Raw genomic sequence first — 57,671 nt, 5'->3', positions numbered from 1 at the left:
AGCATTATTTTACTCCCCGAGAATAAGCCGCCATTCTAGACTGTTCGGTTGAGCTAATTGGCTCAACATTGAGCATTTGTAATGCCCCTGACATCACTTTTGCAAATACGGGTCCAGCAACATCACCACCGTAATAATGATCGCCTTTAGGCTCATTAATCACTACGGTAATTGCGAGTCTTGGGTTATTGATTGGTGCTACACCAGCAAATAAACCTACATAATCATCACCATAACCACCTGCAACGGCCTTACGACTCGTTCCGGTTTTGCCAGCAATGGGGTAACCTGCAATGTGTGCTTTGGTTGCCGTACCGCCCTTTTCTGTCACTCCAACTAGCATTTTCATCACACTTTCAGCAACATGCGGTTCAAGCACTCTTTGTCCTTCAGGTTGTTTGGTTAATTTTAAAATGGATGTCGGGTACAAGATTCCGCCGCTGCCCAATGTGGCATACATACGAGCCAACTGCAGTGGTGTTGCAGTAAGTCCATAACCAAACGACAACGTTGCACGTTCAAAGTCAGACCAACGTGGTCTATCGTGAATTATGCCAGCACTTTCACCAATCAAATCAATGCCCGAATAATTTCCTAGCCCCATTGATTGATATGTTCCCAACAGCTGCTCAACAGGCATTGACAACGCCACTTTACTGATCCCCACATTACTGGATTTAATCAGTACTTGAGATAAAGACATATCGCCATGATTATTGGAATCTCTTACTCTACGGCCACCAATACGCATCCATCCCGGAGACGTTGGAATAAGCTCGTGTTCTTTGATTGTTCCGGCTTCTAAACCAGCTGCAACCACAAAGGGTTTAATGGTTGAGCCAGGCTCATAAGAATCCGTTAAGGCTCGGTTTCGCATTCGATAGCTTTGCAAACCTTCCCTCGAATTAGGGTTATATGAAGGCGTATTAGCCATTGCCAACACTTCGCCAGTGTGTACATCCAATACGACAATGCTACCTGACGTTGCTTGAGTGTATTCTGTTGCTCGCTTCAACTCTCGATAAGCTAGGGCTTGGATTCGCTGATCAAGACTCAATACTAAATCATTGGAGTTTTCACCTTGCTGAACCACATCCAGTCTTTCAACGACTTTTCCATCACGAGACTTACGCACTTGTTGCTTAGACGGTGTACCCGTTAGCCATTGGTCATACGCGCGTTCAATACCTTCAATGCCTTTATCATCGATATTAGTAATACCGATAAGTTGTGCATCAATTTCACTGGTTGGGTAATACCGGCGTGATTCCGCTTTAAGGTATACGCCCGGCAATTTTAACTGGCGAATATAATCGGCGACAGCAGGTGTGACTTGTCGTTTAAGATAGGTAAAACGTTTTTTGGGATTGACCGTAACCCGTTGCAGTACTTTTTCAACTGGAAGTTGCAACACATCGGCTAATGCTTGCCAACGGCGACGTTCTCTTAGGCCACCACGTTCATGTACGACTTTGGGATCTACCCATACGGCTCTGACCGGTACGCTCACTGCTAACATTTCACCGTTACGATCTGTAATCAAACCACGATGTACCTCTGTACTCGTTGTTCTTAACGTACGCATATCACTTTCTTTGCGTAAGCGCTCTGGTTCAACGAGCTGAATATAAGCCGCACGCACAATTAAGCTAACAAACATCAGGCACACAAAGCCCACTAGCACGTATAGACGAACCGGGATTAATTGAGGTTGCTGTTTCTTCTTTGCTTGTTTGCTCATGGTAATTTCACCACAATCTCTTCTTTTGGCAACGGCCGTTTCATATGAAGATCTTTCGTTGCAATTCGAATAATTCTACTGTGTTCTGTTTGTGCTTGTTCTTCGAGCAACAAATTCCGCCACTCAATATCTAAACTGTCTCGCTCTTGTAACTGGCGATCCCATTCGTTCGTTAACTCACGAGTTTCATGACTGTAATACACGACGGCTAATGCACTGAAAATGACGACAGACGACAGAAAAAGCAGAACCTTATGATTCATGAGATCCTGAAATATGATCCTCGGTAGGCTCAACTGTCCTTTTGTCATCATAATTCCTTAATATTCCCGTCGTTCTGCGACTCTCAATACAGAACTTCTTGCTCTCGGATTCAATTCAAGTTCAGCTTCTGATGGTTTTTGTGCTTTACCAATAGGTTTGAGCTTACGTTGCTTATCGAGCTCTTCATTGCTGATTGGCATACCAAACGGTACTTCTGGTGCTTGACTGTTGCGGCGAATAAACCGTTTTACCATTCTATCTTCCAGTGAATGGAAACTGATCACGGACAAACGCCCTTCGGGTGCTAACACGTTTAATGCACCTTCTAATGCTTGATCGATCTGTTCTAATTCACTGTTAATATAAATACGAATGGCTTGAAACACTCGAGTTGCGGGATGTTTATTCTTTTCTTTTTTCTTGGTAATACGAAAAATCAGATCCGCTAACTCTTTGGTTCTCAAAAAAGGTATTTTTTCTCTGTCAGCGGCTATGCAGCGAGCAATATGCCGTGAATTTTTTTCTTCACCGTAGGTTTTGAATACCCAAGCCATATCTTCAATTTCTGCACGAGCAATCCACTCTGCTGCAGTTTGCCCTTGGCTATTATCCATACGCATGTCCAATGGGCCATCTCGTAAAAAACTGAATCCACGCTCGGCATCATCTAACTGAGGTGACGACACACCTAAATCGAGCAATACGCCATCAATTTTTCCTGCAAGCCCAAGATCTCTGATATAACTTTCTAATTGCCCAAAACCGCCATGAACGATCTGAAAACGTTCATCATCAGCAAAACGTTTTGAGGCTTCAATGGCCTGTGGATCTCGATCAATCGCAATTAATCTACCGTTTACGCCAAGTTGAGACAAAACGAGGCTTGAATGCCCCCCACGTCCAAAGGTTCCATCAATATAGATGCCATCTGGTTTAATCTTCAGTCCATCTACTGTTTCTTTTAGCAGTACAGACACGTGGGCGAATTTTTCACTCATAAAGCTCTTCTTTTCTGTTTCACTACATTCACTACAACGAAAAGTCAGCGAGACGTTCATTACTCGCTAAGTCTTCAGTGGCAATTTTTTGTTTACTTTCTTCTATGAGCTGCTGCCATAAATCAGCATCCCACAATTCAAATTTGTTCAGTTGACCCACCAGCATGGTATGCTTTTTTAAATTTGCATACTGCCTCAGTGGTAATGGCAAAAGGATGCGACCATTATTGTCTAATTCGCATTCGTGGGCGTGGCCGAGTAACAATCGTTTCAAAGCCCTTTCTGTGGGTTGAGTATCAGACAATTGCATCAGCTTTGCTTCAATTTGGTGCCATTCATTTAGAGGGTAAAGCAATAAACAAGAAGATTGGATATCAACCGTGATTACCAGCTTGCCTTCAGATTCAACTCGCAACAGATCTCGGTATCGTACCGGAATGGCGAACCGACCTTTCGCATCTAAGTTGATACTGCTAGCACCTGAAAACACGTTATATCATCCTTGTTGAACAACTAAATCGCATGGTTTTTCCTATGCACATCTAGAAAGTTTATCTATGCTTTTAGAATTAAGATCCACAAATACCCACAATTTCCCACCAAAGCTAAGTTTAGAGATAGTTGGCAAGAAAAGTCAAGATTTGTTCACTTGCTAAAATCCAGATGTAATGCGCTTTGGCGGCCTTTTTTATGCCGCAGCCCTTGTTGAATATAGGTTTCAATTTTTAGGTTAAAGTTGATCTAAATTATTTATTAATTCGTTAAAGGTTTAATTTGATCACAAACTTCCTTAAGCTGGATCGCAATTAATCCGTTCAATGCAACAAAAATAACAACGGGGCATTTTATTTTCATGTGGAAACGCTTCAGGAAGTGGCATTGGATTTTGTCGCTGATTGCCTTACTGCAATTTTGTATTTGGGGGTTATCTGGTAGTTACATGGTACTGACAGATATTAATTTCATTAGAGGCAATGACTTAATTAAAACGCCTGTAAATGTTCACCCCATCTCAGCGTCCATCAATCAAAATTTTAATCAGACATACAATGCATATCCAGCGGCAAAACGTATCAAATTAGTTCTGTCAACGCCTACTCCAGAAGTCCAATTCTATATCGACGATAAGTTATATCGTATTGATATGGTAACAAAGCAACCTGCATCAACGATCGATCGTGTTTATATCAAACATCAAGTTCATCAATGGTACGCACACTCATCGGCAATTAAAGACATTACGTTGTTGCCAGCACCACCGACTGAAATTAGTTCTCGCCATAAGTCAGTTTGGAAAGTTACGTTTGATAGCTTGGCTGATGACACATTATATTTCAGTGCCGATAGCGGTCGTTTAGTAGGAAAGCGGCATAACTATTGGCGTGCTTTTGATTGGTTTTGGCGATTTCACATTATGGATTACTGGGAAGGCGAGGATATTCATAATCCTCTGTTATCGTTTTTTAGCCTAGTGACACTTTTGACAGCTTTGTTCGGTTTTTCCCTCCTCACGCCTTGGGTTAGACATCATATTAAAAAGAGGGGTCAGTAATGTGGCGTAAGTATCATCGTTACCTAACCTTAGTACTGGCTCTTCCATTATGTTCTTGGATTTTAAGTGGTGTGGCACTGAATTTAATCCCCAGTGACTGGTTAACAAACCGCACGCATTTCAAAGCGATTGAGACAGAGTCAACTCTGATAAATAAATCGATAGATCTCGCAGGGGTAGAGCAGCGATTCAATCAAAATCATAATGAGGTAATTTTAGAGTTTGAACTCATTTATCGACTTAATGAACCTGTAATTAAAATCATTACAGTCTCTAACAACTATTATTATTGGGCAAATCGGCTAGAACCTATTCACCTATCCAGAGCTCAAATTTTAGCGCTTGCCAAACAAAGTTATTCTGGCAACGCTCATTTTTCTGAACCAAAATTGCTTGATTACACTATCACACGCTTTCAACCTAACACGCAGAGTCATCTGCAATACGTCATAAATGTCGACGATGACAAGCAAACCAGCATAATTGTTGATGCCAATACGGCAACGGTGATCACACATCAGAACTCATCCAGCAGGCTGAAAGATTTATTCATGCAATTACACTTCTTAGATGTCAATATCAGCGACGGTTTGCAATTCAATCACTGGTTGATAAGAATTGCTGCGTTATTCGTCATATTATTTTGTGTTTCAGGAATTATGTTGCAGATCCCCAAAATTAAAAAATGGCTTCGTTAACGTCTGCTTTTTTTCACTGCGTCTAACCAACCAGAAAACAGCTTTTGCCTATGCTCACTGAGCATATTTGGTTCAAAGCGTTTTTCTATACCGAGGGACGCTTCAAGTTCTTCAACATCATTCCAATATTCGACGGCTAAACCAGCCAAAAAGGCCGCTCCCAAAGCCGTAGTTTCATTTGTGTGGGGGCGTTCTACCACCACATCACCAATATCGGCTTGAAACTGCATTAAGAAATTGTTGATCACAGCACCACCATCAACCTTTAAGTTCGAAACTTCCAGGTTTCCATCTTGCTCCATCGCATTTAAAAGCTCTTTGCTCTGATAGGCAATAGATTCCAATGCGGCTCTTATAATATGGTTTTTGTTCGCCCCACGTGTTAGCCCTACAATCGCACCTCTAGCATCAGGATCCCAATATGGTGCCCCCAACCCCACGAATGCTGGCACCAAGTAAACGCCATTATTGTCATCAACTTGGGAAGCGTAATATTCCGTTTCACTCGCATGACGAATCAAGCACATTTCATCTCTGAGCCATTGAATTGTTGCTCCCCCCATGAACACAGAGCCTTCTAATGCATAACACGGCTTACCGTGGTGATCGACAGCAACAGTCGTCAATAACCCGTGTTTCGATTGAATCGCTTGTTGCCCTGTATTCATCAACAGAAAACAACCTGTACCGTAAGTATTCTTTGCCGTCCCTGGGTGAACACATAATTGACCAAACAATGCTGCTTGTTGATCCCCTGCAATTCCAGCGATAGGAATCCCCCCATCACGGGTATTCCCATAAACCTCGCTTGAAGCTTTTACTTTTGGCAGCATCTTTTTGGGAATACCAAACAAGTTGAGCAACTCATCATCCCAGCTGTGGTTATGTATGTTAAACAGCATGGTTCTTGAAGCGTTTGTGGGATCCGTTACATGTACTTTTCCATTTGTCAGCTTCCAAACCAGCCATGTATCAACAGTACCAAAAAGCAATTCACCTGCTTCAGCTTGCGTTTGAGCTCCATCGACATTATCCAGCAACCACCGAACCTTACTCGCTGAAAAATAAGGGTCGAGCACAAGGCCTGTTTTCTGTCGAATAAGAGGTTCCTGACCGTTTGCTTTAAGTTGCTCGCAATACTCAGTACTTCTTCGACATTGCCAAACGATGGCATTGTATATTGGTTTACCTGTCTTTTTATTCCAAACAATCGTTGTTTCTCTTTGGTTTGTAATACCAATACCAGCAATACAATCTTCAGATATCCCTACACGAGTTAATGCCTCTGTGAGCGCCGAGCTTTGTGACGACCATATTTCCATTGGATCATGTTCAACCCAACCAGCTTTAGGATAGATTTGTTTAAATTCACGTTGAGCTTGAGCCACTATTTTTGCTTGTTGATCAAACACAATGGCACGTGAGCTTGTCGTACCTTGATCGAGAGCAACGATATATTTATTCACAAAGCTTTCCTTACAAATAACATAAAAACTAGGTTACCAAATAATTGCCCCCATAAAAAAGCCCCGCTAATGCGAGGCTTACTCATTAAGAACACTCATTTAGGCATGAGCAAGAAATTCAGCTCTTGAAGCATGGTCTGATTTAAAAATGCCGCCCAAGGCCGTAGTACTAGTTTTACTGGTGGCATCCATGACGCCACGAGCTTTTACACAATAGTGCGTTGCATCCATTTTTACTGCAACATCATTGGTCTCTAAAATCGCCTGCAACGCTACTAACACTTGTTGAGTTAAGCGTTCTTGTACTTGAGGACGCTGAGCAAAAAAACGAACAATGCGATTGATCTTAGATAGACCAATGATTTTTTTGCGTGGGATATAGGCTACAGAAGCGACACCATCAATGGTCACTAAATGATGTTCACAAGTACTGGTAAGACTGATGTCTTGTACTTTAATCATCTCGTCCATGTTCATCTTATTTTCGATATTTGTAATTTTCGGAAAATTAGAATAATCCAATCCTGAAAAGATTTCATCGATATACATTTTCGCAATACGCTTTGGTGTATCAGCCAAACTGTCATCGGTTAAATCTAATGAAAGCAGATTTAAAATCTCTCTCATATGCTGCTCAATTTGCTGTTTGCGTTGCCCTTTCGATAAATGGCACTCTACCATTGGCGTCTCAAGTCCGCTTTCTATTAAAGCATCACGAACTTTAATGGCTGCATCACTAAGCACAGGCGTTTCTATTTTTACAGCTAATTCAGTCATAGAGTTCTCACAAAAGCTTTGAAATCAAATTCTCTCTTTAGTATAGAGGGAAATAGTTAATATCAGATTAACGGAATCAAATAACCAACCAAAATACTCAGAAAAGTTGGCAAGGATACATCAGAATATATACTCCGACAATCCGGTTTCGGTTTATTTATGAGATTAAAAAAACATCAAAATAAAAAGTGCACTGTACTCGATGAGAACAGTGCATTCTTTAGTAAGAAAGAGAAAACTATAGTTTTAGGCTTTCTTTGACGAAAGAAAGCATTTTTTTGTAATACTTAGCTTGATTTTCTGGGTTATAAAAACCATGCCCCTCTTTATCGAAAATCATCTTTTCATAAGGGTAATTAGCCTTATCTAGTGCTTCAGCCATAGATTCATATTGCTCAATTGGCGTTCTTTCATCTCTTTCACCATGAACCAAAAGAATGCGAGCCTTCAATTTATTAGCATTATAGGCTGGTGACATTTGTTTCATTGTATTTATGTCACCTCCTAATACTTCAGCAAGGTAGGCTTTACCAAAATTAAATGAAGGAATATCTCCTTCTTCTTTCATCATAGGTAAATCATATACGCCCGCAACACCAATCGCACACTTAAACATATCAGGTGCGATAACCGCACTTTGCAATGCTGAATAGGCGCCAAAGCTGCCACCTTCAATGCAAACTTTGTCTTTATTTATCCAGCCCTGATCAATGACGTACTTCACACCATCAATAATGTCATATTGCGTTTTTGTTCCCCAATTTAAATAGCCCGCTTCTTTAAAAGCCAAACCATAACCTGCAGAACCTCTGAAGTTAATTTGAAGTGTAGCAATACCATTAGCAGCTAAAAGTTGCGCTTGTGGATTGTACTGCCAATAGTCACGAGCAATGGGGCCACCATGTGGATTAACAACTAAAGGAAGGTTTTTGTGTTCAACCCCGTAAGGCATGGTGATATAGCCATGAATCGTCAGCCCGTCTCGGCTTTTGAATTTGACAGGCTTAACATCAGCTAAGTCGTTTGGGTCTAACCACGAACGATGTGATGCAATCTTAGCGATATTATTCTTTGTTGAGTCAAACAGGTAATAATCACCATCATTTCTATCATTGAAAGCTAAAATGATTTGTTTTGAATTGTCTAATGTTTTGCTGACCAATCGTAATTGATGACCCGGTAACGCCTCTAATAACGCTTTTAGGGCTTTAGTATTCGGGTTTGTTTTATTAACAAAAACGTATTCTGGATAGCCATCTTCGAACTCAACTGCAAACAATTCATTCGTTTCCGAATCCTGCCAATACTTCAAAGGATCAACATTGTCGTTAGAGGTGATTTTCTCGCGTTCACCTGATTTTATATTTACCTTGTAAAGCGCTTGAGTTTTGCCGTCCGCCAACCCTTCTGCATAGATGTAATCCTTACTTTCAGCATAACCTAAGACCCTAAAATCGTTCAGTGTCCCTTGAATGTGGTCAATGCTGACCCATTCGTCATTACGATGCTGATAAATCTCTATTTCATTTTGTTCACTAGTCCCAACTACGAAAGCTGGCATTTTATCTTTATCTAAAATAAAACCGGCTGCAGGTATCGGTGAACCAACCACTTTTTTTCTTCGGCCATTGTATACATTAACTTTATACAACAGAGGCTTATTTCTTGTCATAAACCCTGCAGAGCCATTACCAATTGGTGTCGCATGTACTAATACATGTTTATCGTCATCGGGTAAACCATGTTGAATCTGGCCAATCGCCCTGATTGCCGTATTTTTTTTAATTTGACTCCCCGTCTGCTGGGTATTATTTAATTGCCCGAACAAATATAGAGGCCTTTTACCATTGGCGTTGATGGTAAAAATTTCTCCATAGGAAACAGGTTCTTCTTGCCACCCTCTGTTATAAACTTTTTCGATCGCAACTCGTTTATCATTAACCCAGGTATAACTGCCGATTTCTTCATCACCAGAAAAACGAACAACATAAGTTGGCTTCATGGTTTTTGCATCTAAAAACAACAGACGTCTGATGTTATTCTCATTCATCACGACACTTAAATAAGTACCATTGGGAGAAATTTTTACATTTGAGTATTCATAAGGTTTAGTGAAGAGTTCTATTTGCTTATCGACGCTCTTAGGGAGCTCAGCAAAGGCAAAAGAACTGAATAATGCTGAAGCGCATAGTGTGGTAATGAATTTTTTCATCTCATATCCTTGTTACAAGAGTATGTATAATTGTTAAAATCAATTATACATATCTGTAACAAAGGTGCGACTAAATTAGATTCACCCTATTGTGAATCTAATAACTTTTAATGGTCTTAACTCTGTAACAACTGCTGCTGCACAAATTGCCATTGTTCGGTGAAGTGTTTAGTCGGCTTTTGTTTAAACTCGCTTCTTACAAACTGGGCAATTCGACCTTCTGCTATCGCTAATAATAAATTGGCCAACGTGGCTTCATCAAGATTAAACCCTTTGCCTTCACGTAATGTTTTTTCACGCAAAATTTGCTTAAGTAAGGTTTCAATTTTAGAGAATAAGTTATTGATACGACCACGTAGGCGTTCATTTTCACCTAATAAAGCATCACCACTTAATACTCGAGAAATGCCAGGGTTGCGCTCAGCAAACATCAATAATAATTGCAACGCTAACTGGCAACGACGCATGGTGTCTTTTTCTTCATCCATGATTAAGTTAATGCGAGTCAATATCGACTCTTCAATAAACTCGATTAATCCTTCAAACATACGAGCTTTACTCGGGAAATGTCGATAAAGCGCTGCTTCTGAAACGCCCACTTCAGCCGCTAACTTAGCCGTGGTGATTCGTTGACCAGGATTGGTTTCTAGCATATGAGCTAAACATTGTAGAATGTGCTCTTTACGGCTTTTTTTCTTAGGGGCCGTCATAAGAAATTCCTTTATTTTTTATTGTTCTTCTATGTTCGAGTTACTTGGTTCCTGAGTGACCAAAACCACCCTCGCCTCGATCTGAACGATTAAATTCATCAACCAATTTAAATTCAGCTTGAACGACGGGAACAAACACTAATTGTGCTAAACGCTCACCGATGGTCATTGAAAATGGTTCATGACTACGATTCCAACAAGACACCATCAATTGTCCTTGGTAATCAGAGTCAATTAAACCAACCAAATTACCTAGCACAATGCCTTTTTTATGCCCTAAACCTGAACGAGGTAAAATCACAGCGGCCAAACTCGGATCGGCAACATGAATGGCGATACCCGTTGGAATAAGACGAGTTTCACCCGGTTCTATGGTGACGTCAGTATCAAGCATAGCTCTCAAGTCCATACCTGCGCTGCCAACAGTAGCGTATTCAGGTAAAGGGAATTCACTGCCAATTCGTGAATCTAATATTTTTAATTCGATAGGTGTTTTCATTATTTGTTCATTCTCTCGGCAATGAGCAGTAATAATTGTTTTGCCAATGCTTTCTTATTTGTTGTTGGTAAATGTTGAGAGCCTTCAGACCAAAAAACGTGCAGCGCATTATCATCAGCATTAAACCCCTGACCAGCAACAGAAACATCGTTTGCAGCAATCATATCAAGGTTCTTACGTTCTAACTTACTTCTAGCGTACTCAACGAGATTATTAGTTTCAGCTGCAAAACCAACCGTAAAGGGTTTGTTATTGCGTTTGGCAACGGTGGCTAAGATATCAGGATTTCGAGTGAGCGCAAGCTGCATATTCTCATCGTTCTTTTTGATTTTTTCTTTAGCTATCTGCTCAATTTTGTAATCAGCAACAGCCGCACACCCAATAAATATATCTTGTGATTCAATATCATTTAGCACTCTTTGCAGCATATCTTCAGCGGAAATCACATCAATTCGCGTCACACTTGTGGGGGTCGGTAAGTTAACAGGGCCGCTAACCAATGTTACTTCTGCGCCCAGTTTTACTGCTGCTTCTGCTAAAGCAAAACCCATTTTTCCGGAACTATGATTAGAGATATATCTCACAGGATCAATGGCTTCCCGTGTTGGTCCAGCGGTGAGCATCAGTTTTTTGCCTTTTAATGGCTTTTGCTCATCACCAGCAAGAAAATCTTGGGCTCTGGCCACAATATCTAATGGTTCTAGCATTCTCCCTGGACCGATTTCACCACACGCCTGTGAACCTGAGTCAGGCCCCCACATTTGATGCCCCCTCTGCGCAAGAACGGCAATGTTTTCTTTTGTTGCTGGATACTGATACATCTGCTGGTTCATCGCAGGACAAATGGCAATTGAAGATTCGGTGGCCACACAAAGGGTGGTGATCAATTCATCTGCCATTCCAGCACGTAGTCGAGCAATAAAATTAGCAGTCGCAGGTGCAATGATCACTAAATCAGCCCAACGCGCTAACTCAATATGCCCCATGGCAGCTTCAGCTGTTGGATCGAGCAAACTCTCAGCAACAGGATATCCAGACAATGCTTGTAAGGTTAAGGGGGTAATAAACTCCTTTGCACTTTGGCTCATTACCACACGAACATCGGCACCTTGCTCTTTCAGCTTTCTTACTAAATCAGCACTTTTATAAGCTGCGATGCCACCACAAATGCCAAGTAAAATCTTCTTATTTGCCAGCGTCACTTTGTGTTTCACTCTTAATAATTAAAAATCTATTGTCTTAACCATACCATAAAGCCAGTTTGGAGGTTATTGCCTACCATCAAAATTTTGTTACAGTGAGCTTACATATTTTGTTATTTCAAGGATGAAAATGGCAATCAGCGAATGGCCTGATGGAGAAGGCCCAAGAGAAAAACTCCTTCAATACGGCGCAGAGCATTTATCTGATGCCGAAATTCTCGCCGTTTTACTCAGGAATGGCAGCAAACAACTCAATGCCGTCGACCTTGCAAGAGAGTTAATTAACACTTTTGGCAGTTTAAGAGCATTATTATCAGCATCTTCGAAACAGATCTGTCGACTTCCGGGGATTGGACCTGTAAAATATGCGCAGTTGCAAGCTGCAGCCGAACTTTCAAGACGGTTAGCCAAAGAAAACTTGCATCGAGGTCCTGTGCTTGAAAATCCCGATATTACTCGTGATTATTTGACTCAGCAGTTAGCGGATCGGAATTACGAAGTGTTTGCGGTTTTGATGTTGGATTCTCAGCATCGAGTGATTCAATTTATTGAATTATTCCGTGGCACAATAAATAGCGCATCGGTTTACCCAAGAGAGTTGGTGGAACTGGTGCTCAATAAAAACGCAGCAGCAGTGATTTTATGTCACAACCATCCCTCTGGCGTGGCTGAGCCCAGTCAGGCGGATAAAAGCATTACATCGAGAATACAAAAAGCCTTAGAAACCATAGAGGTAAATGTACTTGACCACTTGGTTGTAGGCGATAGGGACATCGTATCTTTCGCAGAAAGAGGATGGATTAATTAAAGATTTGCTTGATCTTACCCTATGAATCGTGTATAAAATGCGCCCTCTTTGTGCCTCGGGCGACGGCCATACGAGGTACATTAATGCTCGAGCGTTAAAAATTGTTTTGGAGAAGATTGACATGTCAAGAGTATGCCAAGTAACTGGCAAGCGTCCAATGGTTGGTAACAACCGTTCGCACGCAAAGAACGCGACCCGTCGTCGCTTTTTACCTAACCTACAAAGCCACCGCTTTTGGTTAGAATCAGAAAAGCGTTTTGTTAAGCTACGTGTTTCTACTAAAGGTATGCGTATCATCGATAAGAAGGGCATCGAAGTAGTTGTTACTGAAATGCGTGCCCGTGGTGAGAAGGTATAATAGAAAATGGCTAAATCTAAAGGTAATCGCGAAAAGATCAAGCTAGTATCTAGTGCTAAGACTGGTCACTTCTATACTACTGAGAAGAACAAGCGTAACATGCCAGAAAAAATGGAAATCAAGAAATTTGATCCAGTTGTTCGTAAGCATGTTATCTACAAAGAAGCTAAAATTAAGTAATTTTACTTGTTGTAGAATAAAAAGCTCCGCATGTCGGGGCTTTTTTTTGCTCTAAATTAATTTGACATATTATGTCTCAAAAACTAAGTTAGAGGAAAGCTTTCACAAAGGACTGTGAATATGGACGCCTTTCGTATCCCACTTTCAGACTTGCACACCACTGGTTTGTGGTGGTTCATTGCCATTCTTGCTTTATTATTGATTGTACTTTCTAAAGGCCGCAATGCATTAGGTTGGTTTAAATACTTATGGCTGACCCTTCTTGCCATGATCTTTGGCAGCTTGTGCTATGTTTTCATTCACAGCTTCAAAGCCGATATTGAAATCAGTGAAAGTAACCTTGAGTTTGATGTTCCACTCTACAGCAAGTCCATACCGTTAAGAGTACTAGATATTGGCAATGCTCAAATCGTCGACTTAACTCAAAGCAAAGACTTTCAGATTAAATTTAGGCAAAACGGGATTGGCTTACCGGGTTATCAACTTGGGTACTTTCAATTAGATCAACCTTATCACGGGGCGACTAAAGCTTTGCTTTCTGTTACAGCCCCCACCAAGGTCATTGTCTTGCCTACAAAGGAAAATCTACTACTGATATTCAGTGTTGATCATCCACAACAAGCATTATCTAAATTAAAGCAGATACCTCGAATGGATTGATGTTACAAAAAACTCATCATGAAGATGAGTTTTTTATTGTTAAACGTCCACGTCGTTGAATCCACATATCTGCAGTAAATACGATTAAAGCTGCCCAAATGAAACCAAACGTAATGGCTTTATCTAGGCCAAAGGGTTCTTTGAATATCATGGTCGCTAAAATAAACATCAAGCTTGGGCCGATATATTGAAAAAAACCTAACATTGAAAGCGGAATACGAATAGCAGCACCAGCAAAACACAACAAGGGAATCGATGTAACAACACCGGCCAGTAACAGCAACAAGTTAATGTCTAAATCATACGACATTAAATCGTTTTGACCTGACTGCACCAAATACACTACATATAAAATGGCAACCGGAATCAGCAGTGCCGTTTCGACTAATAAGCCCGTTTGAGCATCCACTTTTGCTTTTTTACGTAATAAACCATAAATGCTAAACGAACCGGCTAGCGCCAAAGATACAATTGGAATAGAACCAAAAGAAATGAGCTGTACCACAACACCAGTTAACGCCAATGCAACAGCAAACCATTGCAGTCGACTTAAACGTTCACTCAAAAAAACTAAGCCAAGCACCACATTAAAGAGCGGATTAATGAAGTAGCCTAGACTGGCATCAAGCATATGTTCATTATTTACTGCCCAAATAAACAATAACCAGTTAAATGCAATTAATACTGAGGTAATGCTCAACACGGCTATTTTTTTCTTGTATGTCATCAACGCTTTTAACGAGCTAAAGCCACGAGTTAAGCCCAGTAAACCAATCATAAATACGAATGACCAAATGACTCGATGCAACAAAATTTCTGGTGCAGGTACTGGCTCAAGCAATTTGAAATAAAGCGGTGCTATGCCCCATATGGTATAGGCAAAAATAGCAAGTATCACGCCCTTTTGGTGTTCGTTTTCTGGCATATTTTAAGTCTTAAAATAGTAAAGTGCGCAATTGTATTGATAAGCTGTATTTTGCACAATCATAATCACAAAAATACTGAATTAGATTATGAACAGCAGTTTTCACCATTTGCTGATGTACACCTTTAGCACTCCGCAGCGTGGTAATTAAGATTAAAAGCTACGGTGCGACGACCTACAATGCGCCACATATTGCACTTCATCTAAGCACCTAAACTTTACAGAAACTTATCATCAACACCTTACAATAGATTGCTTATCGTTGAGGCACAACATAAAATGATCGGCTTTCACTTCTGGCTACAAGGCAGTCGCTAATGCAGGCTTTTGATAACCAAACCCCACAAGATCCATTGCTTCAGTGTTTAGCTCAAGTCTTTGGTTATCGAGATTTTCGTCATGGCCAGCGCGAGGTGATTGAACATTGCTTACAGGGTAGAGATACACTATCTATCATGCCTACAGGGGGAGGCAAAAGTATTTGCTATCAACTCCCAGCCATGTTGCTGCCTGGTGTTACCATTGTTGTTTCACCACTTATCTCGTTGATGAAAGACCAAGTAGATAGCTTAATTCAACAGGGTGTTGCTGCCGCTTACCTTAATTCGTCACAATCAAGAGAGCAAAGTTCATCAATACTTCGACAATTATTTTTCGGTGAATTGAAGCTGCTTTATGTATCACCAGAACGCTTGCTCTATGGTGACTTCATTGAACGTATTAAGGAGGCCAATGTTAGCCTTTTTGCTATTGATGAAGCTCACTGCATCAGTCAATGGGGACATGATTTTAGACCTGAATATGCCCAATTAGGAAAGCTCAAGCAGCACTTTCCTAATATTCCAATGATGGCGTTGACAGCTACTGCAGACTACGCCACAAGAGAAAGTATTTGTGAGCGCCTGAACATCACACCTTTTAAGTGGTTGTCTAGCTTCGACAGGCCAAACATTCGTTATACCGTTGTTGAAAAGCTTAATGCGGCTCAGCAACTTAGAAAGTTTGTCGCTGAACAACAAGGCCAAAGCGGCATCGTTTATTGCACAAGTCGTAAACGGGTTGATGAAGTCGCCGATCGCTTAGTCATGCAAGGCATTAATGCCAAGGCTTACCATGCAGGAAAAACCCAGGAACAACGAGCAACGGTTCAAGATGAGTTTTTAAAAGATCACATTGATGTTGTAGTCGCTACTGTGGCTTTTGGTATGGGTATCAACAAATCTAACGTACGCTTCGTTGTGCATTATGATATTCCAAAAAGTGTCGAGTCTTATTATCAAGAAACAGGCCGAGCTGGGCGTGACGGGTTAGAAGCAGAAGCACTGCTGTTATATGATCCTGCGGATATTGGCCGAGTTAGACATTTAATCGAACAATCACAGCCAAACGAACAACAACGAGTTGAGCTACATAAGCTTAATTCGATGGCAGCCTTTGCCGAAGCACAGACTTGCCGCCGCCAAGTATTACTCCACTACTTTGATGAGCCAGCTAACGAACCTTGTGGTAACTGCGACATTTGTCTTGACCCACCTAAGCAATATGATGGTCTAGAAGATGCACAAAAGGTCTTATCTTGCATATATCGCATCAAACAGAGTTATGGACTCAATTATTTAATCGACGTACTGAGAGGCTCTCAGAATCATTTGGTCGTAGAACGTGGACATAATAAGTTATCAACGTGGGGCATTGGTAAAGATAAGTCCCATGAGCATTGGCTGAGTGTTTGTCGTCAGTTAATACATCTAGGACTTGCCACACAAGATGTCACTCGTGGTTCGTCTGTACGCCTAAACCCACAAGCTCGAAATGTGTTAATGGGTGAGCAACCATTGCAACTAGCCGTGCCAAGAATGCAGTTGTCGGTAGCGACTCGAAAATCAAAAGGTAACTCTAGGGCCCCACAACACTATGACCGCCAGTTATTTGCAAAGTTAAAATCATTAAGACGTAAGCTAGCGGATGAACTAGAAATACCACCTTACTTAGTATTCAGTGACGCAACGTTAGCTGAAATGGCAGCACAGACTCCCACAGATAAGTATGAATTCTTAGCCATTAATGGTGTTGGTGAACGTAAATTAGAGCGTTTTGGTAATGAATTTATTGAAACAATTAATCAGTACTTAATTGAAAACTGATGCATCATGTATTCGCCGCTTGAACGTCATCAAATTTTGACGTTCTGATCTCACGGTTTTTCAGCTGAGTTAAACGATCGAAGTTGGCCCTTTTAATCAATTGGTCGATTTGATCAAACTGCTGCATCGATGCCATGCCAAAGATATGATCTCGATGTGTCACTTGCTTAATGTGGCGATATAAATTTGCAACGACCTTTTGCGCACCGGCGTTAGTGGTATTAGGTAATATGACTAATAATTCAGAGGGTGGATATTGAATTACGATATCGGACTCTCTGACAACATCATCAATACCTTGTTGAAGTGTTTCAAACTGAGTTAAATCCAACTTCTCAATATGAACCAAAAGCAAAGATAACGGAGACGATTGTTTTTTTGCTGAAATCAAGAGTTGATTAAGCTCTTGTTTAATCGGCAACTCCTGCTGTGCTAGCGCTCGCTCACGTTTAGCCTGACGTTTCGTTTGGATAATCACAAACAAGATACAAATACCGAGCATTCCAAATACAAAAAAGACTAATTTCAGGGCCCGGTAAGATTCAGGCTGAGGCTGTTCCTTCGTGGAAATAAGTTGTTTTTGCTGACTATTAATTGAAGCTTGTCTATCTAAACGAGCTTTGTACTGGATAAAACGAGCACTGTTGAGTTCTTTATTTGCTTGGTTTCCGGCTTCATAAGCAAGTTTCAGGTTTTCGTAAGCACTATCTTTATCATGAACTCTCAAATAGTGCATTTCAAGAAGGTGATATAAAGTTTGCAAATCTGAATATTGTTTCAAGGTTTTTGCTTGCTCTATAGCAGTCTTTGCTAACTCGATAGCTTTATGACTTTCTCCTTGTGCAAACTTAATTTGCGCCAATAGTCGATTGGATCTCATTAAATGAACTACTTTGTAACGCTTAGAAAATACTTTCATTGATTCAATTAATAGAGATTCAGCCTGCTGATAATTCCCAAAATCAAATTCAAGAGAAGCTATTATAGCTTGGCTAATATAGCGCAATTCTTCGGACTCTATTTCGTTTAAGCTTGGCTTTGCTTCTTCAATATACCTCGAGCTTTGCTCAATATCATTAGCATTAAAGTTAAACCTTGCTGCACTCAGAAGTGCAAAAAAACGAACAGCTCCGATTGCATCCTTTGAAGCCAATGCAGACTTAATATGTTTTAAGCTCAATTCAAGCTCATTAGACGAAAAAAACATGTTAGCCATTGTTGTATATATAAAGGTTTCAGGAGCCAAAACCAATTAAAGTCTTGATTAAATTGTTGAGGAAGTATGTCTATAGCTAACCTCAGGTCTTCAATCGCTGAACTAAAATCTTCAAATTCTGTATCAAACTGAGCTCTTGTTCTGAGTGCATTAACTAATGCTTGGAGTTGACTCGATTTTTTTGCCTGAGAAATCGCATCGTCAAGCAATGTAAACGTATGAGTAAACTGCCCAACTGACGAATAACCATCCGCCATACAAATATAAAAATAAGGTAATGCTTCTTCTAACTGATTTGATTTCGCTTGGGCAATCGAGAGTTGGGCTAGATTAATCGCAGCTTGACCATCACCGTTTTGATTAAGTAGTTCGCAGCGAATGAGTTGTAGGCGTAACTTTTCACGAAAGGTGTATTTAGACGTATCCAGTAATTCAACTTTTTTTGCTGCTTCAGCAGGATATTGATAAACCAAAGGAACGAGCTCATCCATATCCGTCATGGGCGAAGCAAAAACGTGAGGAATAAACAGCGAGAGTGCTAACAATAACCACCTAAAGTCCATTTTTCTTTTTACTCCATTTTTATTCAATTTGTTAGCAACTAAATCCATCTTTCCGAGTGTAAAAAAACACTGAACATAACACTCAATCGGTCAACATTGTAACAATCACGCCAGCCTAAGTGAATACTGAGTTTCTGCTTAACATCAAATAAAACCAACAATCAGAACATCATACGAATTAGTCAAGTGTTTAGAATAATAAACTTGAACAAAGTCACATTAACTATTGCAATGCGCATTTTGGTAAGTAAACTCCGCACTGCTAATTGAATGTTTACTCTATCTTGTCGTTGTAATTTCAGCTTTTGTTGAAATGTATTACACAGCAAGTAGTAGCAAAATAGAGAATAAAAAATGAAAAAACGTATTTTAAGTGTTGCTATTGCAGCTCTTTGTGCTTCAACAGCTCAAGTTCAAGCAGCGGGTTTCCAACTTGCTGAATATTCTGCCACAGGAATGGGGCGCGCCTTCGCAGGTGAAGCCGCGATTGCTGACAACGCTTCAGCACAAGGTCGTAACCCAGCTCTTTTAACCGAGCTTAAAGGCCGACAAATTTCTACCGGCGCTATTTATGTCATGCCTAATGTCGACGTTCCTGGTAGCGTGACAATTGACTCTGCACTTCTTCCAGTTCCAATTACGCTTCCAGCTGGTGCGACTGACGTTGCAGATAACGCTGCTGTACCTAACTTTTACTATTCAAACCAACTGAATGACCAATTAACTTGGGGCATCGCACTTAACTCTAATTACGGTTTAGCTACGGAAGTTAGTGAGACTCATGCTTCAGCTTTATTTGGTCAACACACTTCAATTAAAACCGTTGAGTTCACCCCTAATATTGCATACAAGCTGAATGAGCAACTTTCTATTGGCGGTGGTGTACGTATCGTTTATGGCGAAGGCGAGCTTAACGCCTCTATGCCTGCTTGGATTGAACCTATTAAAGCGGGATTGCCTCCAGAAGTTGCAGCTCGTCTCCCTTCAGCTGGCACAAGCCTAAAATCACTAAAAGGTGATGATGTAGCGTTTGGTTGGCAACTTGGCACCACCTACCAACTGAATGACAATAACCGCATCGGCTTAGCTTATCATTCTGGTGTTAAATTCGATTTAGATGGCACAGCTTCTGGCGCTCTTTATCGTAATGCTCAAGGTGAACTGACTAAATTTGATGGCCAGTTACCACTAGAGATTCCTGCTTTTGCAGAGTTTTCTACGTTTCACCAATTAACCGATAAGCTCGCTCTTCACACCAGCATTAATTGGACGCAATGGAGTGTATTTAAAGAACTCGTTGCTCACTTCCCAAATGAAAAACCAGCAAGTGTTGTTGGTGATACCGATCTAGTTAAAGTTGAAAACTTTAAAAATAACCTGCGTTATGCCATCGGTGGTACTTACCAAATTAACAACCAATGGGTTGCTCGTGCTGGTGTTGCACTGGATAAAACCGCTGTAAGGAATGAATACCGTACAACCACAATTCCTGATTCTGATCGGTTATGGTACTCAGTGGGTGCAGGATATCAAGCAAGCAAAGATCTAACATTAGACTTCAGTGCCACTTACATTAAAGCCCATGGTGATGCACCAATTAATGAAGAGCAAGACATTGCAGGCTTAGCAACGGTTCACTTTAACGGTAATGCAGAAGGCGATGTATTACTTTTAGGTGTACAGGCAAGCTACAAGTTCTAAAGTCGAACTCAATAACATCCGCTCTAAAGATATTTAGAGCGGTTTTTTCATTAATCAGATCCCGTATTGTTCACGATAAGCTGACACTGCTGCAAGCTCAGTTTCCATCTCTGGTTTCTGTTCAAGATAAATCAGTAAATCACCCAAGGTCACAATAGAGATAACACCACAGTCAAAATCACGCTCAACTTCTTGTATTGCTGATAATTCCGCCTTGCCTTTTTCTTGTCTGTCTAACGCAATCAATACACCAGCTAATTCCGCATTATTGGCTTGAATAATTTCCATCGACTCACGAATGGCCGTGCCCGCTGTAATAACGTCATCCACCAGCATCACTTTTCCTTGAAGCTCACTTCCTACCAGCGAACCACCTTCACCGTGATCTTTTTTCTCTTTGCGGTTGAAGCAATACGGCGCATCAATATCATGATGTTCAGCTAACGCTATGGTTGTAGTCGTTGCGATAGGAATGCCTTTATAAGCTGGACCAAAAACTAAATCATAGTCGATACCTGAATCAACAAGCGCTGCGGCATAAAAACGCCCAAGCTTTGCCAAATCGCGCCCGGTGTTAAATAAGCCTGCATTGAAAAAATATGGACTTGTGCGACCTGACTTCAAGGTAAACTCACCAAAACGTAATACATTACGTTCAAGCGCAAATTCGATAAATTCTTTTTGATAGGCTTTCATTAATTCATCCTATTTTATTGTGTAAGGTAGTGGGTTTAGCATAGAAAAAACGCCCTCTATGGGGCGTTTTTTTCAAATCAATTCAATGCAGCTTTCTGCGCATCAACAATTTCTCTTATACTGTTTTTCGCAAGGCTTAACATTTCAAGTAGCTCTTCATGACTGAACGGTTCGCCTTCAGCGGTACCTTGTACTTCAATCATTTTACCTGTTTCTGTCATTACTACATTCATATCGGTTTCAGCTTCGCTGTCTTCCAGATATTCAAGATCACTGATTGGCTCGCCTTTATAAATACCAACACTCACTGCGGCAATTAAAAACTTAAGTGGGTTAGTTTTAATCACACCTTTACTGCGAGCGTGATTTAACGCATCAACTAATGCTACACATGCACCAGTGATCGAAGCCGTGCGAGTACCACCATCCGCTTGAATCACGTCACAATCAATCACAATGGTGTTTTCGCCCAGTGCTTTCATATCAACACACGCACGTAAGCTGCGACCGATTAAGCGTTGAATTTCTTGTGTACGTCCTGACTGTTTACCACGAGCCGCTTCACGATCCATTCTTGAATGCGTCGAACGTGGAAGCATACCGTATTCAGCCGTTACCCAGCCTTGACCTTGACCTTTAAGGAAACGAGGTACGCCTTCAGTGAAACTTGCGGTACATAATACTTTCGTTTCACCAAACTCAACTAATACAGAACCTTCTGCATGAGCGGTAAAGTTACGTGTAATAGTAATTGGTCGAGCTTGCGCTGGAGTACGATTGCTTGGACGCATGGTATTTTCCTTTTGAAAAGGCTTACAAAAATTTGTGCGCTATTATAGCCAAATCAATATGAAATGGCACACTCAGTAGGAATTAAAAACAATTAACGCAACATGAGCTAATGATGGTAAAGAGATCCTACTGCCCAAGTCATTGAGCGAAGCAAAATACGATTTCAATCAAAATACTAAATATTGACTTAGTAATATACGATATAACGTTAAAACTAAGTCAATATGAAAGGTTACCGTCTAAAATTAACTGACTTTGGTGCCATCCTCGTAAGCTAACACCCACTCACTTTCACCTTCCTCATTTACCACTTTTTGCGCATGGGCTTTGTAGGCCAACTCCAACAAATGTGGTGAAGTTGGTTTGGCAACGCCGCGGACAATGTCATTCATAATCGCACTGACATAAGCGTCCTTACCATGAAAGGTCACTTCGTACGCTTTCATGTATTTATCCAAATAGCTTTGACTGATGTCTTTGAGTTTCTCAATGTGTTGCTCACCTTTTGCTAATTCAGAAGCTGAAGCAACACCGTCTTCTTTTAACAGCCTTAAAAAACGATAAGGATGCGCAGCTACGCCCGAATTAATCACCAGTGCCGCTAAAATTGGAGCTGGAATTACCGCTTTTCTGAACCATTCAGAGAACCGTTTATGATCATAGATCATTGATACTGATGATTCTCTTATCGCCCAATCATCAGCCGCTTCTTTCAACGCTTTATTCACAAAATAATTTTGAGCGAGTTTTTCAATGAAATTCCATATCGCAAAGAAAACACTGTTTAAAATCCCGACAATGGTTCCTGTCATCCCTACAGCATCAGCTGCCGCTTTTAATCCAACCACAGTCCCTTGAATGAGCGCATCACGAGCACCACTCGTTGCGGCCGCAACCGAATGTCGAGCAAGTGCATTGGCGATAACAGACGGATGCCCATTCAATAAATCAACATCGTAGCCACTCCATAGCTGCGAAATTAAATTAAATGTTTCGACAATGGCTCTTCGACCTGCCTCGTAAATCATGCAAGCCGATTTTACATAATGCCAACCAGGAATTTGCCCTATCAATTGGCTGATTGACTGGGTAACAACCTGAGTTAAAACTGTAGGTGACAACGCCCGAAGTTTGTTTGCAATTGCAGAGCTAAAACGACTAAAATAAGAAACCAACTTTTCAATTAATTGCACACAAAAATCTGAAATCATCCGATCTATTTTATGCGCATAATCCATAGCATCAACACAGCCAGCCGTTAACATTTGCCCTGCTGAAGTGGTACTAGCGATCTTTCCTGAAACTGCAGACAGATCTTCCAGCACAGCGGTTTTTCCAAACATGCCTAGTAATGCTGAATTTAACACTGACGAAGGTTTTGGTGAGTCAGCCATCTCTAACTTTGAAAGAAAGTAAAGTACACCTTGTCTTGCATCGGCCATTTCAGCGAGCTGAACTCGGCGAGCATCAGGCGTAATATCGCCAAATAGAGTATTCTGAGCTTTATCTAACATATTTCCAGGCATAGCGATTCTCACCTCTAAATCAATATCTAATCAACATGTTCGCAATACGTACTAATAATTAAGACCAATAAAGCGACAATTTCAGTTCAATTTTGAACAGAAAAAAACAAATTAATCTTTGCTATACTGGCGTCAATTTGATGAATACAAAAGGTTTCAACATGATCCAAAGTATGACGGCTTATGCTCGCATCGAGCACAAAGCAGACTGGGGCAATGCCTCGTGGGAAATCCGTTCTGTTAATCAGCGCTACTTAGAGACTTATCTGCGCCTTCCTGAGCATTTTCGTAGCTTAGAGCCCGTACTGAGAGATCGCCTTCGCAAACGTCTAAACCGCGGCAAAGTTGAAGTGAATTTGCGTTATGAGCTTTCTGATTCAAGCGCTAACGAAATATCATTAAACCAAGAATTAGCTTCACAGCTTATTGATACCGCTAATCAGCTCAAACAGCAAGCCGGTCAAGGCGAATTAGATTTAGTTGAATTAATGAAGTGGCCAGGTTTACTTACCACCAATGAGCAAGACATGAATGCCATCGCCAAAGAACTACTAACCGTTTTTGATGGCGCTATTGATCAATTTATTGAATCACGCTCACGCGAAGGTGAAGCCATAAAAGCGATGTTAGAAACTCGTCTGGTTTCAATCGAAGAGCAAGTGAAAATCGTGCGTGAACACATGCCGCAAGTCATGCAATGGCAACGCGACAAATTGCAGTCTCGTTTAGACGAAATTCAAGGGGAGCTCGATCCTGCGCGTATTGAGCAAGAAATGGTATTGCTGGCTCAAAAACAAGACGTCGCCGAAGAAATGGACCGACTTGATGCCCACATCGCTGAAACCCGTCGCATCCTCAAAAAAGGTGGCGCACAAGGCCGTCGTTTAGACTTTATGATGCAAGAATTTAACCGTGAATCAAACACGCTTGCTTCAAAATCCATCAGCTCAGAAGTCACTTCTGCAGCGGTTGAAATGAAGGTGCTTATAGAACAAATGCGCGAGCAGATCCAAAACGTCGAATAATTTTCCCACGCATTTCCAACAAACACAAAACATATAAAAGTCGCGATGTTAGCGGCTTTTATCTTTTCTAGTTCTTTCTATTTCTTTCCCATAATTTCAAAATAGTGGTGACAGAAATGGTGACAGAATTAATTTGAAACCTAAAAAAATGCCAGATAAAGTAAATCTGTCACCAATCTTAGAGGGTTTCATGATGCCGCTCAAATTTAACGACAAACAAATCAAAGCCTTACTTAAAAAAGGCAATACTGGACGATTTGCTATTGGTAACGGATTATATTTTAGGATCAGCAATGAGGGTTCTGGATTTTGGGTTTTACGCTATACCATCAACAAAAAACGCCGTGAGATGATCATAGGGAAATACGGTAACCAAGAGGGTGAGTTATCACTGGCTAAGGCAGCAGTTGAAGCCATCAAAATTAAGGCTAAAATAGCTGAAGGTATCGACCCAATCGCAGAAAAAAACCGCCCATCACAAGTAAAAATTGCTACCGTTAATGACCTCGCAGAAGACTGGCTCAGAAATGATATCGAAAAACGAGTAAAACACCCTCAAATTCCCAGAAGGATTTACACGAAAGATCTGGCTCCAACCATTGGCGAACTTGGTTTAAAACGGGTCACTCCCCTAGATATTAGAATGACTATAGAAGCCATAACCCAGAGCAATAGGCCAACCATTGCTAACGATGCACTAATGTACTGCAAGCAAATATTTCGCCATGGTATTCGACTCAATTTATTACAGCACAATCCAGCAGAAGCTTTTAGCGTCCGTCATGCAGGCGGCGTAGAACAAAGCCGAAGCCGGACTCTCACAATCGCAGAAATACAAGTTGCTCTCAGAATATTTAGAGAAAACAATACTCAGTTTACCAGAGAGAACTATCTAGCGGTTTCACTACTCATCATTCTCGGAGTAAGAAAAGGCGAACTTATCGCAGCGGAATGGAAAGAATTCGATTTTGAAAAAAAGATATGGCACATCCCTCAAGAACGTTGCAAAAACGGATCAGCTATTAGTGTTCCCTTACCTGAACTATGCATTGAGTGGCTTAAAGAACTTCAATTTCGCTGTTGTGGTTCTAACTTTGTATTCCCTTCTCGCCGTGAAAGCAAAAAACGAGGCTACATTAGTGATGATACGCTGAATCATGCACTTGCAAATCTTTTTGGACAAAAGATTCGTCCAGGAAGACCTAGACAGAATAAACTAGGTGAAGCTGGCATTGAGCACTTCACCGTTCATGATCTTCGCCGCACCTGCCGTTCACTGCTGTCACAAGTTGGCACTTCAGGCGAGGTTGCAGAGCGGTGCCTAAATCACAAACTCAAAGGTGTTGCTGCGATTTATGATCGTTACGATTATTTGGAAGAAAGGCGAGAAGCACATCAGAAGGTGGTAGATAATATAGAAAAATATTTATAACCCACGACTCTTTCATTTATGAGAACAACGTATTAGTGTAAGATTCATCTGCAATATACAAACAAATTACTTAGTTGGGAGCTTACAGATTATTTTATTCTTATTTTCATCCGTAGCATATATTAAACATGGAAGAGCTGTATTTCGTCTTAGAAATCAACTAAAAACATAGTTCAACAAGCTAATGCATCACAGAATTTTCACCCAAATTCGACTAATGCCAACTTTACTTTACCGATAATTTCACAATCTCCATCTAATGGGATCAAAGGATAAAGTAGGTTGTATGAACGTAAGAATGCTTTGTTACCATCAATAACATACTGCTTAAATGTGGCTTCGCTACTTTTAGGTAAGCAGGCAACAACGAGGTCTTCACTTTGCCATTCTGTTGTAGTATCTACAAAAATAATGGAGCCATCAGGTACGGTTTTACTACCTGTACCTTCCATGCTGTCGCCTTTAACTCGCAATGCGAATCCTTCTCTTAAGGTGTTGGTAGGAATTAACCGCCACTCTTCAACACCTGACTGTTTAAGGTTGTCTTTTATCTGATTCCACTCTTTTGCTTGATGCCAGTTGATCAACGGCACCTTTGTCATTTGACTTACTCCCTTAACCTCACCTTGGTAGATCTCACCCACACCAGATGATAACCACTCAGGATTTACACCCAGTTCTTGGCAAACAGTCACAAGACATCGAGAGTTCTGGGTTTGGCCAGTACACATTCGACTAATAGTTTGTTGCTTTACTCCAGTGCGTCTTGCCAATTCAGATTGACTCCAACCTGATTGTTTTAAAACGTACTCTAGTCTTTCAGGCATAGTATTCATCAGATGAGAGTACAAAAATAAATGCGTAACGACAATGTTTGCTATTGACACATCGGTATAAAAGAGTAGTTTCTACACATATCTCGCATTTTCTGTGTAAATCACACGGTTTCAAAATTATCTTGAGGAGCAAGTTAATGCGCGAATTTGGAAAAATATCCTGTCGATTTTGGTCAAGACCAGAAATACAAGATTGGAGTTTACACGCTAGACTCATGGCATTGTATTTATTAAGCTCTGAGCATTGTAATTTAATCGGCTGCTTTCGGTTACCTTTAGGTTATATCAAGTCGGATTTAAATTTCACCGACAAATGCGTTTCACAAGCACTTGAGCAACTTACTCAATCTAATTTTATTGTTTGGTGTCATAAAACCCGCTGGTTATTGATCTCTAACTATTTAAAATTTAACCCTATTGAGAATCCCAACCAAGGTAAAGCAGCGTTTTACTTACTCAAAGATATACCTGAAGGCTTTATTGCCAGAAGTGCTATCGCTGAAAGGCTTTATCATTACAAGGATAAATTACCAGCTGAATTCCTCTCTTATTACTCCAACCAATTCCGTTCAATTCCAATAAACAGTAACCAAACAGTGTCTAGTGACAAGCAACCTATACAAGCAACGCCAACATCTGATTTCGATAGCTTCTGGCAACTGCAAATTCGCAAAGAGAAAAAAGCTAAGGCACAGCAAGAATGGAACAAACTTACGTTACATATTGATACCAAGCTTGCTCAAACGGTGATTGATAAGTGGATTGAGCAAAAGCAGTCTCGGACTCAATATCGTGATCCTCTCAAAACACCACTGCCACACAACTGGTTAGCTAATCGACAGTGGGAGGATGAATATATCCGAACCACCATAACTAACCGCCACGTACAAGCCCAACCGAATAAACAGGAACAACTGGAATCTGAAAATAATAAGGAAGCTGATAACTGGGCGCATTCGATCTCGGAGAAAATTATCAATGACCGCTAATGATAAAACTGAGTTTGCCAAAGTATGGGCTACCGTAGCCAATCTTTATGGTAAGAACCTCAGCGCACAGCTGCTCACTTTAACTTTTGAAGTGTTAAAACCCTACAGCCTTAAACAAATTAAGTCAGGGCTGTCTACCCATATTCGTTCAACCCACAGCGGGGCTTTTTTCCCAAAACCTGCCGACATCATTCAGTACATAAGCGGTAATGCTGAACAAAAAGCAGAGCATGCATGGAGCGATGTTGTCACAGCGATTCGAAGAACCGGTGCATGGGGAAGACCACAGTTTAAAGACCCATTAATAGGCAAGATACTCAGTAGATTTGGTGACTGGAAGCAGCTTTGCCATACTCATCAAACACAGCTTGAAAGCAAGAAAAGAAGCTTCATTCAGCACTACACTTTTCTGTCTGAAAACTTACCTGAATCTATTGAAAGTAAAGTTGTAGACGGCTTAATCAATAGCCAACTTAATGGTCAATCGGTTCAAACCAAGCACATACCGTTAAGTAACGGCAACGACCACCTAGTACAAATCAAACAATCGACTTCCGAAACCAAGCACTAACTTCGGTATGAATCTTTAATTGGGAGGCGTTATGGATACCATAAATTTATCGCAGATTAATTTACTGTATTTAATGAGCATAAAAGAAATGGTGACTCAGGATATTCAACTAGCTCAAATCAGAACGGGGTTATCTACAGAATTATTAAATGCGGTTCTAGATTGCAGTATCTACCAGCTTCAAGAATTAGCCGACTCGGGGCAACTAGTTATTTCTTTGCGAGGCAGTGAACAACAACTTATCCGATTTTTAGAACACAGAAGCGGCCGTATCCCTCATATTGGTTATTTGTTATCTTTACTTCACAGCAATGAACAAAGCGCATGAGTACTTTAGATAAAAGCCGCAAAACCGTTAGAGCAGCTGAATTGCTCGAACTTGGTTTACGCACCAGCATTGTTGCCCAAGAAACTGGACTGACTGCTGAGGCTGTCAGGCAGATACATAGAGAAGTGAATAAAGCCTCACCAAAGTCAGGTCAACTACCAGACTTTGAAAGCTTATTAAAAACTAAATGCGCTCAGATTGAAGCCGTACTTTTATTTGCTATCTATTCAAAGCTGATTCAAAACAACCACAACAAAATAGATCTACAGCAATTACAAAAAGCCTACTGTTTTTATCAAGAGTTAAGGAGCGAGTTAAAGCTGACAAACACAAGCTGGAAGAATTTTACAATCAATGAAGCGTGGGTTTTGATCAGAGCTTTTGTAACCCAGCAAGTTTCGCAATCTTGGTGCCAATGCGGAGGTTGCTCATTACAATTAAGGGATAGACAGAAAATTAAATGCCCTTTCTGTGGCCAGAAGCAAACAGACGCTTAAACTCGTGATCATCTTTTAATGACTAGTGCAGGATTCGCAAACTGATGGCAAACCCCGTAGGTTTTGCTGGCATTTTACGGGAATGCAATACTGCCCGTGTTTTACTCTAACTTATAACAATCAAAACTATTCAACCTCACTTCTATCTGTAGTAATTTGATAGTTAAATTCTAACTTAGGGAGTGGTTATGGCTAGAATTGAAATACTGCTCAGTGATGAAGAAAAGTCCAATCTCAGGCATTACTGTGATACTAAAGGGATCACGGCTTCAAGCATGGTTCGAACCTTAATAAACCAATCCTCACCCGATACAGCTATCACTTCTGATTTTCGAGAAGTTAAAACTAATAAAATCACAGTCAGACTTTCTGCAAATAACCTGCATGCAATAGCCGCCAGAGCCAAAATAGAAGGCTATGTTTCCCAAACCAACTGGGCAACGGCCTGCATACTTTCTCAGCTTTATAAACAACCCGTATTAAACGACACAGAAACCAATGTGCTACGTCAATCCAACCGTCAGTTAGCGGCAATTGGCCGTAACCTAAATCAAATAGCCAGAGTGTTGAATATCGAGTTTCGAGAAAGCGACAAAATCACTAAAGACATGATTGAAATGTTGGAAAATAAAATCGATCAGCACAAACAAAAGGTCAACGACTTACTCAATAAAAACTGTCAGCGTTGGAGTATTACTGATGCCCCATTTACAGCATGATCAAATCTCAGGGCTGTTATCAGGTGATGTTAGATACAAAGCCAACCACATTAAATCACTTTCTCGCTACCGTAAAAAGCCACCCGAAGTCATGGTCAAGATAAGCGGCCATTGCTACTCAAGCACACACACTCAAAGCCACTTTGACTACATCAGCCGTAACGGTAAATTAGAAGTCGAAGATGAACTTGGTGAAGTCTACCAAGACAAAACTTCTATCCAGCAACTCGCACAAGATTGGGAAGAACCAGTAACCTCCACCAAGCGCCGAACTCGCCACAGCACCCACCTTGTTCTTTCTATGCCCGATGGCATCGAACCCAAAGCTGTAAAACAAGCCGTTCGTGCTTTTGCTAAAAAGACCTTTGCAGACAATTATCAATATGTGTTTGCTTTGCATACTGACACTGATAGCCCGCATGTTCATTTAACCATTAAAAACTTAGGGTTTGATGGTAAAAGATTGCATGTAAAGAAAGGATTGCCGCAAGTTTGGCGAGAACAGTTTGCTTGTGAGTTGGAAAGATTGGGTGTAGCTGCTGAGGCTACACCACTAAATGGTCAATCTTTAGTTTCGTCAACAATTCTAAGAAAAGCATCAGCACCAGACAAATTAAGAGGCGCTGAAAACACTATTTAACTTAAAATTTGTAACCAATGGAGACCATAACAGCAGGTTCAGATTTTGTCTTTCCTACTTTACCGAAAGAGCCGCTTTCATCTTCTCTTCTCATTCCACCACTGACACCGAACTGCCACCCTCCATCTTTAAAGCCTTTCGGGTAAAACTCATAAGCCAAAACCGCAAATCCATCCTCGCTAGTGAGCACCTCACTTCCAACATTCACTCCGAGTGAGTGCTTATCATCACTGAAAACGTATTGGTATCCCAAAGCTCCACCAACTAATCCCAGAGAACCAAAAAATACGTGATTTTGGTTTTGATAATTATATCGGACACCTAGCACGCCACCATATTGATACCCTGCACCTAATGAAAAACTTGTATCAGTAGAAGTTTCACTCGCATTCGTAAGTGGGAAATATAATAGAGTACACACTAGTGCTATAACTTTTTTCATCTTAGCTCTCGATTTTTAAAATGATTATTCTTTTTATAGCCCTCTTTTAAAAGAGGGCGTGTAGTTTTTTGAACTAATTTTAGAATTGATAGGTATCAAGCCATTGCCTGATTTTCAATCTTTTCGGATAAGGGAAATCCATATGTGCTTCATTTGAAGATGGATAACTTGCAACTTCTGTGAAATTACTTTCGCTTCCCGCAAGTGCTGAAGTTGTAGATACAAATGAATGCCTCTGACCAACAGTTACATAAGGTGTTATCGGGTGAGGTTGTTGTTTAATCAAGTTTGAAAGTTCTTGATAAAAATCACTGTAACCACCCGCTACATTATCAACACTAGGAACAGTATTCACTTTAAAATATTTGCTCCCACCATTGTACCACTTTCTATGTAATTTGAAGTGGGTGGTTAATTTAGAGTGAGGATAACCCTGTGTTTTACTTTTTGCACCGTTAGTCAATGCTAGTGTCGGAATTGTATCAACATGTCCAACACTCCTTAGCTGAGATAGCAAAGTAGAACGTTCACTTTTATTAATCGTAAAAATAAGCTCTTTGAAGGTCTTCGTATTTAACTTACTTTTAACCCCTTTTAACTTTCTGCGAGCATCTCTACAGTCTGAACTTAATCCGCAAATGCGGCTATCTACTTTATCTAACAATCTATTGGTATTATCAAGTATAGATTTAGGGAAGTTCGCTCCAAGGTGAGGTGCGTCAAAAGAAATAAAAGTAGCAACATCATTAAGTTGCCCCTTATTTTCAAGATCTGCAAGAGCATATCGAGCAACAACTCCTCCCATAGATAAACCGATAAATGAAGTTGAAGAGATACCGCTTTGCTCATTTATTTTTTCTAATAAGCGCTGGACACCCTTAGCATTAAAAACTACGCCATTGTCTTGGTTTCGATAACGATACAAAATAACATCATAACCAGCACTTCTAAGGCTATTTGCCAAATCACCTGCATTAATTGCATTATAAAATTGACTAGAAGAATAAGTACTTCCTTTAATATCAATAATATAAGGCTGAACAACTACAACAGGTTTATCTAGAACATTATCATAACTTTTAAAAATATCAGCAGTTCCATAGGTGTAAGCAGGATACTCAGTCCATTGTCGGCAAGTTCTTCTGTTTATAGCTTGCGTTCCAACCGATTGCGAATTCGAAATACTGCCACTGGTATCAGATGCTGCTTTTGATGAAAATGTCTGCTTTATCGGCTCAACAGCTCTAGGTAATTCTCCATCCCACCACTCACAGTGACGCCTCGTTTCTTTAGAGTAAATTGACCAGGTATTTCCATAAGATGATGAACTAGCAGCCTTACTATCTCTTAATAAAGAAAATTTATTCGATTTGGTATGTAAATCGCTTTCAGGTTCTGGAAACATACTAATGCTGTGATTTGAATTGATTTCTAAACCATATTCATCGACTAAAGGCTCAGCATATGTACAAGTAGAAGAGAGTAACCCCAATAACAGTAAACTTTTATGAAACTTCATTCTTAATCCTTTTTATATTTTATAAGTGCATCATGCACTTGGCGTGGGATTATCATGAGTATGTATCAAAATGTAAATAAATTAACATAAATTAAACATCAAACCGTTTAGATTTTGTACAATTCAAAACATTTTAATAACTAGACCATCATCGCTTTTAAATCTTTTTTTGCCCGATGAGAGTGAATCAGATATATAACTCATAGAAATATAGGAATAATCGTCTCTTTCAAAATGTTGTAATTGAGAATCCATAACCCTCCATACACCATCGACCTCAACTTCAACCCAATTGTGGTAATCTGCTGCTTGAGTAACTTGATTTCCTTCGTAAACATATCCAGCGACCAGTCTTGTAGGTATATTATGTCCTCGAAGTAATGATGCTAGAAGGTACATATATTCCGTACAATCCCCTTTTGATTTCTCCAAAGCATACAAAGCACCAAAAGTTCTGGGCATATAACAGGCATAGTTTAAATGCTTCGATACCCAGCGGTAAGCATTCAGCTTTATTTGATAATCATCTTCTGCATTGGTTTCTTTAAGAGGTCTAATAAATTCTTTTCTTAAGAATGGCATATATTTACTAGGCGAAATTAAACTTTTATCTTCAATATCTAAGTCTACTTTTTTATATGGAATAGGCTCTAATTGAGCCTTTATCGTCACTAACTTTGTTTCAAAAGGAACCAAAGTATCGAATTTAATTTTATAAAAACTATTACCAAGCTCATCTCTAACGATATCGCCATTGATATTTGATTGTGTACCAACAACTTTATGCCTCGCAGATGCAGTCATTGGAACAGAAAATGTAGCAACTTTATTTTTTAAAAGTTTCCCAGAAACATTTTTAACCTCAAACCTGAAAGTGATATCTCGGATGGATAGCTTGCTTTGATTGGCATTTGAATTTTCGAAACGTTCAAGTAATACAGACTCTTTACAAGCAATTAAAATTAAGAGTAAAAAAATACTACAAAGTTTGACTACACTGGTCATGCAATTCCTTTTGTTTTTTGGCTGCGATAATTATTCCTTGTTCCGCCATATAATCTTTTAGCGTTTTCTTACCACCTTTTAAGCGAAATATAGCTGAACTAGCTTTGGGTGAGATTTTATGACTCGGTATGAATAGCTCATCATCAATAATGGCAAATCGATCGAATGTGTCAATATGTTTGAGCATATTCAGCGTGAATTCTAGATCTTTTTTATTCTCAATGTAGATCCACTTGCCAGATTTAGACTCTGTAACAAACTCAGCAGGAAGAATCTCGTTAATTGTTAACCTAACTGGCTCCCCTCTTTGAAAACGCCAAAGATTAACACCACCGTAAAATATTTTGACGGATGAGCTCAAAAACGCCCTTATGCTGTTGAGTTCTTTTTCAATAGATGCGTAATTCTTTCCATTACCAAGTAAGATAATATTCTGATTACGCAAATACTTCTTAAGCTTCAACGAATGAACTGGTAGCTTTAATGTTCCAGCTACAAAATCATCACTACTAGTTACATCAATAATAAGAGCGTTTTTAGGGATTTCTTCTAGTGAAAAAACATAATGCTCTTTTTGTCTTAACTGTGTTTTTTTTAATAAAGTTTCTAAATCGTAGTTATAGGTATAATTTTTTTCATTGCTTGCGTAACATTGAAGTGAACTAAAATCATCACTACTTGGACTATTTGCTAAGGCACTAATGCCATAACAGCCTAGTGCCACTGAGGATATATACCTGATTATGTTATTCCAGTACTTTGACATCAATCTATTCTCGTAATTCTTATTGAATCAGCAATAACATTTCCCTGACCTTTATTCTTTATAACTACTCTTAACTCACCACTGTTTAGATGATATTCACCGAGTTCTTTCCATTCTGTACCATTACTCCTCTGAGAAAAGCTTTTACTTCCAAGCCTATCTTTATTAGAAATAACTCTATACTCTGCACTTGATGTCTGTTCGACTCCAGAAGTCCAACGAGCCTCTATACGATATTTGCCAGCTAAAGGTATAAGTGTGAACCATTGCGCTCCAGCGTTATAGTCGCTCGATTCATGATAGTCTTTCCCCATAAAGCCTGATGAGGTGTTATTTATGATCCAGCTACCACTTCCGACTTTAAATTGCTCCTGAATGTTATCTAGCACAAGACTTGGTTCAGCGAGTTTTTTGATTCTAATTGCATCAGCAACAATACAGCCATTTGCATTTTCATTAGAAAGATTAATTAAAAGTTGACCTTTATCTGCTTCAATCACACCTAAATGCTGCCAGCTTCGACCATTTTTTTGTTGATCAACTAACAATTCTGAAGTAACCACCTCACCATTTTTCATATGCGAGATAGAATATTTGGCATTTGTAGCTCTATTAGGGCGTGTGATCCATTTACTCATCACCTCATAGTATCCAGACTCTGGTAATTCAACCTGCCAGTCTGCTGTAGTAGCCTCTGCCCCACACCCTAATAGGTAATTTAAACCTTCATGCCCAATCCCCACATTTGTCGATTGCCAGTTTCCAGACGAGCTGAACCCAATATTTAAATTATCGACAATAGAATCATTACCAACCAACACTTCTACTCTTTCAAATTCAATAGCATCGATTGCAGCAATACCACCTGCATTAGCAATAGCTCGTAATGTATAGTTCCCACTACTAAGCCACAAGCGATTAATGTTTACCCAACGAGGGTTAGAAACATTAGTCATCAGCCCTAAATTAATTTCTTCCTGAGTGTTACTCAAATAAAGTGATACAGTTTCATTATCAAAACTAGGTAATGCAAAGGAATTAATTTTGTACCACCCTGAACTCTCAATATTTACATTCCAGGTCAGACTCGCTTGCCCTTCTGATAGTTCAATTGAATGTACTGAGCCACCTATTGCATCATCAACAGCTAAGACTTCCCAGTTTCCATTTACCGTAAACACATCTTCATTGTTGACTCTAATCGCAGATGGCTGTTTAACAGTAATTGAATATGGAGAAAGAACAACGACTTCATTTAAATCATCTTGTATTTTGGCCAATAACTGATAGGAACCATCATTTAACTCAGTTGTATCCCATTTATAGATCGACGCTTCAGAATCTTGCGTCTCAACTAAGCCCGATACAATTTGTTGTTGAGGTACATCAATAGGAGTAAGCCTTACTTTATCTGCTGCAATAAAGCGATTAGGATAACCTTCTTTCCATTGCGTCACTTTAAAATTACCGGATGACAATTCATATTCACCTAGTGAATTCCATCCAGCGACAGGCTCTTCGAGCTGATAACTGTTCGAGGTTGTTTGGCTGGAATCACTACTCTCGAATTGATAAGCAACTTTTCTAGCATAAACGGATGTTGTTTGCGGCCAATAAACTTGTACTTCATATTTACCCGCCAAAGCTACTGGTATTTCCCATGACGCAATAGCAATACCATCATTAGCAGTGAATTCATAATAACTGTCGCCAGTTTCATCATTCACTACGACTTGCCATGCATCGCCGAAAGCATAAAATCCAGTATCTTGGCTATCAACAACTAGTCCATCTTCTGGACGAATATAATAAAGCGAGATTAAAGCTTCACTATCTGGATCATTTGCACTCCATGCTAAATCTAATGAGTCTCCAGAAGCTATCACATTGTTCTTATTCGGTAATACCCAAACAAAAGAAGGTGCCTCATCAATCCCCTTATCATTTACAAAGAACTTCGAAGGAGTGCTCCAATCACTACTGATCCCGGCATTATCAATTACCCTCACTCTCCAATGTACCCATGAATTGTCCGGCAATTCATTAGCTACTTGGAACTCTGGTTGAGTCTTGTTTACTCTATCCAATAAATGGATTAATGCTCCATCTGAAAATAATTCAAACTCATAAGTTTCAATTGGTCGATCGCTGTTTAATACAGGATGAACTGATAATAGTGGCAAGTTTGTTTGTACCCATGAACCATCACCTGGATTGTTTACTACAGGAGCAATAGGAGCCGTTAACTGTAAGTCGATAGTAAATGTACCAATTGTTGGCTCACTATACGCCCCCATGCTGTCTTGAGCCCTAACACGCCAATAATATTTCTGAGTATCTTTCAGCTCGTCTACTATCCAAATTACTTGTGAATTTTCTTCAAAAATCACACCAGTTCTTTTAGTGTCAGAGTCAAAGCTTGAAACAACGTCGAGCTCAAAATGATAACTAATATCTTGTTGTTCAGGGTCAACGGCTTTTGATACTGCAATATCAACCGTTTGATGACCGATTACAGCATCATTTAAAGGTGAAATAATTGATGGTGCAGATGGTGCATTATTTGACACATAGACAACAAACCAAAAGTTATCACTGGTCGTTTCTAGTCCATCACTGTCTATAACTGAAACTTGCCAAAAGTAAGTCGAACCCTCTTCAAGCCTTTCAGTTACTCGCCAATCCGTTACCCCTGAACTATTTGGTAGCAAAGAACCAGACTCAGCAATCAAAACCTCATGACTTTCGTCAGCAAAAATTCGGAACTTATATGTCAGCTCGTCACCATCTGGATCACCCGAGTTAATGACACTCAAAACTGGCAAAACATCATCAACTTCTTTACCGAGCATGGGATTGTTAAGTGATGGCTTTGTAGGAGCCTCGTCTACTCTGTTAATGAAAAACTCAGCATTACTCCAAGGACTATAAAGCGTTTCATTGTAACTTCTAGCTCTCCAGTAATAAGTTGCGTTCTCCAACAAACTGCTTGGTACTAACCAACTTGTCTGGCTGATTGACTCTTGAACGGTATTAGATTCAGCCACAAGTTGAGTAAACTGACTATCGGCATAAATCTCAAAGTAATAAGTTAACGGATTACTTCCAAGGTTAACTGAGTTTTCCACAACCAACCTAATTTCATCTTCTATCACTTCGCTATTGTTTGGTTCAACGATAGCTGGCGCTATTGGTCCATCCTGCATCGTTGGATTCGTGCCTTGTTCGAATTCTTCTCTATCCGTAATTCCATCGCCATCAAAATCACCGCTACCATCACGCTCTAGAGTGCCAAAGTGCTCTAGTTCCCAAGCATCATCTAACCCATCACCATCTGTATCGTGCTCAGGGTTAACTTGTAACATAACTTCTTGACTGGTAAACAAAGTGCCATCACTGGCAGAAACAGTAATTGGATAAAAACCAGCTTGTCCCTTCGCAATAATCCAATTAAACCTTGCTAACCCTGGCTCAATATTAGTAACAGCAGCTCCTACTGGCATCGGCTGAATGTTAAAAGAGATAGGATCATTGTTTGGATCGGTTGCCCGAATCAAAAAGCCAATTTGTTGCCCTTCTGCACTTGTCCAATCGGGGATAAATTGCATAACAGGCGCCCCAGGAAGCTGAACAGCATCAATAAAACTGAAGACATAATGACCGCTTGAATCAGCATCAAATAAATGAATCTTGTATTCCCAGCGTTTCTCATCTTTTAAATAATGTTTACTCTGCCATACGTTGGAATCATTTATCAGCTTACCATCACTTCTGAGCGCTTGGTTTAAAACCCTTTCGCCTTGGAAAGGATCATCTAGTACAACATAAAAAGCACCAACTTCAGGGATAAGATCTAAATTTCTGGTGTAGCCAGTACCTGTTAAACTCGCTTCATTACTTAAATTAATGACGGATGTATCGACGCTATCTGACTCATAAACCATCATCCCATCAATCGAATTTACTAAAAAATCGTTAACGGTATCTCTACCTGGCAAGTCAACTAATACATCTCTGAGTAATAAGTGAGTATTAACAGATTCAATTAAAGACGTCAGTGAGCCACCTAATTCATCGGCATGGGAAAAGCTTGCATCAAATTCAGTAAAACGACCACTTAATGTGGTTTCCATAATCCAACGCCCAGTTTTACTTTCTTGGCTAGGAATCGAACCAAAATTTAATAATAAGGAGTTGGTAACTGGCTCATTACCTACATAAGAATCCGTGATTCTAAAATCGATCGCTAAGCCTTGGTTATTCTCTACAATTTTTGGCTGTGCCGATTGAATCTTCACTTCATTTGCTGCAGCTTGGCCATTGTTGCTTATACGAACACCAAGAGTAAAAGGTACAATAGGCTCTATTTCTGTAGTTAAAGGATCATCAGCATAAACATCGCTAGGCAAAAAATAGTCTAGGGTTAAATTAGGTAAAGGACGAACAAAAATCTCGTCTGGAGCAACTTCGATTGTTTCATCAAGGTTATTCAGCGTATAAGATAACTTAGCACCGACATAATACAATGTTCCGGTAGGGATATCGCCAGCAGAACCAGGTGCAGGAATGATCAGCCATTTTACAGTAGCGCTAGAACTAGGAGCTAACTCCCCCGTTCCAGAAACATTCTCAATGCCTTCCATACTCGCAATACGGATAAAAAAGCTGGCGTTTGGGTGGTTAGGGTCATTACTCGCAATAACAGGCTCACCGTCTGGATCGGTAAATTCAACTTCAACGCTTATATTGGTTAATGCATCATCTTCAAGGGCATTATTAATTTTCATAATGGCCTCAAAACCTTGACGCTCTAGGGTCAACTCTTGGGGTATTTCAATCTTTACAACAGCGCATATGGGGTCATCTTCGCCAAACGCCGAGGACTGGAAAGTTATAAGTAATGCTAATACAAAAAAGCTCGCTTTTAAGCGCTCTAGAAAATGAGCTTTAAACCTTCCCTTAGCCATATTGTTATTCCCTTAAAGTTTAATTTACTTATTTTGTTGTTCTATAAATTTGTTGTACATTCTCTAAAGAAGGGCGAATACGTAGATTGGCATTGACATCAACCACCGGCAAATCATACCGCTCTACTGACATTCCTTGACTTTCCATTCTTTCATGCAGTTCATCAGCCACGGCTTTATCATCAACTGAAAAATAATGCGGTGTATAGCCTTGTGCTTTCAACTGCTTCACTAATCTTTGAGTATGACCGCAAGTGTTACGCCCGTACACGGCAACATAGGCTGAGTCAAAGATAGGTTCCAGCTCTGGTTTTGGGGCGAGCTTTTGCCAGCCTTGATGTGCGGCAATAGCTAATAGAGTTAAAATTGCTAATTTTCTTATCATCTTATGTACAATAAAACCTTTAGAGTAAGCTAGTTTCTATATCTCGATTTCCAGAAACATTTGACATGATTAGCTCATAAAATTCATTAAAGCTGTTACAAACTTTATATAAGTTACCTTCTTCATCCACTTCTGGAATATCATATCCCTCATCCAAATGAATACGGGCTCTATCCCAGTAATAAACAACTCCAGATTCACACTTACAATCTAAAACATAAAAGTTCCCACCGACATCATCTCCAATAATTAAGGCTTTTTGAAAATGTTCCTCTAACTCGTCTGAATAATCATTATTATTTTCAAGATCGTACCTTTCATTTTGAGCATCTACTGAATATAAAATAAAAAAGCCTATTTGCTGGTCATCTACCTTTATAAAAGGAAGGTTACAATATGTTCCATCAGTTAAGATTAACCCATTGTGCTCTTCTAAAAATTTGGAATAATCTTTTGGCAGTCTTAATCCCAACCTTTTCTTAAAGCTGTTAAATTTAGTTTTAGATAATTTATAAGAGTAATTAATAATAGTCGCTATGCTCCTCGATAAGGTATATTTACTCTTGTTTAGCGATTCAATTCTAGATCAACATCTCGGTAAATAAGCTCTCTATATTTTTCAAAAAATCTCACAGAAAACCCTTCAAGTTCATCAAATAAAACATCATTTACTTCAGATGAAAATTGAAAAAAATTTTTTGAGTCTATCTTTCTCAATAAGGCAATAGATCTATTTATTTTCTTATACTCGCCTAAAGAAAATAACTTACTCTCATTCAGAGTACGTTCAATGAAATCAATAAATTTACAATGATTTTCATCCCAGTTGACACAACCATTTTCTTGTGTCTCCCACCTAAGTTTTTCAATCGATCTAAATAATTCCCCTTGTATAGTCAATGCCTGTCCTCTACTTGGTATTAAATTATCCCAGACCCATTTAGCAATTGTTGAAGGTGAAGAGTTAAAGTTCAGTTGATCAAATGAATCTTGTATACTTCCTTCAATATTTGATTCACATTGATTAAGAATATCGATTACAAACTGATCACCTATTCGCTGTGCAAGTGAATAGGGAGAAACGCCGTAGTTATTTTCGATAAAAATTCGATCTGTATATCTCAATAATAACTTAAGAGCAGCCAAATCATTCTTGTCATAAACATTAATTGCATACCAAAGAGCTTCATTTCCGTCTTGATTTGGAATATCAAACCTAGCACCAAATTCTAGCAATAAAGAAGCTATCTTAATCCTCCTATATTCCACACATAAATGTAATGCCGTATTTCCAAACACATTTTGATAATTCAAGTTCCCTTTTTTCTCAATAAAATATAGTACTGCATCAATGAAGTCGTACTTTGCAGCAATATGAAGAATTGTTTGATCTTCACTGTCAAGGGGACTATCTATATTCCTTTCTTTAATTAAAGAAAGGAATATAGGAAAATTATGGCTTTTTATCGACTCAATTAACTTTGTATACACAAAAGCCTCACTTGCACTTTTTTCTAGGTTTATCATGTTTACGACTTCTATTAGAAGATGGATCTTCTGGATGATAATTATCAGGATCTCTGTATTGACTTAAAAATTCTTCTTTAGATATTTCACCTTTAATGTAGCTATAATGTAAAGAGGCGTAATCTTTACCAGGCTTATGCCCCATATCCCACTGTGGCTTTTTCCCACCACGAGACTTTGTTCTATCCCAGGTTAATTCTACTCCATTATTTGGGTCAAAAACTCTTCCATCAGCTCTTTTTTTAGATTGATTATTCCAAACGTTTTCAACTTGATTAGCTCCATAACAAGGGCGATTTTTTTTGTTAAAATAAGGACACCCTTTTTTAGCATTATGCACCAATACCTTATCTTGCCCAACAAAATAAGTATTGGCATTAACTACGCTAAGGTTATATACCGTTTCTACACGGGTCTGGCTATCAATATTAGTAATTGAAAGCGTGCCAGCTCTATCACCTCGATAAAGAGGGTCACCTAACTGTAAGTCTTCAGCTTCTACCCACCCTTTCCCCAAAATATAAAACGGATGTTGGCTGGTTGTCTCAATAACCTCACCACTATCCAGCGTGAGTTTGAGAAGTAAATATTCTTTGGTGTTGGTGATAATATCTTCAACAAGCTCATACTGCTCTTTACCATTCCATTCGGTATAGGCACGAACTTTATCACCAACTTTCACATCTTTGATTGCGACCAAGCCGCTTTCAGTGTGAACTGGCGTATCACCTGTAAAGCTATTTTTTTTACACCTAGAAGCCAACTTAGCAAGTTTGGCAAATTTACCAATTCCACAGAAGGCATCACCAATAGCATCGGTTAATGTATAACTAGGACAATCCCCGGTAACAATACTTGTACCAACCTCGAGAAGTATTCCAGCAAAAACGCCGAAAATTCCACATTCACCATTCGGGTCGATTCTGCTGATTGGATTACCATCAACATAGGTATAAAGATTCGGCCCGCCTGCTAAGTCAATCGGATCTGCGGTGATATAACGGCCAATTTCAGGGTCGTAATAACGACGCCAGTTATAATGAAGCCCCGTTTCGGCATCAAAGTACTGACCGGGGAAACGCAGCGGATTTTCAATTGAGTTTTGATTTGAAAGGAGTGCATTGCCAAAAGCATCGAAACGGACATCCCAAGCAACAAAGCCACTGCTATCTGTTAATTTGAATGGGGTACCAATTTGATCATTATGGAAATAATAGTATTTCTTTCCTGTTACTGAAGTATCTTTCGAGCTGGTGTAAAGGAATACGGGAGAAGTACCCCATTCAGCGTCAGGTTTATAACCATAGTGGGCTAATTCTTGGCCTTGGCTATTATATTCAGCAATGACCCCTTCATTCGCATATAGAAAGTAGGTCGTTTGACCAGCAACAGTTTTGCTTAAGCGACGAGCAAAAGGGTCATATTCATAAGCAGCAATAACTTCTTGCTTTTCATTTTCTACACGAACTAAGCGATCTTGTTGGTCGTAGATAAAGCTTAAGCGAGAGTTTATGTCACTTCTTACAACTTGGTTACCGTTTTTATCGTACTTATAACTTACCAGAGTAAGACCTTCACCACGGCTTACAAGTTGACCTGCTTCGTTATATTGCCAATTAGATGTTGTATGGCTACCGATGCGGTTGCTGTTAGCATCTAACTCATAAGTTTCAGTTCTGGATTCACCGTTTTCATCTGTTGTGACAGCTTGCTCTAAACGATAGATTTCATCATACTGATAATTAGTTACAAGCCCATCTTGTCTGCGCTCTGTAATTTCTTGAGTTGTACCATAGTCGTAGCCAAGTACTAATAATGGAGCACCTTCAGCTGAAGACACTTGCATTTCTTCAGTGTTAAGCAAGTCCGTATAACTGGTTATGCGCTCAATACCACCTGGTAGTGTTTCTCTTGCTGGGGCTTGCCATCGATATTCATTGACTCTTAACGAACCTTCGCCAGGAATTTTGAGGCGTAATAGCTGATCATTATTATCGTATTCATAGCTATATTCAGTCCCTTGAGGCATAACGAACTTTTTAATTGTTCCATTATCATAATATTGATATTGATACGTCTTACTAAAGCTGCCGTAGTTGACTGTTTCTGTGCTTAAAAAACCGTTTTTGTCCCACTCAAAACTGCCTGATAAAGTACCTGATGACCAACTGATTAATTGCTCATTTGCATCGTATTCATAAGTAACTACTTTTGACGGGGTTAACGAGTCATCACCATTGGTTTTTATACCTGTATACCAAAGTTCCTCTTTTAATTGATTAGCCTCATCGTAGACATAGACTATTTCATTTCCTTCAGGACTAATTTGCGATATCAGATTGTCATCTTTATCATAACCATATTGCCAATCACCAAATCCTGCTCTGCTCTTCTTGATAATTCGGCCAAAATTATCGTACTCCAGCGTCGTCACAAAGTTGTTTCGATCAGTAAACTCGATTAAGTCGCCAAAAGCATTGTATTTGTATTTTGAAACAAGTCCTGATGTATCTTCTTCAGTTACATTTCCCCGTGCATCGTAACTGTAATAAGTACTGTGCCCGTTTGGATCTGTTGCAGAAATTACTTGCCCTAAAGGATCATACTGATAGTTGTATGTATTACTTCTACTCGATTCAAGAATGGTTAACTGAGAGATTTGTTTACGATCGTCATACTTATAGAGCTGTGAATACGTTGGATACTCAACTTTATTTAGCGTATCAAATGCCCCTTCACCCGTTTCAGGGTCTTTACCTGTAAAAAACTTTGTCTGCAACTGGTTACCATCAAAACGGTATTGAGGTCGACCTTGCCTGTCAAACACTGTTCCACGAACTTTCCCCTGCTCATCAGTAAATTCGGTAACTTCGCCTTGGACATTATGCCGATATTGCCTGATCTTGTCATACGAATCAGTAATTGTTTTAATTTGGTTTCTAGCATTATACGTATAAGTTTCATACGCCAAATTAGGCTGAATTATCTTGGAAAGATTACTAACTTTGTCGTATTCATAAGTCGTAACTCTATCTAGTGGATCTGTCTCAGTCAGAACGTTATCAAAAGCATCAAAGGTGTACTTCCAAGTATTTCCTCTTGGATCAATATAAGTTTTCGCATTTCCTAAAGCGCTAAAATCTTTGTATTGATGTACAACTGAGCCATTAATGGTTTCTTTAGTTAAGTTCCCAAAGGCATCATATTCATATTCAAAGGTTCGTTGCTCACCATTAAGCCCTATGTATTCGACTTTTGATGGTAACTTCTCTTCGTTGTACTCATAAAAAACATCAAGTTGTTCACTACGACTTTTTGCTTCAATCACTTGCTCAGGCATAGCATCATCGTTATAGATAATTTCTGTAATTACGCCATTCTCATCCACTGAACGAGTCACAAAATTGTATTGAGCATGATATGTGTTGCTTTTATAAGAGCCGTCAGGATTTTGTAAACGAAGAATATTGTTGTAATCATCATAGTTAATTTTGGTTTTGTTACCTGCTGTATCAGCTTGCAACATCACCTTGTCAACTCTAGCTTGGCTATATACTAATTCATCTCCTCGATACAACCGTGATATTGAACCGTCTGGGCCTAAAATTTTACGAGTTTCAACACCATCAGCATCGACTTCCTGTAACAGGTAAGCTTTGAATTCTGCGGAGTAATCATAAAGATAAGAGTGGCGGTTTTCATCATTATCGATTAAAGCTTCTGTAATAACTTGGTTAGGAATTGTCATATTTCGACAATACAAGCCCTTTGCTCTCCCAGAATCTTTTTCTACTACTTCAATCGTAACTGCACCAGTATCAGGATCTACAACTTCTTGGACCTCACGAGTTGTTTGTCCTCCTGTGGCATAACACTCTTTTTTTATTGAGCCACCTACTTTTCGATTTTTTATCGTAGTACTACGCTGCTCAGGATCAGTTATTTTCGAAATGTAATGAGGCAACATGCTACTGCTGTTGCCGACATCAAACTCTTCGTATTCATAAAGCCAATCTTGTCCACGAACGTCCGTGACTTTATTTAACCTGTCTTTTTCATCCCAATAATATTTAACAATTCGGCTTTTATGGTCAGAAACACTTTTTAAAAAATCACCTTCATATGCAAAATCAAGAACTTTAGTGCCAAATCGATCATGTACTTCATCTAAGTGACCTTCATTATTATGGATAAATTGAGCGACAACGCCTTGAATATTTCCATATGCTGTAATTCGCTTATCTTCACCGTATTCAATCCAGTTACCATTTCGGTCAGACCACTTAAAGCCTGAGATTAACTTTTCAATAAAAGTACCGTCATCATAACGGTACAACATAGGCTCGCTTTCTTTTACTAATGAATAACGATAACCGTTTCTAATTATGGTTCTGGTATCATCAATAACAATTGCGTCTTCAGAGTTTGTTGAACCTGGCAGTCTAGACTGTGCATAACTAATTGGGCTCCACGATTTAGAAAATACCCATTCACCATCTTCAAATTGGCGGAAAACAGAGACATTTCCACCCATTACTTTAACTTGGATATCACGCACAGTTTGTTGATAGCGACCGTTACTAAAATCAGGGCCCTGCTGTATCACTTCCATTGCGGTTAAAGGCGCAGAAATAAGTGACAAGAATAGTAACCAACTTTTTATAATCAAACCGTTCAGTTTAGTTTGATATTGCATCCATTTAAAAACCACTACCGCCTCCGTTATTCTGTTGATTACATTTATCATCGTTAGGTCGACATCCACCTAAGCCACTATTGCTGCTAGAGCCACCAGAGCCTGAGCCGCCACCACCGTACCACCAACCGCCGCCACCGCCGCCGCCACCGCCGCCGCCACCGCAGGAGCCTGAAGCTGGCACTGTCCAGCACGCTCGTGCAGAACCAGAACTCGTTACGCCATTTGCACAATCAAAGCTATATTTACCCGAAGCACAAGCTCCGTAGCTAGAACAACCACCACCCGATGCATCCCCATTTTCTGCTGGATTATATGATTGCAAGCTGATCACACGGTAAGGGATAACTATACTTTGACCAGCTTCCAATGTTTCTGGAATCACTGATGATAAAAACTCGTACTTAAAGAACTCATCAGATTGAGGAAGGTATAATTCCAGTTCATCAGCACGAATTAATCCGTAGTTTGTTAGTGTTAATTCACCATTAAATACATCGCCTTGTACCATTTCAGGCAGGCTAATATTGAATGGTTCCATCACCACTACTGCAGCTGGAACATCGGTTTCAAAGGTACCTTTAAGAATGATTTCATAACGATCTTCAATAGTGATTTCATTCACTACCCACTCAACTGAAACTAGAGAGTAGTTCATGAATAAGTCAAGGTTTCTCACAACTCCTGGTACAATACGAACCTCACCCACTAAGTCTTCATGCTTATTGGCTGATAATCTATATCGATAGTTCCCTGCTTGAACGTCTGGATAATAGATTTCACCCAGTTCGTCAGTTATCGCTTGATATTTGATATTTGGGACATCAATATTTTGCAGATCCAAACTTGCTCCAGATAAACCACGGATAAGATCACCATTTTCATCTAAGGTTGCAGTATAAATATCTGAAACCTTAAACTGAACGCCACCAAAACCGTCTTCAACTATTGATACAAAAACAGGAATATCTCTTGTTGGGTGATTAGCAGCTGTTACCCTTAGTTTTAATCGATAAATTCCAGGGTTTGCCCTTCCTCCTGGCTTTGCCGCAATTGATAATTCAACTTTCTCTCCAACCTCAAGAACATCATTCGTTACGTTGCTAACTATATTTATCCAGTTAGGTGCATTGGAGTTATCGTTATTTAATAAACGAACATTTAAGTTCTGTAATGCTAAGGTTCCTTTATTTTCAAGAGAAATACTTTCGCTTGCTTCACCGTTTAGAGTCAAACCAGTCTCAATTTGAGCTGGCGAAGGATAAAGTGCTGGTGCTGCTTCACTTAATGTGTAGTTAACCTCCAAGTTAGCTAGAGTACGCTCATCCGTTGTAACAGATTTGAGAGCAAAGCTAACTGAACCCGTTTCTTGTGCATCAGAAGAAGCACTAAACTTAATTGGCGTGTAAACCTCAGAAGATGATGCGATATCCATCTTTGGCGGAACGTTTACTTGTATCCCTTGAGGCGGTCCATGAGTAACTACCCAATGCACACCTTCAAATTCAGCACCAGCGTGAGCGGTTAACTCCATGGGTATGTCAAATTCAGTACCTTTAGGTAACGTTAAGCGGTACGAATTATAATTGGCGGTTAACAAACCAACTCTAAACTCTCCATGTTCAGGTCTATCTGTCATTCCTGGATAAACAGCTGAAACTCTGTATACACCACTTTCTCCTGACTGAGGAATGAAGTCATAACTAAAGTTACCATCATTGTCAGAAGCAATCGTAATTGACCTTTCAAAGCCGTTAACGCTAATAACAATATCGATATTGGCATTAGCTACTGATTCTGTTGTATAACGATCTTGCACGTGACCAACGATATTGATTGGCTCATCACCATAAGAAATTACTGGAGTAATACCACTTACCATTCCTATATAAGGGCTTGCTTCAGTCATCAAAGTCTTTCTTGTCGAAGTCCCTTGAAGTACAACTTCATCATCTCTATCTAAGTGATAGCTAAAATGCTTAACCCTCATCTCAAGTACAACTTCATCTGGAGAACCTTCTGGCAGCTCTATATCTGTCCAATCAGAAACAAAGGCCTCACCTGCGGCTACTCGAGCAATTGTTACTCCATTTGATATAGTGACAACTTTATCTCCTAAGCCCTGTTTGAAACCACTTGTAGATAAGACATTTCCATCTTGATCTTTGACTAAAAATTCAATCTCTCTTGAGTTCTTCTTAGCAAGAGAACTGGCTGTCTCTAATTCAACCTCAAGTTCTGAAGTATTCTCCAATCTAAACCTAGCCTTACCTACACCACCTTTAATGAATGCATCAGTTTCTAAGGAAAGCACATAGCTAGATTCCGAAGCAGGTATCGTTACAGTCTTACCTATGTGTATTTCATCTGTCACAGTTGGCTTTAAAATTGCGAACACCTGTAATTCAGCAATGGCTTCAAGAGACTCATAACCACCTAATACAATTTCAACCTTAGTTGTCTCGCCAGCAGCAACATTAAAAGTTGAAGAGTAATGTTCATGCTCTCCTACATTTACTTTTAGCCGCACACCAGAAAGATTCGAAATATCACTATTAATCACATCGAAAAATAGACGGTTCATTACACCTTTTTTGATTTTTGCATCTTGTTGGATTTCGGTATCGATCAGCGGTAAATGAACTTGTTTGGCTAAACTTTCAACGCCATTTGCATCAACGGCAATAACTTTATAATCTCGACTGCCATGACTGTAACTTTCATCTATAAAGCTTTTTTCTTGCAGACGGTTAGCATTAAGTTGAAGGGTTACATCTCCTTTTTCAAGGTACACATCGAATCCATCAATTCCTTGGCCTCTATGCTCCCATGATAAAATTGGCTTTTGTTGATCAAGCTTTATTAGCTTCACTTCTGTAATAGGAAGTAAATCTGTATTCAAATAAGCAGTATTTGAAACAACTGACTCATTTCCTGCATTATCAAAAGCTGTAACAACATAGCCAGCATTATCAGGATCAGGCGTTGTATCTAAGGCTTGTAGACTAATAATGTTATCTATGATTGGCTCTAAATCACTCACATCAGAGATTTCAGTAGAATTAGAACGATAGAGACGGAATTTAATGCCTTCATCAGCTCCTTCGTTCTCCCAATTTAATCCAACCCCATTGGGATACAAATCTGCACTCAAGTTTTTCGGAGCTTCAGGTGCGACACTATCTGATATCGCTTTAACTTCATCACTAAAACTACTTAAGCTCGTTAAACCGTTATGCTTTCTGATTGTCGCAATCGAATAATAGTACTCACCATCACCCATTGTAGAATCAATATAAGCTTCAGTATTTAATACCTCAGTTAATATTTGAGGCTCAGTCTGTTCTCCACTTCTGCGCTGGATTTGATACCCATAAGCGTCTTCGACCTTGTACCATGAAAGCTCAACTTTTCCTTCAGGTTTAACATTTGCCTTCAAACCGAATGGACTATCTAATGGCGGGAGATCACCTTGGTATACTTGGATAACCTTTGGAAGTAACTCTTCATTACGTTTATTATCTAAAGAATCAGAGACACTATACAATAATGAAAGGTTATCAACTTTCTCAAGTCCTAATTCTGTAGGTAATTCAAATTCAACCTTCCAGATACCACTATCTTGCTTTTCTAGTGTTTCTAGAAGCTCTGGTTCTTGTTCATTTACCTGCAATTTGATTTGTAAGCTACTCTCGTTAATCGCTTCATCAAAGCTAAAATTAGTAACAAAATTAACTGGCTCTTCAAGATCATTCTTAATCGGGCTAGCAGGTGAACTAACAACATCAATAGCTCTAGCTCCTACTGCGTCGATCAAAATTTCTTTATTCTGTTTAACTTCCGTGCCACGGTTCCCAACTTTATCTCGTGCTGAGAATAAGATATACCCCTTCCCGTCAGCATAGTTCTCTGGAATATCAAAAGTGCCTTGATATTCGTAGTCAGAAACTTTGTACAAGTTAATGGCTAATGGAGTATTACCTTCTGTTGTTAAACTGAGGAATGGGCGTGTAAGTAAGACTTCACTGACAATCAAACGAACTTCAACTGTACCGACTCCATAGGTATTCGTCGCTGAATCAAATGCACCTTTTGCTTCAAAATGGACACTATCGGCATAAGGTAAAATAGAATCAGATGCTGCTGTTACTAGGGTTGACGGAGAACCAGATGTACCAAGTTCATTTACAGCAACTATTCGATAGTAATAGTTTCCATCGTGTTCTGGGCTATCATTAAATTCCCCTACCACAATAGGCTGTGAATTAACTTTATTTGCTTGTGTGATGGTGTCAAAAACGCTTTCTGAGCGATAAACATCATAGGTAAGTGAGTCTTCTGATGATACCAAGTTCCATGATAAACGGATTAAACCAGCCTCTTTTGCTAATGCAGAAACATTATTTGGAGCTTTAGGTAAACTCGTATCTAATTCTATAGAAACTAAGTCAGATTGAGCGCTTAAACCACTTCTGTTCTTAGATACAGCATATAAAGAGTTAGCCCCTTCAGAAAGCTCGACATTGAAGCTAGCTGTACCTGTTGCAGTTATAACTTTCCAACCTTGTTCACTATTATTTAAGAATAATTGGACATCTAGACCAGCTTGGCTAGAAACAACAATTTGCTGCTGAACTTCATTTGTCACAATACCTGAATGAGGTGACGTAATTATTGGTGCATCAGGAACTGATAGATTCACTAATAAGTTGTACGATTTTTCACTACTATTATCAAGAGAGTCTATTGCTTTAACTGTTAACTCATGCGTTCCATCCTGAATATCTTCAATACTTAAAGACACACTAAAATTTGAAGTCGAGGAAGATGATTTTGCAATCAATGCACCATCCAAATAGTATTCAACTTCTGTAACTTTACTCTCATCTAAAGCCACTACTGATAAGAACCCAGAGTCGGTTACCTGATTAGATTGAGACTCTGATAGTACTTGGCTTTGCAAGCGAACTGACTGAATGTTTGGACCTTCTGAGTCAGCTTTTGGCGTCACCTCAATGGAGCTGACCACATGGTTTTCTGCACCTGATAAATTAACGACACCAACAGCAACATAGTAACGACTTCCATTTTGAAGACCAGATACTGTTCCTGAAAGGTCTCCAGAAGTGATACTGGCCTTATGCTGCATTCCTTCTGTATTACTAAAAGGCGAAGAACTTGCGTACAAACGATAGCTTGAAACCAAGGAACTTGGTTGTGAAGCTTGCCATGTTAGTATTGCTTTACCATTTTTCGGCTCTGCAGTTACATCAATTGGACTATCAACCAGTGTCACAAATGTCTTGTTAAAACCATTACTTTCATTTCCACTCACGTCAACCGTGGTTATTTTAACTTTGTAGCTGGTCGCCTTTGTAAGCTGTGTTAGATGATAACTTGTAGCGTTACTTGCCAAATCTATTGATGTATTACCATCGACATAAAGCTTATACCCACCTAAATCTTCAGCGTTAGTTATTGGAGCTTCCCATGACAAAAGCATACTCTGAGAGTGAATGTCAGCATTAAGTTGAGAAATATCTGATGGAGGTAATGAATCTGATAAATTTACATTGTAAGCAATCAAATCCGTCAAGAAGTTATCAGCAATATCAACTGCCTGAACAGCTACATAATAAGTTTGGTTTCGATTCAACCCGTTTAACGTAGTACTTTTGCTTGGAGCATTAATAACGCTGACCAGTTGAGCTTGCTCAGCCCTACTAAAAGCATGCGGCGCAATATATATTCTATATCGACTAAGATCTCCTCCATTGGCACTTTCATCATAATTTTGCCAATTAATCTCAATCCCTGTACCAGAAGGTGTACTTGTTAAATTAGGGGTAACTGCACCTGGAGCTTGATCATCAAAATTAATAGCAACTTGAAGCGGTGAGCTGATATTGCCAGCATAGTCTCTCGCTTGAATGGTTATCACGTTTTGACCAGCAATAAGTTCTAGTTCAGCTTGCCAGACCTGAGCTTCATTTGGCGTAACTTTAGATACGCCATTAATCACAATACCTGCACCTTTATCTTTAATGCCTGTAAGAGTAATGAACTTATTATTGGTATTACTTGGCAATCCATTAGTTAACGATGGAGTACTTGGTGGCGTTTTATCTATAGTAAACTGACTAGTAAAACTGTTGCCATGATGCCCGACATTATCAAATAACTGTGCTGAAATTTCATATTCACCTTCAGACAGGGGCTGCTTTGGAGTGAAATATATTTCATTATCAGCTAGTTCAACATCAATTAAAACTGAGTCTCCTTCTAAAGTTAAAGAGAACTCGCTTGAATTAAGATCTACACCAGAACCTGTTTCATTTACAGCTAAAAATATAGACGGCTGGCTTTCTGATAAATAGCTATTATCTGATGGTGTAACAGAGATAACTTCTGGGGCAATTGAATCAACAACGAAAGAAACTAGCTTTTGCTTCGATTGTATACCATTAGCATTAACAGCGTAAAAGCTGTGAGAAGACTGCCCTTCTGGTAAACTCAGCGTATAATTCCAGTTAATACCTATACTTGGAGCAATAAGTACGCCGTTGTAATAGACAGAAGTATTACCTTGTTTTATCCCATTCAATGTTATTGAAGATTCACCTATAACATTTTGTTGAGGGTACGGTTTCACCCCTATTAATTCAGGGTTACTTGGTCGCACAAAAAACTCAAATACTTCACTCGCTGTTTCAAGAACATTTTTAGACATATCTTCAGCAGAAGATACTGACACCTTTGTTGGTGCAACCTGCTCAGGAGTTAGTGAAATATTATTTGTAGTATATGTGTCATTTTCTCTATGTGTGCTCGTCCAAGTACCTTGACTTATAGATAAAATTTTATCAGCTGAAGCTAAATTGACTTCTGGCACAATATCTGGATTCATTGTTGAATCGAATAAGAACTTCAACTTGAATGGAATAGAGCTATCAACAGGGCTTTCTTGCGAACCTGAAACAGTTTCTATAGTTGGTGAAATAGTATCAACCAGAGTCAATTTCAAAGTATTTGAGAACCTATTTCCAGAACGATCCGTCAAAAACTCACTTGGTTCAACCGTTTCATTACCTTGGATAGTAAAACCTTCAGTGACTGTTACCCTACATGAATCATAGATATCATTGCATTGAATGATATTTAATAGACCATATAGCTTACCTTCTGGAGCTAAATTCCGATTAGCTTCGTCAGTACTTGTTGACAATCCAGCTGGAGAGATTGGTTCACTAAAATTAAACTCGTACCAATCACCTACTGAGACAGCATTATTGCCATCAAGATCATTAAAGCGTATAGAAGTTAGTTTTGGTGGCGTTGTATCTTTACCTTGAAGGTTAATTGTCCCTTCAATTCCATTTCCTGCAATGTCTTGTACAAATAATGTAGGAGATACGACTTCATCACCTTGTAAAGTAAATCCATCAGTTATTGTTATTACAACTTCTGTATCATTAGCTTGCCATGAGATATCATTCTTTAAACCATACTTCTTGTTTGAAGTTGTTTTTAAATTGGCATTAGCATCCGCAGTATCATTCCTCAAATAAGCTGTATTCATTGGTTCACTAAAGGTGAAAATGAATTTATCACCAATTGTCAGTTGTCCTGAATTATCTGAATCCAACCATTGAAAGTTCGTAAAAGTTGGTGAGACTGTATCTATTAATTTTATAGGTTGCTGGCCAATAACAGGGTAGCCGGAACGGTCAACCAAGCCATCAATAGATATGATATCTCCATCATTTAAATTTGAGGTGTTTCCTAAAATTAATTTTAGAGATTTTTTGTCTTCAGAAAATACAAGTTGACTATCACTTCCAAACGAACTGTTCGAGTCTGTCACAAGGATATCTTCAGCAATAAGCTGCTTTCCTGACACTAACTCAACTTCCTCAGAAAGGCTAAACCTCAGTAAATCGCCTGCAGTTAGTGAATTAGAGCCATCAGAGTCATTAAAATCTAGTGATTCAAAAATAGGAGGAATAGCATCATCTATTTCTTCAAAAATAAACAATTCGGCCAATGCAACTCTAAATGACGTATCAGAATTTAAGTTAGTTAAAGATATTTCAACTTCACCAGACACGTATGAAGAGCTCGGTAGTGAATATTCAAAAACTGTAGGAGAGCTTTTAGGTGCCCACAACTCAGATAACGAATGCTCTCCATTAACCAATACTTGGAAGAACGTATCACTACTGTCTCCATTGAAAACAGTAAGGCCAATTTTATATCTTTTCTCAGGTTCTAACCCAAAAGCTTTAAGGCTGACAGAATCACTATCCATCAAGGCCGTCTTGCCTGGATGTGAATGATTGAGATCCCATTCATTAGACAAAGTGCCTCGTAGGATTTCTATTCCAGCAATATTACTCTTTTTAACTAAGTTATTTTGGTCAAAATTGATATAACTATAGTGAAGTTCATTATGGTCTTTAAAGTTATCGACTATAACGTCTCCAAGTACAAATTCACCACTTCCATTGGAGTCAGAGTCAATTACTGGGCCAGTTCCATCGAAATCACCCCACCAATTATCTGTCGCTGCAATCTGGTTAGATGTAGAATTGTTGAGTGCAGAATTATGATCACCAAAGTGCCATCCATTTGAAATTATAGGATTTGCATTTCCTGAAATATCAATGCCATTCGCACCATTTCCAAATATTCTTGTAAATTGAATAATCGAATTATTGCTACCTGTTAATGTAATACCGTTACGGTAATTAAAACTGGCTTCACTTTGCTTAAATACTGGCGATGAACCATTTTTCACCAATATTCCATCTTGTTTGGAATTTTTAACAACTACGCCTGTTGTCTCAATTGAAGTTGTTACACCATCAAATGACAGCATTGCACCATTTGAGCCACCATAACTTAGACGTACATTATTTAATTCACTTAGATTTGTGTAACTCCCTGGTTTAAAATGTAAACCATTCCAATCACCTCGTTGAGGTACCGAGTTGTTTCCATCCCTATTGGTATCCCCAAGTACGCTATCATCTCGATAAGATGTTACATAAATTGGCTCTACTTCGGTACCATAAAATTTCGCAATACCTTGCACACCAAGACTAAAACCACCATTAACTTTTAGTACTACTCCAGGTTCAAATGAAACGGTGTTTTTAGAAATAATCTCAATATTACCATGTAGGACATAAACAGCAGATTGAGTATTAGTTTGATCATAATAGCTACCAAAAACCGAGTTATTAGGTAAATTACCACTCAAAATGTGAACTGCAGGATCATCATTTGGAAAGATAACATTGCTATTATCAGGAAATATGGCTGCTGGTATTTGTAATGCTCTAGCATTTCCAGTGATGTTATTAGCTTTTAGTGATGATGAATTACTCGTTGTTCTGAAGAACAAACCAAAGTTTGAATTAGCCGAAAACTCGCTTCCTTCAATTCCAACAGTACCTGAGTATACATAAAGGCCATTTTTATTATTACGACTATAAGTATTAATTACTTTACCCTCAGCAGAGCTTGATAGGTAAATTCCATTACTAGCATTTTGTGATATCAGGGAATTTTGAAGGTTAAATGAACCACCAATAAACTCAACACCGTCTTGGCTACTTTGTTTAACTTCAATATTATTTAAACTTGGGTTCGAATAGTATGACTGAAAAGCATAACCTTGACGTCCAGCAAATAAGATTTTAACACCATTTAATACTGTTCTCTCGGAGTAATAGGCATAAACACCATCCCAGTTTCCGGCAGCAGCGACGGTAGTGTCTTGGTCACCATTTGTGTCACCTTTAAAGTCATCTTCTATAGAAGTGAATACAATATTTCTCTCATCACTTTTTGAATCAGTAAATAAATTACCGTCAACTTTCAACCTAATATTTCTAGCAAACTTAAATACTGGGGCATTTTGTATGGTCAAAGTAGTGCCATCTGTAACGGTAAGGTTAGAAATTACATGGAAAATACCACCGGAGATAGTCCAATCACCCGATACCTGTCCACCAATAACGATGGCTTTAGGCGCAATAGAAGATATATTGATTACAGCAGTGATGCCCTCGCTTTCATTACCAAAAGAATCAACAGTAGTAACTTTGTACGTAGCATTAACCCCTTGATAAAGGTTAGTAGGCATAAAGTTTCTCTTATTTTTACTAAGAGAAATAAAGCTCTCATTGAAAGATTGACCACTATCAAGAGAAGTGTAAATTCTATATTCGTTTATTTCATCGGAGTCCCCATTTGGAGTCCAATGAATAAAACCGTATATTTGACCATCCTCATCAAGACTATATTGAGCGTTTAAAGAATCAACATCTGAAGGTGGTGTGGAGTCTTGTTCATCTGAAATATAAATAGGGCCAACGACTAAACTTTGACTCTCGTTACCATTGACATCAACAGCACTTAAATAATAACTATAGCTATCCCCAATGTTGGCCTGTTCATCAATATAACTATAAGTATCTATTGATAACTGAGATTCAACGGAGAAAGTACTACCATTAGTAGCTTTATAAAGTTCAAGTTTAATTGGAGGATTTTCAACATCCCAAGCATTTTGCCATTTTAGATTTATGGCGCCATCTTGCACTGTCCCTATAAAGTTAATAATTTTGTTACTGTTTTCTAATTCTGCATTTAGAGTAATGGAGCTTGAGTAACTAGACAAATTGTTGCTGTTGCTTACTCGAGCAATAAACAGATGTTCACCAGATACACTTGGTTTCCAATTAAATGTCCATTTACCTAAACCATAACTTTTTACTGGATAAAATATTTGGTTCCCACTAGGATCTGTTATGCCGACCTCAATTGTAAATTGTTGAGTATCTGAAGAGTAATCCCCTTCTAATACAACGCCTTTTGTGCCTACTATCCCGTTAGTTGCATTACTAGAAAGAGTGATACCTAAAGTGTCTGTAGGTGGTGAAGCGACATCACTTTTAATCAAAGTTACTTCAGATAAGTAAGCTCTTACTCCATCCGTAACTGTAATATCTAGATCTAAATTTCCATCTGTAATTAAACTTGGAGAAATATTACTGTATTTCGTTATTTTCTTATTTTTATAAATTTTAGTTGCTTTGAAATTGACGCCATTAACTGACTCGATCTGCTCTGTCAATTCTTCTAATTCATTAAAATAAGTAAGCAATAGTTCATAGTTCGCATTTACATCTAAACCGGTAAAATTGACAGTTATACTTTCATCTGAAGAAGCAAAATGTACAGTTTCATAAGGCTTATTCCCCCAAGCTTGCGAAGCATCACCACTAACAACAGGTAACGGGATACCATAAGAAACTGAGTTCTCACCACCTGCGTTGAAATACGCATACTCAGTTCCATCAGTACTCGGTGAGCTAATATCAATAACCTCATTAACTTCATCACCACTGCCTTCACCTTCACCACCAGGACCATCCGTAGCACCCCACCAAATGTTGCTTAGCTCGATCGTTGTCGATGATTCACCATAGGCACCGTACCCGCCGTTAGCAAAGATTTCTCCGCCATCAACTTCTACAGCTCCACGATTAGCATAAATACCCGTCTCTGCATTTAAATAAGTTTTAACATCTTGTCCGGCAACATTCCCATAATAAGCACTGATACCATGC

At 39.3% G+C, this 57,671-nt stretch carries 44 protein-coding genes (1 of these 44 running past the window's edge); 16 read left to right on the top strand and 28 right to left on the bottom strand.

What is annotated here, in order from left to right; all coding sequences use genetic code 11:
• The 5 genes in view from murE to mraZ are tightly spaced (at most 31 nt apart) and all read right to left on the bottom strand, a layout consistent with a single transcriptional unit that may run on beyond the window.
• Window positions 1-8: the 5' end (the start) of a UDP-N-acetylmuramoyl-L-alanyl-D-glutamate--2,6-diaminopimelate ligase gene (murE, locus tag JQC92_RS02835; RefSeq protein WP_204998240.1), read on the bottom strand. The gene continues 1,462 nt to the left of window position 1, outside the view; the window shows 8 of its 1,470 coding nt (coding positions 1-8); it begins with the start codon at window positions 6-8; its stop codon lies off the left edge, out of view.
• Window positions 5-1,741: a peptidoglycan D,D-transpeptidase FtsI family protein gene (locus JQC92_RS02830; protein WP_204998225.1), complete on the bottom strand. Its 1,737-nt coding sequence runs from the start codon at window positions 1,739-1,741 to the stop codon at window positions 5-7. Before JQC92_RS02830 ends, murE begins: the two co-directional genes overlap by 4 nt.
• Window positions 1,738-2,052 carry a cell division protein FtsL gene (gene ftsL / locus JQC92_RS02825; protein ID WP_204998224.1) on the bottom strand — a complete coding sequence of 105 codons (315 nt, stop codon included), beginning with the start codon at window positions 2,050-2,052 and terminating at the stop codon, window positions 1,738-1,740. The genes JQC92_RS02830 and ftsL overlap by 4 nt, the downstream gene beginning before the upstream one ends.
• Window positions 2,053-2,061: 9 nt before the next feature.
• Entirely contained in the window at window positions 2,062-3,003 is a 942-nt protein-coding gene (gene rsmH, locus JQC92_RS02820; protein WP_204998223.1) for a 16S rRNA (cytosine(1402)-N(4))-methyltransferase RsmH, read from the bottom strand.
• Between the two features lie 31 nt (window positions 3,004-3,034).
• Window positions 3,035-3,493 (bottom strand): division/cell wall cluster transcriptional repressor MraZ, encoded by a 459-nt coding sequence (gene mraZ, locus JQC92_RS02815; protein WP_129945140.1) that lies wholly within the window; start codon window positions 3,491-3,493, stop codon window positions 3,035-3,037.
• 363 nt (window positions 3,494-3,856) lie between these two features.
• Between mraZ and JQC92_RS02810 the strand changes: the two genes are divergently transcribed.
• Window positions 3,857-4,555 (top strand): PepSY domain-containing protein, encoded by a 699-nt coding sequence (locus JQC92_RS02810; protein ID WP_204998222.1) that lies wholly within the window; start codon window positions 3,857-3,859, stop codon window positions 4,553-4,555.
• On the top strand, window positions 4,555-5,253 hold the full coding sequence (locus JQC92_RS02805; RefSeq protein WP_204998221.1) for a PepSY domain-containing protein: 699 nt from the start codon (window positions 4,555-4,557) through the stop codon (window positions 5,251-5,253). The genes JQC92_RS02810 and JQC92_RS02805 overlap by 1 nt, the downstream gene beginning before the upstream one ends.
• Here the strand turns inward: JQC92_RS02805 and glpK are convergent.
• From glpK to coaBC, 6 genes are all read right to left on the bottom strand, one after another.
• Window positions 5,250-6,719: a glycerol kinase GlpK gene (gene glpK / locus JQC92_RS02800; RefSeq protein WP_204998220.1), complete on the bottom strand. Its 1,470-nt coding sequence runs from the start codon at window positions 6,717-6,719 to the stop codon at window positions 5,250-5,252. The two genes, JQC92_RS02805 and glpK, sit on opposite strands and share 4 nt — an antisense overlap.
• Window positions 6,720-6,818: 99 nt before the next feature.
• Window positions 6,819-7,496, bottom strand: coding sequence for a GTP cyclohydrolase I FolE (folE, locus tag JQC92_RS02795; RefSeq protein ID WP_129945136.1), 678 nt, complete (start codon window positions 7,494-7,496; stop codon window positions 6,819-6,821).
• A gap of 238 nt (window positions 7,497-7,734) precedes the next feature.
• Window positions 7,735-9,708, bottom strand: coding sequence for an alpha/beta hydrolase family protein (locus JQC92_RS02790; protein WP_204998219.1), 1,974 nt, complete (start codon window positions 9,706-9,708; stop codon window positions 7,735-7,737).
• Window positions 9,709-9,824: 116 nt separating this feature from the next.
• On the bottom strand, window positions 9,825-10,418 hold the full coding sequence (gene slmA, locus JQC92_RS02785) for a nucleoid occlusion factor SlmA (RefSeq protein ID WP_129945134.1): 594 nt from the start codon (window positions 10,416-10,418) through the stop codon (window positions 9,825-9,827).
• A 40-nt stretch (window positions 10,419-10,458) separates the two neighbouring features.
• Complete coding sequence (gene dut, locus JQC92_RS02780; RefSeq protein ID WP_204998218.1) at window positions 10,459-10,917, bottom strand: dUTP diphosphatase; 459 nt, start codon at window positions 10,915-10,917, stop codon at window positions 10,459-10,461.
• Complete coding sequence (gene coaBC / locus JQC92_RS02775) at window positions 10,917-12,119, bottom strand: bifunctional phosphopantothenoylcysteine decarboxylase/phosphopantothenate--cysteine ligase CoaBC (protein WP_204998217.1); 1,203 nt, start codon at window positions 12,117-12,119, stop codon at window positions 10,917-10,919. The genes dut and coaBC overlap by 1 nt, the downstream gene beginning before the upstream one ends.
• 130 nt (window positions 12,120-12,249) lie before the next feature.
• Between coaBC and radC the strand changes: the two genes are divergently transcribed.
• The 4 genes from radC to JQC92_RS02755 all read left to right on the top strand — a co-directional run bounded on the left by radC (window position 12,250) and on the right by JQC92_RS02755 (window position 14,125).
• Window positions 12,250-12,927, top strand: a complete 678-nt coding sequence (radC, locus tag JQC92_RS02770) for a RadC family protein (RefSeq protein ID WP_204998216.1) — start codon at window positions 12,250-12,252, stop codon at window positions 12,925-12,927.
• A 121-nt stretch (window positions 12,928-13,048) separates the two neighbouring features.
• Window positions 13,049-13,285 carry a 50S ribosomal protein L28 gene (rpmB, locus tag JQC92_RS02765; protein WP_129945130.1) on the top strand — a complete coding sequence of 79 codons (237 nt, stop codon included), beginning with the start codon at window positions 13,049-13,051 and terminating at the stop codon, window positions 13,283-13,285.
• Between the two features lie 6 nt (window positions 13,286-13,291).
• Entirely contained in the window at window positions 13,292-13,465 is a 174-nt protein-coding gene (gene rpmG, locus JQC92_RS02760; protein ID WP_129945129.1) for a 50S ribosomal protein L33, read from the top strand.
• Window positions 13,466-13,585: 120 nt separating this feature from the next.
• A complete protein-coding gene (locus JQC92_RS02755) occupies window positions 13,586-14,125 on the top strand; it encodes a PH domain-containing protein (protein WP_129945128.1) in 540 nt (179 codons plus the stop codon).
• Window positions 14,126-14,141: 16 nt separating this feature from the next.
• On the opposite strand, the gene rarD is transcribed toward JQC92_RS02755, so the two are convergent.
• Window positions 14,142-15,050: an EamA family transporter RarD gene (gene rarD / locus JQC92_RS02750; protein ID WP_129945127.1), complete on the bottom strand. Its 909-nt coding sequence runs from the start codon at window positions 15,048-15,050 to the stop codon at window positions 14,142-14,144.
• A 317-nt stretch (window positions 15,051-15,367) separates the two neighbouring features.
• On the opposite strand from rarD, the gene recQ reads away from it, so the two are divergent.
• Entirely contained in the window at window positions 15,368-17,194 is a 1,827-nt protein-coding gene (gene recQ, locus JQC92_RS02745) for a DNA helicase RecQ (protein ID WP_204998215.1), read from the top strand.
• A gap of 4 nt (window positions 17,195-17,198) precedes the next feature.
• Here the strand turns inward: recQ and JQC92_RS02740 are convergent, their stop codons facing one another.
• Window positions 17,199-18,374 (bottom strand): tetratricopeptide repeat protein, encoded by a 1,176-nt coding sequence (locus JQC92_RS02740; RefSeq protein WP_204998214.1) that lies wholly within the window; start codon window positions 18,372-18,374, stop codon window positions 17,199-17,201.
• On the bottom strand, window positions 18,371-19,021 hold the full coding sequence (locus JQC92_RS02735) for a hypothetical protein (RefSeq protein WP_204998213.1): 651 nt from the start codon (window positions 19,019-19,021) through the stop codon (window positions 18,371-18,373). The genes JQC92_RS02740 and JQC92_RS02735 overlap by 4 nt, the downstream gene beginning before the upstream one ends.
• A gap of 306 nt (window positions 19,022-19,327) precedes the next feature.
• On the opposite strand from JQC92_RS02735, the gene JQC92_RS02730 reads away from it, so the two are divergent.
• The gene (locus JQC92_RS02730) at window positions 19,328-20,674 is read left to right on the top strand and encodes an outer membrane protein transport protein (RefSeq protein WP_204998212.1); all 1,347 of its coding nucleotides are present in this window, start codon (window positions 19,328-19,330) and stop codon (window positions 20,672-20,674) included.
• Between the two features lie 54 nt (window positions 20,675-20,728).
• On the opposite strand, the gene pyrE is transcribed toward JQC92_RS02730, so the two are convergent.
• From pyrE to JQC92_RS02715, 3 genes are all read right to left on the bottom strand, one after another.
• On the bottom strand, window positions 20,729-21,370 hold the full coding sequence (pyrE, locus tag JQC92_RS02725; protein ID WP_204998211.1) for an orotate phosphoribosyltransferase: 642 nt from the start codon (window positions 21,368-21,370) through the stop codon (window positions 20,729-20,731).
• Window positions 21,371-21,447: 77 nt separating this feature from the next.
• The gene (rph, locus tag JQC92_RS02720; RefSeq protein WP_204998210.1) at window positions 21,448-22,161 is read right to left on the bottom strand and encodes a ribonuclease PH; all 714 of its coding nucleotides are present in this window, start codon (window positions 22,159-22,161) and stop codon (window positions 21,448-21,450) included.
• 246 nt (window positions 22,162-22,407) lie between these two features.
• Window positions 22,408-23,688 (bottom strand): hypothetical protein, encoded by a 1,281-nt coding sequence (locus tag JQC92_RS02715; protein WP_204998209.1) that lies wholly within the window; start codon window positions 23,686-23,688, stop codon window positions 22,408-22,410.
• A gap of 161 nt (window positions 23,689-23,849) precedes the next feature.
• Between JQC92_RS02715 and JQC92_RS02710 the strand changes: the two genes are divergently transcribed.
• Together JQC92_RS02710 and JQC92_RS02705 are read left to right on the top strand one after the other, a co-directional pair.
• On the top strand, window positions 23,850-24,713 hold the full coding sequence (locus tag JQC92_RS02710; RefSeq protein ID WP_204998239.1) for a YicC/YloC family endoribonuclease: 864 nt from the start codon (window positions 23,850-23,852) through the stop codon (window positions 24,711-24,713).
• Window positions 24,714-24,903: 190 nt separating this feature from the next.
• Window positions 24,904-26,145 (top strand): tyrosine-type recombinase/integrase, encoded by a 1,242-nt coding sequence (locus JQC92_RS02705; RefSeq protein ID WP_338049484.1) that lies wholly within the window; start codon window positions 24,904-24,906, stop codon window positions 26,143-26,145.
• Window positions 26,146-26,345: 200 nt separating this feature from the next.
• On the opposite strand, the gene JQC92_RS02700 is transcribed toward JQC92_RS02705, so the two are convergent.
• Window positions 26,346-26,972 (bottom strand): LexA family protein, encoded by a 627-nt coding sequence (locus JQC92_RS02700; protein WP_204998208.1) that lies wholly within the window; start codon window positions 26,970-26,972, stop codon window positions 26,346-26,348.
• A 146-nt stretch (window positions 26,973-27,118) separates the two neighbouring features.
• Here JQC92_RS02700 and JQC92_RS02695 point away from each other — a divergent pair, with 146 nt between their 5' ends.
• The 6 genes from JQC92_RS02695 (at window position 27,119) to JQC92_RS02670 (ending at window position 30,725) form a co-directional block, all read left to right on the top strand.
• On the top strand, window positions 27,119-27,970 hold the full coding sequence (locus JQC92_RS02695) for a hypothetical protein (protein ID WP_204998207.1): 852 nt from the start codon (window positions 27,119-27,121) through the stop codon (window positions 27,968-27,970).
• Entirely contained in the window at window positions 27,960-28,541 is a 582-nt protein-coding gene (locus tag JQC92_RS02690) for a DUF6475 domain-containing protein (protein ID WP_204998206.1), read from the top strand. The genes JQC92_RS02695 and JQC92_RS02690 overlap by 11 nt, the downstream gene beginning before the upstream one ends.
• 31 nt (window positions 28,542-28,572) lie before the next feature.
• The gene (locus tag JQC92_RS02685; protein ID WP_204998205.1) at window positions 28,573-28,869 is read left to right on the top strand and encodes a flagellar transcriptional regulator FlhD; all 297 of its coding nucleotides are present in this window, start codon (window positions 28,573-28,575) and stop codon (window positions 28,867-28,869) included.
• On the top strand, window positions 28,866-29,366 hold the full coding sequence (locus tag JQC92_RS02680; RefSeq protein ID WP_204998204.1) for a FlhC family transcriptional regulator: 501 nt from the start codon (window positions 28,866-28,868) through the stop codon (window positions 29,364-29,366). Before JQC92_RS02685 ends, JQC92_RS02680 begins: the two co-directional genes overlap by 4 nt.
• Window positions 29,367-29,554: 188 nt before the next feature.
• Entirely contained in the window at window positions 29,555-30,085 is a 531-nt protein-coding gene (locus tag JQC92_RS02675; protein ID WP_204998203.1) for a plasmid mobilization protein, read from the top strand.
• A complete protein-coding gene (locus JQC92_RS02670) occupies window positions 30,066-30,725 on the top strand; it encodes a relaxase/mobilization nuclease domain-containing protein (protein ID WP_204998202.1) in 660 nt (219 codons plus the stop codon). Before JQC92_RS02675 ends, JQC92_RS02670 begins: the two co-directional genes overlap by 20 nt.
• Window position 30,726: 1 nt before the next feature.
• Here the strand turns inward: JQC92_RS02670 and JQC92_RS02665 are convergent, their stop codons facing one another.
• From JQC92_RS02665 to JQC92_RS02620, 10 genes are all read right to left on the bottom strand, one after another.
• On the bottom strand, window positions 30,727-31,167 hold the full coding sequence (locus tag JQC92_RS02665; RefSeq protein ID WP_204998201.1) for a hypothetical protein: 441 nt from the start codon (window positions 31,165-31,167) through the stop codon (window positions 30,727-30,729).
• Window positions 31,168-31,246: 79 nt separating this feature from the next.
• Window positions 31,247-32,686: an esterase/lipase family protein gene (locus tag JQC92_RS02660; RefSeq protein ID WP_204998200.1), complete on the bottom strand. Its 1,440-nt coding sequence runs from the start codon at window positions 32,684-32,686 to the stop codon at window positions 31,247-31,249.
• A gap of 123 nt (window positions 32,687-32,809) precedes the next feature.
• Window positions 32,810-33,691 carry a transglutaminase-like domain-containing protein gene (locus tag JQC92_RS02655; RefSeq protein ID WP_204998199.1) on the bottom strand — a complete coding sequence of 294 codons (882 nt, stop codon included), beginning with the start codon at window positions 33,689-33,691 and terminating at the stop codon, window positions 32,810-32,812.
• Window positions 33,666-34,415 carry a hypothetical protein gene (locus JQC92_RS02650; RefSeq protein ID WP_204998198.1) on the bottom strand — a complete coding sequence of 250 codons (750 nt, stop codon included), beginning with the start codon at window positions 34,413-34,415 and terminating at the stop codon, window positions 33,666-33,668. The genes JQC92_RS02655 and JQC92_RS02650 overlap by 26 nt, the downstream gene beginning before the upstream one ends.
• A 41-nt stretch (window positions 34,416-34,456) precedes the next feature.
• Window positions 34,457-39,424, bottom strand: a complete 4,968-nt coding sequence (locus tag JQC92_RS02645) for a golvesin C-terminal-like domain-containing protein (protein ID WP_204998197.1) — start codon at window positions 39,422-39,424, stop codon at window positions 34,457-34,459.
• A 28-nt stretch (window positions 39,425-39,452) separates the two neighbouring features.
• Window positions 39,453-39,809 carry a thioredoxin domain-containing protein gene (locus JQC92_RS02640; RefSeq protein WP_204998196.1) on the bottom strand — a complete coding sequence of 119 codons (357 nt, stop codon included), beginning with the start codon at window positions 39,807-39,809 and terminating at the stop codon, window positions 39,453-39,455.
• A gap of 19 nt (window positions 39,810-39,828) precedes the next feature.
• Complete coding sequence (locus JQC92_RS02635) at window positions 39,829-40,335, bottom strand: SMI1/KNR4 family protein (RefSeq protein ID WP_338049486.1); 507 nt, start codon at window positions 40,333-40,335, stop codon at window positions 39,829-39,831.
• Window positions 40,336-40,376: 41 nt separating this feature from the next.
• A complete protein-coding gene (locus tag JQC92_RS02630; RefSeq protein WP_204998194.1) occupies window positions 40,377-41,336 on the bottom strand; it encodes an ankyrin repeat domain-containing protein in 960 nt (319 codons plus the stop codon).
• A complete protein-coding gene (locus JQC92_RS02625; RefSeq protein WP_204998193.1) occupies window positions 41,308-46,047 on the bottom strand; it encodes an RHS repeat-associated core domain-containing protein in 4,740 nt (1,579 codons plus the stop codon). Before JQC92_RS02625 ends, JQC92_RS02630 begins: the two co-directional genes overlap by 29 nt.
• Window positions 46,037-57,671, bottom strand: an 11,635-nt coding sequence (locus tag JQC92_RS02620) for a fibronectin type III domain-containing protein (protein ID WP_204998192.1), incomplete at its 5' end; no start/stop codon positions are given. The genes JQC92_RS02625 and JQC92_RS02620, both read right to left, overlap by 11 nt.

The sequence above is a fragment of the Parashewanella hymeniacidonis genome (assembly GCF_016900895.1).
Taxonomy (GTDB): Bacteria; Pseudomonadota; Gammaproteobacteria; order Enterobacterales; family Shewanellaceae; genus Parashewanella; species Parashewanella hymeniacidonis.
This window is presented reverse-complemented; position numbering and strand designations above follow the sequence as displayed.

Bases quoted from the DNA above. Each gene is read 5' to 3' on its own strand.
- rph (WP_204998210.1), bottom strand. From the start codon at position 22,161: ATGCGTCCAAGCAATCGTACTCCAGCGCAAGCTCGACCAATTACTATT.
- radC (WP_204998216.1), top strand. From the start codon at position 12,250: ATGGCAATCAGCGAATGGCCTGATGGAGAAGGCCCAAGAGAAAAACTC.
- JQC92_RS02805 (WP_204998221.1), top strand. From the start codon at position 4,555: ATGTGGCGTAAGTATCATCGTTACCTAACCTTAGTACTGGCTCTTCCA.
- JQC92_RS02675 (WP_204998203.1), top strand. From the start codon at position 29,555: ATGGCTAGAATTGAAATACTGCTCAGTGATGAAGAAAAGTCCAATCTC.
- JQC92_RS02660 (WP_204998200.1), bottom strand. From the start codon at position 32,686: ATGAAGTTTCATAAAAGTTTACTGTTATTGGGGTTACTCTCTTCTACT.
- JQC92_RS02680 (WP_204998204.1), top strand. From the start codon at position 28,866: ATGAGTACTTTAGATAAAAGCCGCAAAACCGTTAGAGCAGCTGAATTG.
- rpmB (WP_129945130.1), top strand. From the start codon at position 13,049: ATGTCAAGAGTATGCCAAGTAACTGGCAAGCGTCCAATGGTTGGTAAC.
- JQC92_RS02730 (WP_204998212.1), top strand. From the start codon at position 19,328: ATGAAAAAACGTATTTTAAGTGTTGCTATTGCAGCTCTTTGTGCTTCA.
- folE (WP_129945136.1), bottom strand. From the start codon at position 7,496: ATGACTGAATTAGCTGTAAAAATAGAAACGCCTGTGCTTAGTGATGCA.
- JQC92_RS02665 (WP_204998201.1), bottom strand. From the start codon at position 31,167: ATGAAAAAAGTTATAGCACTAGTGTGTACTCTATTATATTTCCCACTT.
- JQC92_RS02810 (WP_204998222.1), top strand. From the start codon at position 3,857: ATGTGGAAACGCTTCAGGAAGTGGCATTGGATTTTGTCGCTGATTGCC.
- JQC92_RS02755 (WP_129945128.1), top strand. From the start codon at position 13,586: ATGGACGCCTTTCGTATCCCACTTTCAGACTTGCACACCACTGGTTTG.
- JQC92_RS02645 (WP_204998197.1), bottom strand. From the start codon at position 39,424: ATGGCTAAGGGAAGGTTTAAAGCTCATTTTCTAGAGCGCTTAAAAGCG.
- rpmG (WP_129945129.1), top strand. From the start codon at position 13,292: ATGGCTAAATCTAAAGGTAATCGCGAAAAGATCAAGCTAGTATCTAGT.
- JQC92_RS02710 (WP_204998239.1), top strand. From the start codon at position 23,850: ATGATCCAAAGTATGACGGCTTATGCTCGCATCGAGCACAAAGCAGAC.
- JQC92_RS02705 (WP_338049484.1), top strand. From the start codon at position 24,904: ATGATGCCGCTCAAATTTAACGACAAACAAATCAAAGCCTTACTTAAA.
- JQC92_RS02695 (WP_204998207.1), top strand. From the start codon at position 27,119: ATGCGCGAATTTGGAAAAATATCCTGTCGATTTTGGTCAAGACCAGAA.
- slmA (WP_129945134.1), bottom strand. From the start codon at position 10,418: ATGACGGCCCCTAAGAAAAAAAGCCGTAAAGAGCACATTCTACAATGT.
- rarD (WP_129945127.1), bottom strand. From the start codon at position 15,050: ATGCCAGAAAACGAACACCAAAAGGGCGTGATACTTGCTATTTTTGCC.
- pyrE (WP_204998211.1), bottom strand. From the start codon at position 21,370: ATGAAAGCCTATCAAAAAGAATTTATCGAATTTGCGCTTGAACGTAAT.
- JQC92_RS02670 (WP_204998202.1), top strand. From the start codon at position 30,066: ATGCCCCATTTACAGCATGATCAAATCTCAGGGCTGTTATCAGGTGAT.
- JQC92_RS02790 (WP_204998219.1), bottom strand. From the start codon at position 9,708: ATGAAAAAATTCATTACCACACTATGCGCTTCAGCATTATTCAGTTCT.
- JQC92_RS02655 (WP_204998199.1), bottom strand. From the start codon at position 33,691: ATGACCAGTGTAGTCAAACTTTGTAGTATTTTTTTACTCTTAATTTTA.
- rsmH (WP_204998223.1), bottom strand. From the start codon at position 3,003: ATGAGTGAAAAATTCGCCCACGTGTCTGTACTGCTAAAAGAAACAGTA.
- JQC92_RS02715 (WP_204998209.1), bottom strand. From the start codon at position 23,688: ATGCCTGGAAATATGTTAGATAAAGCTCAGAATACTCTATTTGGCGAT.
- JQC92_RS02830 (WP_204998225.1), bottom strand. From the start codon at position 1,741: ATGAGCAAACAAGCAAAGAAGAAACAGCAACCTCAATTAATCCCGGTT.
- ftsL (WP_204998224.1), bottom strand. From the start codon at position 2,052: ATGACAAAAGGACAGTTGAGCCTACCGAGGATCATATTTCAGGATCTC.
- JQC92_RS02640 (WP_204998196.1), bottom strand. From the start codon at position 39,809: ATGATAAGAAAATTAGCAATTTTAACTCTATTAGCTATTGCCGCACAT.
- JQC92_RS02630 (WP_204998194.1), bottom strand. From the start codon at position 41,336: ATGATAAACCTAGAAAAAAGTGCAAGTGAGGCTTTTGTGTATACAAAG.
- JQC92_RS02685 (WP_204998205.1), top strand. From the start codon at position 28,573: ATGGATACCATAAATTTATCGCAGATTAATTTACTGTATTTAATGAGC.
- JQC92_RS02700 (WP_204998208.1), bottom strand. From the start codon at position 26,972: ATGCCTGAAAGACTAGAGTACGTTTTAAAACAATCAGGTTGGAGTCAA.
- JQC92_RS02735 (WP_204998213.1), bottom strand. From the start codon at position 19,021: ATGGATTTAGTTGCTAACAAATTGAATAAAAATGGAGTAAAAAGAAAA.
- recQ (WP_204998215.1), top strand. From the start codon at position 15,368: ATGCAGGCTTTTGATAACCAAACCCCACAAGATCCATTGCTTCAGTGT.
- dut (WP_204998218.1), bottom strand. From the start codon at position 10,917: ATGAAAACACCTATCGAATTAAAAATATTAGATTCACGAATTGGCAGT.
- JQC92_RS02690 (WP_204998206.1), top strand. From the start codon at position 27,960: ATGACCGCTAATGATAAAACTGAGTTTGCCAAAGTATGGGCTACCGTA.